Here is a 57,671-nt window from a genome sequence, read left to right as displayed (position 1 = left end):
AAAGTACGATACAACGGCTGGGGGCACGCGGACATGTAATAAACGAACCGCGCCAAGGCAAAGGCAATGCCGTACGGCGCGCCTTTTTAACTATAGATGCCGACATCTATATTTTAGCCGATGCAGACCTGACCTATCCTGCCGAGCAAGTACACGAGCTAATACAGCCTGTCGCCCAAGGGCATGCCGATATGGTGGTAGGGGATAGGCACTCTGGGGGCCAATACAGTAGCGAAAATAAACGCTTATTCCACAGCTTTGGTAACACCTTGGTTCAATGGTTAGTTAACCGACTGTTTGGCGCATCGCTGGTCGATATCATGAGCGGTTACCGTGTTTTTAATCGAACCTTTGTTAAGTCTTACCCTATTTTAGTAGAAGGTTTTCAGGTCGAGACAGATATGACTCTGCATTCACTACACCGCCGAATGCGTATTATCGAGATCCCCGTTGCCTATCGCGACCGACCGGTGGGCAGTGAATCTAAACTTAATACCTTTGCCGATGGCGCCCGGGTGATATTTACCATCGCACAAATTCTACGTTACTACCGACCCCTCATATTTTTTATGACTTTGAGCTTTATTTTTGCAGCTGCAGGTTTTATTGCTGCGTTACCGGTTTTTCACGACTGGATAACCGAGCGCTATATCCATCATGTGCCATTAGCAGTATTAGCAGCCGCTTTTGAAATTGTGGCGTTTTTATTACTCGCAGTTGCATTAATTTTAGATTCTATTACCCATCACGAAAAAATGCGTACCGAACTGCATCAGCTCGATTTAGAGGGCAACCGAACTCGCCAACAACCATGAAGCGATTATTTTTTTATTTACTGGTAGGGGGCGTAGGTTTTATCGTCGATGCGGCTTTGCTAACACTGCTGGTAAACGTATTGGACTTTAACCCCTATCTTGCACGCTTATTATCGTTTCCACCTGCTGTATTAGTCACCTGGTTATTAAACCGTCAGCTAGTGTTTGTAAGTCAGGCCGATACAGTAAAAACCCGCTCACTTGAATACGGCCGTTATTTTACGGTGCAAACAGTAGGGGCACTGATTAATCTTGCCGTGTATATGGGCTGTCTTACGCTTTGGGTCACGCTGAAAAACTGGCCGGTATTAGCGTTGGCGGCAGGTTCTGTGGTCGCTTTAGGGTTTAATTATGTGGGAGCTAAATGCTGGGTCTTTGGCCAGGCTAATAGGCCGAAGGTGTAGTGTTTATCGTGGTTTTAATATTATTTTCAGTGAACACAAACAAAAATGCAGCAATCCCTTTGCTGCATTATCTAGATACTCTTAACGATTATCCACGCGCTTTAAATTCGCGGATCAGTTTGTTAAAGCTTTCTGCATATTCTTCTAAATCTTTCACGGCTTTCTTTTGCTCACTGCGAGACATTCCCGAACAACCAATGTATTCCTCCATCGCTTTAACGTAAGCTTTTACCTCGTTATTCGCCTTAACCATTTGTGCGGTTACGGCACTGGCTGGATCTGGAAACTCACCTGGCTGAGTGGGTTCGCTACAGGCTGCGCTGTAACCCGATACGGTTAAACCTGCCAGTAGACAACCCATAAGTAAAAGTTTATTCATAGCTTAGATCTCTTTTACAGTTTTTATACTTAAAGCATACACGCCAGTCTAATGGGCGGCTAGTATCAGATTTTAAATCGCCCAACCAGACCAGACATTTGCTTAGCCATTTCCGCCAAATTAACACTGTTGGCGGTAATACGGCTGGAGCTTTCAGCGGTGCTAATTGCCACACCCGATACGCTATCGATATTAACCTCAATTTGTTGTGTTGCAGCGCTTTGTTGCTCCGAGGCCGCAGCAATTTGATTAGTGCGATCACGAATCTCACCCACAAAACGGGTTATGTCTTCTAGGGCTTCGGTGGCTTCATTAGCCCGGCTTACCGAGGCGTCGGCCTGAGTCGTACCGGCGGTCATCATCTCTACCGCTTTGGCTGAACCGGTTTGCAAACGCTCGATCATTTCTTGAATTTCGGTGGTAGAGCTTTGCGTGCGCGAGGCGAGGGTACGCACTTCATCGGCTACCACAGCAAAGCCGCGACCTTGTTCACCAGCACGAGCAGCTTCAATCGCAGCGTTTAGGGCCAGCAAGTTAGTTTGCTCGGCAATGCCGCGAATCACATCCAACACCGTACCAATAGCAACCGTTTCCTGGCGCAAGCGATCAATCACTTCCGAGGCGGTTTTAATATCGGTCGATAAGCTTTGAATCTGGCTCATGGTGTCGTGCACGATCTCTTTGCCGCCCATGGCGACTTTATCGGCTTGCAGCGAGTTATCGGCGGTTTCGGCAACCCGCTGAGTAACATCGGCCACTACGCTGGCCATTTCTTTGATCGCAGTAACGATCTGTTGGATATCCGATTGCTGCGAGGTAATAGAGCGCTCGTTCTCTTGCGATAACTGCGACAAGATGTTGGCACTTTCGTCGACCTCGGCAGCTGTTTCTGCAACATTGCCAATAATGCTTTGCAGACGCTCAACAAAACGGTTAAAGCAAGCCGCCAGTTCGCTGATCTCATCCGTGCCCTCTACGGGTAAACGACGGGTTAAATCGCCTTCACCTTCCGAGATATCACGCAGTGCTCGTACAACGTTGTTGACCGGCTTAACCACACCCGCCTGTACTAAGTAAGCCAAACCTGCGGCTACTGCACTGATCACAATCACCAACCAAATGGCATCCTTAATAGCGCTGTTAACTACCGCCTTAAGCTCGTCAAGATTTACCTGAAAAGAGATCATGCCAACCTTAGCGCCGTCGGATTTAATCGCTTCGGTAATAATTAAACCACCTTCGATCTCAACCACACCCTCAGCATTGGGCCTATTGGGCAAGCCGGCGGGCATTTTTCCCTCGGCGGCGCGGGAGAACCAAGCAAAAGGCTCACCGTTGGTATAAACCACCGCACCTAATACGCGCTGACTGACATTCAGCGCGTTTAACGAGGCGCTAACCGTCATATCGTCATCAAAGGTTATGGCACCTACGCTCGCTTCGCCCAATACTTGGGCAAGGGTGCGGGTGTCATTAACAATTGTTTCCTCTACCGTGCTAATACCCGAGCGAACGGTAACAAAGGTAGTCACCAATACAGCGGCGACGCAGGTTAGGGTGACACTAAGTAGGATCTTCCACTTAAGAGATAAATTTTTCACGATGCCCTCGGCTGACTAAGCGTTGTTGACTCAATTTTTATAGTGACAGGGTTGCGAACGTCACACGGGCAAAAACTATTTATGTAGTGTAATGCGCCAAACTCATAATTACTGTAGGTATTATTAAAATCATCTAAGTAATTTGTTATAAAAATCTCGTCTTTTCTTGGTTTTGTCTATATCCCACTAGGGAAACCCAGACAGATCGCGCCAATTTCCATGGCCGTTAAATAGTTTTCGGCCATCAACGAAGATTCTTTACATCCAATGTACGTTATACACCAGACCAACGAGTTACAAGAGCCCCACGGGCAGGAACTTAAGCAATGATTTGCAAATGCAGGCGACGGCGTCCACTACGGGGCCGCCCTAAACCCTAGAGGATTGGCGGGCATTAACACGCCCGCCGCGTTTTAGCTCAACTTAAAACTTCCACGCTACCCGCGCAAACAAACGCACATCGTCGTCATCGCCGTGGATATCTTCACTGCCGATAGGTGCGGCGGCTGTGGCGCTGGCGCTCCACGCGCGGTTGTTGTAACGCGCCCCAATACCCGCTCCCGTTAAGCTGCGGCTGTTGTCGACGCTGGCGTCCCACGGGCTTTTGTTGATGTCGACTTGACCGTGATCGAGCAGTGCAAACGCTTGCCACTGGCTGTTTAGGTCGTAGCGCACTTCGACGTTGGCCAGGTAGCCTTCATCGCCGCTGGCTTCGCCTTGGGCGTAAGCGCGTACACCGTAGGCGCCGCCTAGGCTAAATTTCTCGGACGAGTCGAGGTTTTTATCGGCAAACTGGCCGTGGATTTGCGCGTGTAGGCTCCAGTTACCGCCGAGGTTTTGCAAACGCATCAGCGAGGGGGTCCAGCGCTCAAAGTCACCCGCGGTTTGTGCGGTCACGGTGTCGATGACTTGGTCGAGGTAGCTGTTGATGTTTAGCTCGCCTTTGGTATAGGCCAGCGAGGCTTGGGTGATACCACCACCCAACCACTGGTCGCGCCAATCGCCATTGATGCTTAGGGTGTACAGCTCAGAGTCTTTGTCGCTGTGGCTGGCAAAGGCACCAATTTTGTCTTCGAGCTCTTTGCTGTCGTACTGCAGCTGCACGTTTAGGTTGGCGCTGCGGGTACGGATTAACGATTGTTTTACAAACGCGGTGGTAATGCGCGCATTACCGGTGGCGTCTAGCTCGTCAAAGTTGCCGCCCAAGGTGTAGTCCATGTCGGAGTAAGCCACACCCAGCTCGGTGGCCCAAGGGCCAACGGGCAGTTGGTATTGGGCGCGGAAGAACACTTGTTCTTCATCGGAGCCAAGGGCTCTCAGATCAAAGCGGTCGCCTAAGCCTAATGGGCTGTTGACTTGCACGCTGGCGCCTAGGCGGTATTCACCGGTGGATTCGTTGCCGTAATTGTCGAGCTCGACGGTGCCGTTGACCCATGGGCCTTGGCTAACATCCACTTGCAGGTCACTGGTGCCAACTTCTTCACCGGGTACGAGGGTGGTGGTGACATCTATGCCAGGCAAGTCCGACAAGCGCAGCAGCGGGGTTTCTAGGTCGGAGGCGCTGAGCATTTGGTTGGCGTTTAATGCGCGGAACGGACGCTTGAGCACGAAGTCGCGGGTATGGGCGTCGTTGTTTAAGGCGACTTTACCCAACCGACCTTCAAGCACGTCGATGGTGACAACGCCGTCGTTTACATCTTGTTGCGGCAAGTAGGCGCGCGTTAAAAAGAAGCCGCGCTCGCGGTAGTAGCGGGTAATGCGGTTGCTGGCTTCTTGCAGTTCACCCAAGGTGAGGGTTTTACCGGCAAGGTCGGCCACTAATGCGGTGAGCTCATCGGCGGTAAAGATCTCGGCGCCGGTCACTTCAAAGGCATTGACCAAGACGCTGGGGCCGCCTTCGGCGGGCGCGGGTTGGGCTTGTTGTTGCGGCAGGCTGATATCGGCGTTGTTGGGCTCGGCCTGTACGCCGGGCTCGTTTTCTAGCTGCCGAATAAAGGTACCGGCATTGGGTACGGCTTGGGCAAACACCAGGTGGGGGATTAACACGGCCAGCGGCGTTAGCTTCAATATAAGGGGTAACTTCATGTTACGCGTTCCTCTCCATCGCGTTTTATACGCGGTTAAATACGGGGTTAAGCGGCGCCCTACGGTTTATGGCGCGGCGCCGCTTGTCGGTTGTGGTGTTACTCGCTGGCGTCTTGATCGGCGCTGGGCTTATCCGGCGTGATCTCGGTACGACGGTTTAACGCTTGCCCCTCTAGGGTGCTGTTGTCGGCAATCGGGCGCGTCCAGCTAAAGCCTTTGGTACCCAGTCGCGCAGGCTCTACACCCAACTCGACCAGTATGTTGTACACCGCCATAGCGCGTTTACGGGCGAGCTTTTCGTTGAGCAAGCGCGGACCGGTGTGCGAGGTGTGGCCTTCTACTAAGAGGTTAAACTCGGGATATTGCGCGAGCTTAGCCACAAATTTTTCCAGCATCTCTACGTATTCGGGCTCGACGGTATCGCTGTTGTTGGCAAACAACACCGCGCGCGGCATAGGTAGACCAAACTCGGCCAGAACCGCCGCCGGCACACGCACGCCGTCTTGGTATACGCCAAGCGATATGTCGTCCAGCTCACCGGTCAGCAAATCGCGGCCTTCAAAGAGGTTGGCGCGATCTTGGCGACCCAGTGCTTCCCGTGCAGGCAGTTGGGTACTGGTTAAGCCATCGCCGTAGCCACCGCCGGGGTTAGAGCTGAGCAGGTTTAACACGCCGTCGTTAAAGCTAACGGTGTAGTTGCTGCTGGCCAGTGTTGCCATCGGCGTTAAGGTGTATGCACCCGGTATCGGCAAGCTTAAGTCGGATGTCACGGTCAGCGAGTTACCAAACACGTCTTGCTCGGTGTCGCCGTTGGTTAGGCCGTCTAAGGTGGCGCTAAACGGTGGCAGCAGGTTCCAGTAGGTCTCGATGTCGTTGGCGGTCACCATCAGTGCGGCGGGAGTGATTTGCAGCGCGCCGTTGTTAATACTAAGCGCGTAGTTGTCGCTGAGGACATCACCGGTTACTTCTGGGGTGATGGTGTAGTAACCCACGTTTTGGCCTTCGCTGCGGCTTAGGCTCACGGTTAGGGTGTCGCCCTCGACCACGCTGCCGCCTTGGCTCCAGGTAAGCTCTGGGTCGTCTTGGCCATAGATTTTGGCAAAGTCGTCAGCGCTGATCACCAGTGGCCGTGGGGCAATGCTCAACACGCCATCATCAACGGTGACGGTGTAGTTGCTGCTGGCCAAGTCGCCCTCTAACGCGCCGGTAATCACGTAGTCGCCAACGTTCTCGCCGGGTACGCGGGTTAAGGTGCCGTTTAAGGTTTCGCCAGCAGCCAAGCTGCCACCGGTAATGCTCCAGCTAAAGCTTGGGTCGTCGTCGCCATAGATTTTGTCTAGGTCGGCAATGTTGACGGTAATGGCGCGCGGGGTAATGGTAAACACGCCGTTAATCAGGGTGACGTCGTAGTTGCCGCTGGCTAAATCGCCGGTGACGTTGCCGGTAATGGCGTAGTTGCCCACGTTTTCACCGGGTGCGCGCGATAAACGACCGGTTAAGCGGTCGCCGGCACCCAGAGAGCCCGAGGTGACTCCCCAGCTAAAGGTGGGGTCGGCTTCGCCGTACTCTTTACTGGCGTTGTTGATCTTCACGGTAACGCTGACCACGGCTTGATCGATGGTGAGCACACCGTCGTTCATCACAATGTCGTAACCGCTTTGGTTGGACCACAACTGGCTGGGGGTAATATCGTAGGTGCCGGCGTCAATCGCGCCTTGCGAGTCGCCGGTGTATTCTAAATCGGCGCTGTTAATGTCGTCCGATCCGTACGGTGTGCCATTTTCGCCAAAGGCTGCAACAAACTCAGCGTAGCTGTTGCCGTAGCGCACACCCGCGCCGGTGGTGGCGTTAATGTCGTGCAGGCCATCGTAGGCGACGCCGTCGTAGACTTTGTAATCGTCATAGGCGATCACATCGATTTCGGTTAGGAATGAGCGCAATAACGGAGTAGATTGGCCTTCGTAAATACGCCATACAGAACCTGTGCCGCCTTCGGCATCTATATCTGCACCCCAAGCCGCGAAAGAGGCTGGGTCCATAAACTCGGCAGTGGTGAGGCCGGTGGCATTCGAGGTACCAATGTTCTGACCAACCCCCATCGCTATAGCATCCGAGTTCCAGTAGCTGTCGCCGATTGAGTCTACATTGAAGCCAACTAAACCACCGACATTCATTATCCCTACTACCGCACCGGTTGCGTAACTTTGTTCAATTTGAGAAAAGTTGGCGCCCACTAAGCCACCAACATCTTCCCCTATATTGGTTCCGGTTACATCGCCCGTAGCATAACTATTAGAAACAGGCCCTATGTTGCGCCCCACTAACCCGCCAACATCAGTTTCACCCTGAACATCACCAATTGCATAACTACCAGTGATGCTTCCTAGACTTAAACCAACTAAACCACCAACTGCATTAACACCCTCCACAGATACATTAGAACGGTTATTTTGTTGATTACCCGAAATAACTTGGCCGATCAGGCCACCGACATACTCCAGACCACTTACCGTGCCCGAAGCTAGGACCTCGCTTGTGGAACCATCGATACCCCCCGTGAGCACACCGGTATAATGGCGACCTACCACATCCGCAGAACTAATAACGACATCGGCTATGGTCGCCCCCACGGAAAAACCGAAAAGGCCTACATAATCTTGATCTGAGCGATTAATAGTTAATTGTGAAATGACTTTGTTAGCCCCATCAAAATTACCCGCAAATGGGGTCGTAGTGTCACCCACTGGGGCAAAGCCGCGCCCGCCCCATACATCGGAGTAATCGCCGCCGTTGCCCGCAGTAACACTATCGGCGGTGGCCGAGGCGTCGATATCGGTCATTAGGGTATAACTGCCCGCTAAGTCAGCGGTCATACCTTGCAGGTCGTAGAGGTTATTGATTTCGCCGCCGCCAGAGAGGTGCGCGCGCAGCATCGGCCGGGAGCTACCTTCGGCGATAAACCAATCGTTGGTAAAATCGAAGCCTGAATAGCTGCCAGCGCTGTAGGCGGTTTCTGCGCCACTCCAGTCGCCGTTGACAGCTGTACCGCCTCCAGCCGAAGTGGCCTGACCGGTGGTAAACGTATCCCAGTAGCTGGTAGTAATGGCACCACCTAAACCTACACCCACAAGACCACCGACACTGGTGGTACCGGTTACCGCACCCGTGGCATAGCTGTCGGTAATGGAGGAGGCATTAGTACCCACAAGGCCACCGACCAACTCGTTGCCAGACACGGCGCCCGTAGCATAACTATCAGTAATGGTAGAAGAGTTATAACCCACCAAACCACCGGCGCTACTGTTTGTGCCAGTTACCGCGCCTGTGACATAACTAGAGTCAATAACACCGCTATTAAAACCTACCAGACCACCAACTGTAAAAGCGCCGTTTACCGCAGCCGTGGAGTAGCTACTGGCAATGCTACCTCCGTTGTCGCCCACCAGAGCACCGACATTATTACTGCCGGTAATCTCGCCCCCCTCCAAAGCAATATCCGTCAGGCTCGCCGTGTTGGAGGTAGCACCAAACAAACCGACATAGTTTTGATCCAAGCGGTTGATGGTGAGGCCTTCAATCACAAAGCCTTGGCCGTCTAAGTCGCCGGTGAAGTCAGCCGCTGCATTACCCACCGGCGCAAAGCCGCGCCCGCCCCAGACATCCGAATAGTTACCGAGATCACCCTGTGCAACGCTGGCAGCGGTGGCCGAGGCGTCGATATCTTGATTAAGGGTATAGCTGCCCGCTAAGTCAGCGGCCATGCCTTGTAGTTGGTAGAGGTTGGAAATATTGCCGCCGTCTAAAAAAGCGCGCAGCATCGGGCGGGAGCTGCCTTCGGCGATAAACCAGTCGTTGGTGAAGTCCAGACCAGCATAGGACGTTTGAGTATAGGCGTCAGGAGCACTCCAATCACCATCCACTGAGCTTACGCCTACCGGTGTGCTGCCATTAGCGCCAAACGATTGGCCCGAAGTAAACGTATCCCAGTAACTGTTGGTGTAGGTGCTTCCACCGTTTCTACCCACCAAGCCACCTTCTGGTAACCCAACCGCAACTGATACCAAGCCACTCGCCCAAGAGTTTTCAATGGTCGATGTATTTGCCTGGCCAATGAGACCTCCGTTGCCACCTGGGCCAGGGCCCGTAGCCGTTACACTACCAGTAGCGTAGGTATCGATAACTGAAAGACTATTTGCTCCGCCCACTAAACCACCAACAGTATGCTCTCCAGTTACAGCAACGTTGGCATAGCTTTGTGATATGGCGTTCGATGGGGCTGCAAGCCCCATTAAGCCACCAACATCATGCAGTCCCTGTACCTCGCCTGTAACATAACTGCCCGTGATTTGACCGGCACCGTAACCAACCAGACCACCCACATAGCCCTCACCTACAATGTTAACGTTGGTCAAGCCCACATCTGTCAATGCCGCGTTCGAAGCAGTGGCAAATAGGCCCACAGCATCTTCACTGGGCCGGTTAATCGTTAGCTCATCAATGACATAACCTCCGCCATTGAAGTCAGCCGAGTAGCCATTCACCTCATCACCGATTGGATCAAACCCTTCACCACCATTCCAACCGACGGTGCCGTTAGCAACGATATCGTTCGTTAGTATTGCATCAAACCCGAGCGTCGTATCCAGCCCTTGTAGGCCAAAAATATCGGTAATTTGTAGTGGTGACCCGGTGCCATTACCACCTGTGGCACGGGTAAAGGTGCCGCCGTTTAGAGTGAAGTCGTCAGCCATAAACGTCGGCAGGGTCGCCATGATTTGGCTAAAGTTACCGGATTCTAAGGTGAAGGCCGCCACATTAATGTGGCCCTCAGCGCCGCTAGTAATGTCGGCCAATGCGGTAAGGCTTAAGCCGCCGTTAGGTGCCTGAATATAATCGTTAAAGACAATGCCGCCATCGGCATCTAGCGTTAAAGTATTGGCGCTGGCCCAAATAATAGGGTCAGCAATGGTGATATCGCCATTGCCGGCGCCAGCATCGGCGGTTTGTAATATGACATTGCTGCCGGCCAGTGAGTTTTGCAGGGCTTGGGTATGAACGTGGCTGACGCCATCGTCTGCGCCCATTTCGTCGTAGCTGATATCCAAATCTGTTGGGTCGAGCAACCAGGTACCGGCGCTGCCGTTGGCGCTGGAGGCATCGATGTTGGCATTAGCGGTTACTTGCACCACGGCGCCAGAGGTTTCTATAAAACCGCCATTACCGCTGTTAGGGGCAGAGGCATCGAGCGTGCCGCTGACATTAACCGTGCCGCCGTTGAAGCCACCAAGCAGCATAATTTTGCCATCTTGCTCTTGCAGACTTTGCGCTTCTATTACACCTGTGTTGTTGACCACGGTTTGCAGCAACGCATCACTGGCGTGGGCGGTCATTAATACTTGGCCGCCGGGGGTTTGTATCAGGCCGTGGTTTTCGGCCAAGGCATTTAGAGCGGCTTCATCTACCTGTACATTGAGTAAGTTGTCGCCGGCAAAATCGAGGGTGATTTTGTTGCCTGCCGCCAGCGCTACACGGCCAAGCTTGGCCTGAATCACACCACGGTTAGACACTTGGCCGCCCAACAGTGCAACGGCGCCGGAGTCGGCGACACTAATGTGGCCTAAGTTAGTAACCGCGGCAGGGTTACCGTTGCCGCTAAAGCTAAAATGGGTGTAATCGGTGTGGGTTACATCCAACGTGGAGGCGACCAACGAGCCCACATTGACGCTGGCATCTTGGCCAAACAGTACGCCGTTGGCGTCCAATACAAAGACGCGACCGTTGGCGTTAAGCTGGCCATTGATCTGGGTGCCGTCGGCACTAAAGACGCGGTTTAAGGCGATGGCCGTGTCGTTGGGCTGAATGAAATTAACGATTTCATCAATGTTAATATCAAAGTTGTCCCAAACGATGGTGGTGTTTTGGGTGTTTTGTAGGATATCGGTGAGCTTGCCGCGAATATCAATATTGGCATCGCCATCAATTACCACACCGCCCGAGGGGCCAGCGTAGGCACCGTTAGTAGCGGCTGCCACGGCCAGTGCTAACGCTAACCTACGGCCGCCCCTTTTAGATTTATTGCGCGCGGCGGCAGGGGCGGGGCAATAATGCTGGGTAGCTGGGTTCCATAGCAACGGTAGGGTGTGGTTCATGGGTTTCCTCGGATGTGATTAGGTCGCAGAGCAATTTTGCTCTAGGCGTAGTTCAAACTAAGAGAGATTGTAATGGGTTGTTTATATTAAAACTATAGTGATTATTATGTGAGGTACAGCACAACAGTACTGTGGTATATACGCTATTACTTTTGTATAGATTTCTGAGCTTGTCAGTGAAAATTTACCGTTGAACTACAAATGCCATAAGATTTACAGCCGTACATTTTTATGCTCGGCTGTATTTAAAGGTACGGCGAAATGAATTGGCGCCATAAATTATGGCCTGCACGGATAAGTAACCCTACAAAAAACGCTTACTCGGATTTAGTTTCGGCCCAAATAAAAAATTCGTGGTTGCCGTCACCGCCAGTAATGGGGCTGTCAAAATAGTCGTGGACGCGGCAACCTAACGATTGGTATAGGGCAATAATGCGCTGCTTAACTTCGGGGTATAACGCCGGATCGCGAACAATGCCTTTTTTACCAATGCCGCTTTTACCGACTTCAAACTGCGGTTTAACCAAACACAGCAAATGACCCGCTGGTTTTATTAGGGGAATTAGCTCGGGAACGATTAACGCTTGCGAGATAAACGATACATCCATAACCGTTAGATCAAACCCTGCGGGGGCGTGTGCCAGCAAAGTGGCGGCGGGTAGGGTGCGGGCATTAATTCCTTCGTAGTAGGTTACCCGTGGATCGGTTTTTATTTTTTCAGCCAGTTGCTCGCGGCCAACATCAATACCCACAACATGAGCGGCGCCGGCTTGCAGCAGGCAATCGCTAAAGCCGCCGGTAGATTGCCCTACGTCTAGTGCCGTTTGACCGGCGGGGTTTAAGCCGCAATGTTGTAATGCGCCAGCTAGCTTTAACCCGCCACGCGATACATATTGAGTGGCAGTGGTTGCCAACAACCTAATGGGCTGCTGGGCGTGGCATTGAAAACTCGGCTTAGTTTGGGCTTGCCAAAAGCCGCTGGCGTACACCTCGACATTGCCGGCTTTAATAAGCTGCTGCGCCAATGAGCGACTTGCTACTAGCTGTTGCTGTACCAGCTCTTGGTCTAGCCTAGGCATTGGTGTTTGGGCCCTTACTGTTTACGTTTGGTGATGACATAAACACGACTAACATCTGAATACTTGATGGGCCCGATCATGTAGCCGGCGCCGCGGCTTACCTGAAGTTGTACGGACCTGTCGCCTAACGATAACAGCCGCCCGCTGATGGTGTTGCCATTTTTTATTTCTATAAATAGCTCTTCGTTTAAATGGTTGGCTAAATCATCTAGAGGGATGTCTACTTTTTTATCACGGTGCAAGTTTATCTCTATATTTTTTTCTTCGATCGGGTTTTTAGCCAATATGTATTGCGTCTTCCATTGTTGTGCTTGATCGGAGGGCATTTTATGAATATCAAGCTCTACCGCGGCTTGATTATTAACCCGTGCCATAGTTTTAAAGTTGTGCAATATAGCCAGCGGTTGATCTGGGTTAAAGTCAGCCACACTAACCGAGCCGATGGCATCAGCCTCAAGCTTTACGGTATCTGAATTTTGCAAAAAGGTTTGGTATAGCTCAACCATCTTCGGCCCAGCTTCTAGGCCTTGTTGCCGCCAAGCATCTTGCCAATCTTTAATTTGTGAGTTTTGTAGCTCGGCGCTGTCTAGCTCTGATTGAGCTTCGCAGTACTGCATGATTTTATGATTAAGACCACGGTCTTGATAATCAAGATTGAAATTTAACAGTGTGGCATCGCTAGATGCCGATGCTATCGACGCCATAGAGCGCGATGTAGCACCTAGTGATATTTCGGCGTTTAGGGTGGAGCGGTACATATCGGATACATCGTTGACGAGCTGAATATTTACTTGCTGGCCCGCACCGATAATACGGTAACTTAAGGTGGATGCTTTAATGTCTATGTAGCTGTAACCCACATCGCTCCATTCATTATCCGCAATAGAGCTGCCTGTGCCACAGCTAGGCATACTAATAAGAGGCAGGTTAAGTGGATCTGGGTCGGTATCACTCAAGAGTGTTATCGGTAGGCGTACACCTTCAAACTCTAACCCTAGCTCTGTGGGTAGGTAGTGGCTTTTAAGGTCGTTAAGTACGGTGTGTACATTAAGAATACTGCCTGTGGTAATGGCCACTTTATCAATACTAAACGATAAATGTATCGCTGGGCTTTGTAAAAAAATACCCTCTACCTTAATGTCTCCGGCAAAGGTTACTTCGGCATTTTTATAGCTTAATTCAACCCCAAAGCCTCTTAATTGGCTTGCCAATAAGCCGACATTTTTATCTAGCTGATAGCTGTAATACAGCTTACTTGCCACAATAAATACCAGCAGTGCAGCGGGTACCCCTAAAAGTATTTTTTTCATCCCTGCTCCTTATTTGTATTTGTGATGATAGTGGCTTATTCGACAGTAACCGATTTGGCTAAGTTGCGCGGTTGATCGACGTCAGTGCCTTTGATGATAGCAACATAATAGGATAATAACTGTAAGGGCAGGGTGTACACAATCGGCGCCAACCAAGGGTGGGTGTGCGGCAAATTAATCACTCGCATGGTGGCGTCTGAGATAAAGCGTGCATCTCGATCGGCAAACACATACAACAGCCCACCGCGAGCGCGAACTTCCTCTACATTAGATTTAAGCTTTTCTAGCAGCTCGTTATTGGGGGCAATCACGACAATCGGCATGTGCTCGTCAATCAGCGCCAGCGGCCCGTGTTTTAGCTCGCCTGCGGCGTACGCTTCGGCGTGAATATAAGAAATCTCTTTCAGCTTGAGCGCACCCTCCATGGCAATGGGGTATTGGTCGCCACGGCCTAAGAATAGAGTATGCTGTTTATCGGCAAAATCTTGCGCCAGTGTTTCTATCTCGCCGGCTAATAATAAGGTTTGTTCGAGTTGCTCGGGCAGCGACTTTAGCGCACTGATCATCTCTTGCAACAACAGATTATTAAGGTTTTGATGCTGACCAATGGCTAACACCAACAGTGCTAAACCGACCAACTGGGTAGTAAAGGCTTTGGTTGAGGCGACGCCTATCTCGACCCCGGCTCGGGTCATAAAAGCTAGATCGGATTCGCGCACCAATGATGATGCGCCGACATTACAAATAGCCAAACTCGCCAAATAACCACTGTGACGCGCCATGCGCAATGCGGCTAAGGTGTCAGCGGTTTCACCCGATTGCGAAATGGTAACCAGCAAACTACCCTCGGGGACGATGGGTTTACGGTAGCGATACTCTGAGGCGATCTCTACCGAGCAGGCGACTCCGGCAAGTGATTCCATCCAATAGCGTGCGACCATGGCTGAATGATAACTGGTGCCACAGGCGACAATTTGCACGTGCTTTACCTTGGCAAAAATATCGCTTGCCTGAGCGCCAAACGATTGCTCTAACACGTGATCATCGGCCAGCCGCGACTCGAGCGCGTTTCTTACAGCTTGAGGTTGATCGTATATTTCTTTCAGCATAAAGTGGCGATATTCGCCTTTGTTGCCGGCATCATAGCTAGCGCTAGACTCTTGTACTGGGCGATCAACCTCTTTGCCGCTAGCATCTTGAATCACAACGCTGGTCCGAGTAATTTCGGCGACATCACCTTCTTCTAAATAAATAAATTGGCGGGTCACTGGCAGCAGGGCTAACGAATCGGACGCGACAAAATTTTCGCCAATCCCGACACCAATTACCAGCGGACTCCCCGAGCGAGCCACAACCATTCGATCTGGCTGACGGCTATCGACCACAACCGCGCCATAGGCACCACGCAGCTGACTAACCGCGAGCTTTACGGCGGCAAGTAAGCTGTCGGTTATTTTTAGGCTGGCGTGAATCAAATGGACGATTACTTCGGTATCGGTGTCCGACTCAAACACGTAGCCGTCTTGTTGCAACTGGGCGCGCAACGGCTCGTGGTTTTCAATAATACCGTTGTGTACTACCGCTATTTCATCGTGGCTAATATGTGGATGGGCATTGCGCTCACTGGGTTCACCATGAGTCGCCCAGCGAGTGTGGGCAATACCGGTGCCGCCAGGTAGTGGGTCGATTAGCACATCGCTTAACGCTTGCACTTTCCCGACTCGCCGCAGGCGCACTAGATTATTTGCCTCTTTTATGACCGCCATACCTGCCGAATCGTAACCACGATACTCTAAGCGGCGTAAACCCTCCAACAAAATATCAGCAACGTCACGCTGAGCAACAGCACCCACGATTCCACACATAAGTATTCCTTAAATTAATTGTTGGGGTTGGCAACCAAAACTTTTACGTTTTGCGCCTCTAGCGACTTGCGTGCGGCATCATTAATACCCGCATCAGTCACTAAAATATCAATGGTTTGCCAAGGCAACTCTAAATTGTGAATACGACGGCCCAGCTTATCCGACTCGGCCATCACGATTACTTCACGCGCCACATCTGCCATAACCCGGCTCAGACTGTAAAGCTCGTTAAAGGTGGTGGTGCCACGCTCAAGGTCTAGCCCATCTGCGCCAATAAAGAGCTGATCAAAGTCGTAAGATCGCAACATTTGTTCGGCAACCTGACCCTGAAAAGATTCTGAATGAGCATCCCAAGTGCCGCCGGTCATAAGCAAGGTGGGCTCGTTTTCAAGCTCCATCAAAGCATTGGCAATACTCAAGGAGTTGGTCATTACCACCAGCCCGCGTCGTGCTAATAGCTCTGGTAGTAGGGCGGCAGTGGTGTGGCCGCTGTCGATAATAATGCGGTTATGATCGCGAATTTGAGCGGCTGCCAGTTGAGCAATTTGTTGCTTAACCTGTGACGGGGCTGTGGCGCCATCATGCAGTAGATCTTGTGGTAGGGGGACGGCGCCACCATAACGGCGCAGCAGTAAACCATTGCCCTCCAGCGCCGTTAGATCCTTGCGGATAGTCACTTCAGAGGTTTGAAATTCGGCCGACAGCGCCTCTACCGTAACCTCACCGGTATCGGCTAAGCGATCAAGAATACTACGACGGCGCCACTGAGTATTACGTTTTGCCATAGGACGGCTGCATCACAACAAAAGCTTTAGGTTTCGAAACGAAAGAAACAATACCAAAACGAAACTATTGGGTCAAACTATTTGCCATATCTTAAGGCTATTAATATCTAGGCAGGCCCAACTCAACGGCTTTGTGTGTCATTACTACTGGCTGCTATGCAGCCTTCAGCTTTGTCACTAGAGTTGGGCGCACCTAATAGGCAACCATTATTATTTTGCAGCTCCTTCAAGCTCTACCTGCACAGTTTCTGCTTTGGCCTCTAATATCAGTGATTGGTACAAAGCAATAATATCGGCTTTACTCACATCACTGATCGCTTTTAGTAGTTTGTCGCGACTATCGTAATGATCATTACCTCGATAAAAATCATTTAAAAAGCGTGGATATTCTTGATTAAAATTTGCTGGCGGTTGGTTTATCTGAGCAATAACAGCGGTACGAAGTTGCTCAAGCATAGTGTTATCTAACACATCAAGTTCTGGCTTATACTCTATAAGGTAACGATCAAACCGATCTTTTAATGTCGCAATATTAGTATTGGAGCTTTGTGCATAAATGACAAACCCCCAGTAATTTCCCAAACGATCAAAACTGCTGCCGACAACATAGCCCAACTGCTCTTCTGTACGTAGTTGTGTATAAAATGCATTATGAAAAACAGCATTAAGCAATGCCAGCCGTGCACCCACCTCTAGGCTAGGATCGGGTGAATACCAAGCTTTAAGCAGCGCATTATCTGTTTGACTAATTTGCTCTTGATGCAGCAATTTAGCAGCAACTACAGGGGCGCTGTATGGTTGAATATAACGCTCCATCACTACACGTTTATCACTAAGCGCTTGCCAAGTTTCATCGGCGATAGCTTCAACCTGTTGATTGGTGTAATTACCAAACGCAAAAATTCGGATACGGTTTTTACTCAAAAGTTGTTTTTGATAGTTGTTAATATCTTCTATCGTTAAGTTATCAATCGCGGCTAATAAAACGTCATCACTGAAACTTGGGGTTTTAACCAAATCATCTAATTTTGCAAATAACTGACGATACGGCTCCTGCTTGCTTTTGCTTTCTATCCATTGCTTAAATCCATCTTTTGCGATGTTTAGATTTTTTTCATTAACCTCTAAATTTATCCATTGATTAAGTAACCGACGATACAGCACTAAATGTTTCTCGCTATAACCAGATAAGGTTAATGCATGGTTATCTTTGGGCCGCTCGATGCCAATACCAATCCCGGCACGCCCAGCTTTATCTCGAAGTGGGGTAGTTTGCAAAGCAAATAAACGATTCACTAAATCACTGCTCACCCAGTTTTTTGCGCTTTTAATTGGCAAATCACTGTTAAACATAACTTGTAGGTAACCCAGCTCCGATTGATGGTATTGGCTGTGTGTTAGCCAGGCCTCTATACCCTGTTGTTGTATTTTTTTAGTCGATAATACTTGGTGTGGTTTAGCGTATTCGAAGGATGCGACACTGGACTTTATTGAGCTAAAAAGATCATTTTCTTCCGGTAATGAAAAGTTGTAGCTGCTCTCTATATTGCGCCATGCTACAAGCTCTTTATTGCTAAATTTTTTGGTGGCGAATTTTCCTTCATACCACGGAATATCTTTATCTACTTTTACCTCCGGGTTAATGTGCCAAATACGAGCACGTTCCGGAACCATTTTCTTTAGCACTTTTTTAATGGCGTCTGCATCAAATTTTTCATAAAGATAAGGTGCATTAATAATGTTTTTTTCTGGATAATCAAAAAGAGCCACACTGTAATAAGTAGCTTGACTTAAAGGGGCTGGCATCTGCATATCATTAAATTGCTTTTCCAGCATGGCGCGATATTCTTGATGATAGACTGGATCTATTCCTTTTTTACGCACAAGATCTAAGTATGAAAAAACCGCAGTAATAATATTGTCTTGATGCTTAAGGCCTTCCTGTGTCACACCAATTTGTATTGTAAAAAAACCATCCTCACCGTAAAAGCCTGGGTTAGCACCTGCAGTAAAGTCATCTACCCAGCCTTTTTCACGTAAAATTTGTGCAACTGTGCCAGGCTCTTCGGAACTTATTAAGTTAGCAATATAATCATTTGGCTTTACTCGCCAATCTTTCTGATTATTATCAATAGGAAACTCTATATTAAGCCTGCGCAACGGCTTCTGTGGTTTGTAGTAAATATGCATCCCCTGTGTTTCAGGGGTAAGGCCCGTGATTGTAACTTGCGGGCGCTGAATATTATGGTTGGGCAAGCTTGCAAAATTTTTATTTGCCAAAGCTTCTAAGCTATCCAAATCTTCTTTACCGAATATTACAAGCTTCATAATATTGGCCGAATAATTATTTTTATAAAAATCGAGCATTGCGTCGTATAAGCTAATGTCTTTCTGGTCGGCTAGGGTTTCAAGATTACCGGTAGGCATCGCACTTGAGGGGTGTGATGGGTTAGCTGTTATACCTCTGATACGGTTAATGATCCGTCCATCTTGGCTTTTCCCCATGGACCATTCGCTGTTAACCGCATTGCGCTCTTTATCGCTATATTGCCGGTCAAAAATAGGGGCCTTAAAATAATCGCTAAATCTATCGAGTGCTTCGGGTAAAACCTCAGCTGATACCTGAAAAAAATAATTGGTATGATCTGTTGCAGTATAAGCATTGCTGCTGCCTGCATTTTGCTCTACAAACCGTTGAAATCCATTTGGCTCTGGATACTTTTTGGTACCCAAAAACAGCATATGCTCTAAGTAATGTGCAAGGCCCGGTATCTCTTTAGGGTTTTGATAGCTGCCTACACCTATACTTAACGATGCACCGCCAGATTCTATTGTAATGTCGGAAATCAGCAACACTTCTAAATTATTAGCCAAAGTTACAGCACGATACTCCCGGCTGTCATTAGGGCTGCTAATAATCTCTGACGCTAAAGGGGGTTTTTCTTCCTGATGCGGTGAAGACTCACAAGCGACTAATATTAAACAAAACAGGCTAATCGCCCACGGCAAAAAAGGTTTACGCATGTTTATTAAGCCTCGTAATTAACGTTTAACGCTATTTATGCAAACAGATATAACAGATAAACACCCAAGATCACCCGGTAGACAACAAAAGGCTGCATGCCCAATTTTTTTATAGCTTGCAAAAATATATGTATGCAAAAATAAGCACTAATAGCCGAGATAATGACCCCCACTATAAGCGTCAGCCAGTCGACAGGTTCTTGCTCAACTACCAACTCGCCAGTTTGTAATACCGTGGCAAGCACGATAACGGGAATACTTAATAAAAAAGAAAAACGGGCGCTGGCTTCACGTGTTAAGCCCAGTAACAGTCCCGCTGTAATAGTAATACCGGAGCGCGATGTCCCAGGTATTAGAGCTAACGCTTGGGCGAGAGCGATGCCGACTATTTGCTTAATCGACATATGGTATTCATCGGTAAAACCCTGCTCGCCTTGATGCTTAAGCTTTTTGCTATAACGCCAGTCAGCGAAGCCTAACAACAGACCAAAAACGATCAAACTATAGGCCATGAATACACCGGTGCGCAAGGATGTCTCTAACGTAGTTTTGACTAAGAAACCCACTAAACCTACAGGAATTGTAGCGCCAATAATAGCCCAAGCTAAGCGAGCCTCAGAGCTGGATTGACGCTTTAAAATACTGTTTAGCCACGCCGATACTAAGGTGTAAATATCGCGTCTAAAATAGGCAATAACCGCAAGTAAGCTACCAAAATGTAAGGCAATATCGAATGCTAAGCCCTGATCAGGCCAATCGGTAAATAACGGTACAAGCAAAAGATGCGCACTGCTGGATACCGGCAAAAATTCTGTTAGGCCCTGAATCAATGCCAGGACAATCACCTCTAACCAATCCACCGTATTTCCTTCTATTGCCTACGTTAGGCTAAATCTTTGGCGTTTATACCATTTTAGTGTTTTTGCGGTTTGCTCCAGCCTTTGATATTACGTTGCCGACTGCGGGCTACGGCAAGATCTTCTTTCTCGGTGTTTTGGGTAATAACGCTGCCGGCAGCAACGGTTGTGCCAGCAGCAATATTTAACGGTGCGACAAGTGCGCTGTTTGAACCGATAAATACACTCTCACCAATAGTCGTTTGAAACTTATTTACGCCATCATAATTACAAGTAATAGTTCCGGCGCCGACATTAACACCTGGCCCCATACTGCAATCGCCAATATAGCTTAAATGATTAACCTTGCTGCCAACCCCAATAACAGACTTTTTAAGCTCGACAAAGTTTCCAATCTTTACTCCAGCTTGCAACTCAGTACCGGGACGCAAACGTGCAAATGGGCCAATATCACACGAGTCGGCAACACTAGCCCCCTCTATATGTGAATAAGCTTTAATGGCAGTGTTGGCACTTATATTAGAGTTTTTTATACAACAATTGGGGCCGATAGTGACACCGTCCGCAATACTAACTGTGCCTTCGATAACGACGTTAATATCAATAAAAACATCGCGACCAACCGTCAGGCTGCCACGGCAGTCAAATCGATCAGGATCGGCAAAACTAACACCTTGAGCCATTAGTTTTTGTGCTTGCTTGCGCTGATACGCTCGCTCTACCGATGCTTGCTGCGCGCGATCGTTTACCCCTTGTACTTCGTCGGCGGTCTCCGGCTGGCAAGCTTTAACTTCTATACCATCGCGTTGCGCCATGGCGACTATATCAGTCAGGTAAAACTCGTTCTGTGCGTTATTGTTATTTAATGCCGGCAGCCAACGCTGCAAGTGCTGGGTTTTAACCGCCATAATGCCGGTGTTCACTTCACATATTTTTCGCTGTTGTTCATTGGCATCTTTATGTTCAACAATCGCGGTAATTTCGCCCGCAGCTGTGCGTACTATTCTGCCGTAACCTGTAGGTTCAGTCAGACTTACCGTTAATAAACCCATGGTATTATTACTGGCTAACTGACCCAGTTTTTCTAGGGTCGCAGTGCTAATAAGCGGGACATCGCCATACAAAATCAAGGTTATACTGCTCTCATTAAGCAACGGTAATGCCTGTAAAGCCGCGTGGCCAGTACCTTGTTGCATTTCTTGTACAACTAACTCCACTGGAGTTTCGGTTAGGCTTCTTTTAATGATATCGCGCCCGTGACCCACTACAATTTTTGCCGGTGCAAATAAGTTAAGCGGGGTCACAGCATCTAATACGTGCTGTAACATCGACTTACCCGCTATTGGGTGCAAAACTTTAGGTAAGTTAGAGCACATACGAGTGCCTTTACCGGCGGCGAGAATCACGGCTTCATACATGTGTATAACCTCAAAGCATTAACAACCAAAACAGGTGCGACATTTAACCTTTTATTGCTGTAAAAAAAAAGGGCAGCCCAATGGCTGCCCTTTTTTAGTTTTTATCCACAATCACTTATCGGCGTGCATTTTTACGAATTGCTTGTAGTGTACGCAATTGCGCAGATGCCTCGGCCAGCTGGATTGCAGCTCTAGAGTAATCAATATCGCTTGATTGGCTCAGAAGCTTATTGGCGGCTTCTTGCTTAACGGTTTCGGCAGCGGCTTCGTCCATATCGGCGGCACGTAGGGCTGTATCTGCTAATACCGAGATATGGTTAGGTTGCACCTCTAAAAATCCGCCAGAGATATAAAATACCTCCTCCTCACCACCTTGTTTTTTAAGGCGAATAGGACCTGGCACAAGATCTGTCAGTAGTGGTGCGTGACCATAGGTAATACCTAGATCTCCCTGCGAGCCAGTTGCCACTAGCAACTCGACCAGACCTGAGAAAATTTCGCTCTCTGCACTGACGATATCGCAATGTATAGTCATTGCCATAATCTGCCTCTTAATCTTGAAGGGAGCGGCCGAAGCCGCATCCCAATTACTTCATTTTTTCGGCTTTTTCGATCGCTTCGTCGATAGTGCCGACCATGTAGAACGCCTGCTCAGGTAGGTGATCGTAATCACCGCCTAAGATACCTTGGAAACCACGAATGGTTTCTTTCAGTGATACGTAAGTACCGGGTGAACCGGTAAATACTTCGGCAACATGGAAAGGCTGTGACAAGAAGCGTTCGATTTTACGTGCACGAGCTACCGACTGCTTGTCTTCTTCTGACAACTCATCCATACCCAAGATGGCGATGATATCTTTCAGCTCTTTATAACGCTGCAGTACCATCTGTACACCACGGGCTACGTCGTAATGCTCTTGACCAATAATTAATGGGTCGAGCTGACGTGAGGTAGAATCCAGCGGATCAACCGCAGGATAAATACCCTTAGATGCAATATCTCGGCTCAAAGTTACGGTAGAGTCCAAGTGAGCAAACGTGGTCGCAGGTGACGGGTCAGTCAAGTCATCTGCAGGTACATACACTGCTTGAATTGAGGTAATAGAACCAGTCTTGGTCGAAGTAATACGCTCTTGCAACACGCCCATTTCTTCAGCCAGTGTTGGCTGATAACCTACCGCCGATGGCATACGACCCAACAAAGCCGATACTTCGGTACCCGCAAGGGTATAACGATAGATGTTATCAACAAAGAAAAGTACGTCTTTGCCTTCGTCACGGAATTTTTCGGCCATTGTTAAGCCCGTCAGAGCAACGCGCAAACGGTTGCCCGGTGGCTCGTTCATCTGGCCATAAACCATGGCAACCTTGTCCAAAACCTTGGACTCTTTCATCTCGTAGTAAAAGTCGTTACCTTCACGAGTACGCTCACCAACACCAGCAAACACAGACAAACCACTGTGCTCTTTAGCGATGTTGTTAATAAGCTCCATCATGTTTACGGTTTTACCAACACCGGCACCACCAAACAGGCCAACCTTACCACCCTTAGCAAAAGGGCAAACCAAGTCGATAACTTTAATACCGGTTTCTAACAACTCGTTAGAGGCCGCTAACTCCGCGTAGGCTGGTGCTTCGCGGTGAATTTTCATCCGCTGCTGTTCACCAATTGGACCCGCTTCATCGATGGGGTTGCCCAACACATCCATGATACGGCCTAGAGTTTCTTTGCCCACCGGGACGTTAATAGCATCTTTTGTGTTCTCGACGCTTAAGCCACGACGCAGACCTTCAGAGGAGCCTAGTGCAATGGTGCGTACTACGCCGTCACCCAATTGCTGTTGCACTTCCAAAGTCAGATTCTTCTCGGTGATGATAAGTGCATCATATATTTTTGGCACGTCTTCACGTGAAAATTCCACGTCAATTACGGCGCCGATGATCTGTACGATACGTCCGCTACTCATTTCCGGTTCCTCTTTATTCAGGCTTATTGCCTGAAGGTTTAAGCTAAAGTTCTTTTTGTGTAAGGCTGGCTGTTTTTACGAAACAGCAGCAGCTCCACCCACGATTTCTGAAAGCTCTTGAGTAATTGCCGCCTGACGTGCCTTGTTATAAACAAGTTGTAAACCGTCGATAATATCGCCGGCATTATCAGTAGCACTTTTCATAGCAATCATACGGGCAGCTTGCTCACACGCGCTATTTTCTACAACAGCTTGATAAACTTGTGATTCAATATAACGAGTTAACAAACCTTCTAATAATACTTCGGCCTCGGGCTCGTACAGGTAATCCCAGTGGTGCTGAAGCTCTTTATCTTCATCGCGCTCTAGTGGTAAAAGCTGGATCACCGTTGGGCTTTGAGTCATGGTATTTACAAACTCATTGCTCACAACATAAAGCTTATCAAGCTTGTTATCGGTGTAGGCGTCTAACATAACCTTAACGCCACCGATCAAGTCTGCAACGCTTGGCGTCTCACCTATATCACGGGTACTAGCAACAATGTTGCCACCAAAACGACCAAAAAATGCGGCCGCTTTTGCGCCAATCAAACAAAGGTCAACACTACAACCTTGCTCGCTATAGCCTCGCATTGTCTGTAACGCGGCTTTAAATAAATTGGTATTTAAACCACCACACAAACCACGATCAGTAGAAACCACAATAAAACCAACGCGACTAACTTCGCGCTGCTCCATAAAGCGGTGCTTGTACTCGGGGTTAGCGTTAGCTAAATGCCCGATTACCGAACGCATGCGAGTTGTATAGGGTTTACCTAACTGCATACGCTCTTGAGCTTTACGCATTTTACTAGCGGCGACCATTTCCATCGCGCTGGTAATTTTTTGCGTACTCTTAATGCTCGAAATCTGCGTGCGAATTTCTTTTGCGCCTGCCATTACTCGGCCCTCAAGATATATTCAAAAATGGTGCGCATAGCGCACCATTCGCTTACCAGGTTTGGCTAGACTTAAACTTCTCAACCAAGGCTTTAAACTGCGCTTCTAAATCGCTATTCCAGTCACCCGATTTGTTGATGCCAGTCATCAACTCACCGTGCTCTGATGCAGCATAAGCCAGCAGCGCCGATTCAAAATCCAGAATCTTTTTAGTTTCGATGTCTTTTAAGTAGCCTTCGTTAGCACAGAACAGAACCAAGCCCATTTGCGAAATGCTCATGGGGGAGTATTGCTTCTGTTTCATCAACTCAGTTACGCGCTCACCGTGCTCAAGCTGAGCTTTAGTCGCGTCATCTAGATCAGAGGCAAACTGGGCAAATGCAGCCAACTCACGGTACTGAGCCAGAGCGGTACGAATACCACCCGAGAGCTTCTTGATGATTTTAGATTGCGCTGCACCACCAACACGAGATACCGAAACACCTGCGTTCATCGCCGGGCGAACACCCGAGTTGAACATGTCAGCTTCTAAGAAGATCTGACCATCTGTGATCGAAATAACGTTAGTAGGTACGAATGCTGATACATCACCACCTTGGGTTTCAATAATTGGCAACGCGGTCAAAGAACCGGTTTTGCCTTTTACTTCACCGTTGGTTTGTTTTTCTACGTACTCAGGGTTTACCCGAGCGGCACGCTCAAGCAAACGTGAGTGCAAATAGAATACGTCACCTGGGTATGCTTCACGCCCTGGTGGACGACGTAACAACAAAGAAATTTGACGATATGCCCAAGCTTGCTTGGTTAAATCATCATAAATAATCAAAGCGTCTTCACCGCGATCGCGGTAGTACTCACCAATGGTACAACCAGCGAACGGTGCCAAAAACTGCATAGATGCAGGATCAGACGCAGTAGCGGCAACCACAACAGTGTGCTCCATGGCGCCGTGCTCTTCTAATTTGCGCACAACAGCGGCAATAGAAGATGCTTTTTGGCCAATAGCAACATAGATACACTTAATGCCAGAGTCTTTCTGGTTGATGATGGCATCGACAGCAATCGCCGATTTACCAATCTGACGGTCACCAATAATCAGCTCACGCTGACCACGACCGATCGGCACCATTGCATCGACGGCTTTCAGACCAATTTGGATTGGCTGATCCACCGACTGACGCCAAATAACACCTGGTGCAACCTTTTCAATTGCATCGGTTTTCTTAGCGTTAATGGGGCCTTTACCATCAATTGGATTACCCAGCGCATCTACCACTCGGCCTTCCAACTCTGGACCTACTGGCACTTCCAAAATACGGCCAGTACACTTACAAGTTTGTCCTTCGGCAATGGAGAAGTAGTCGCCCAAAATAATGGCGCCCACTGAATCTTGCTCAAGGTTTAGCGCCATACCGTACACGCCACCTTCAAACTCGATCATTTCACCGTACATCACGTCCATCAGACCGTTAATACGTACAATACCGTCAGATACAGAAACTACTGTGCCCTGATTGCTGGACTCGGTAGACACATCAAGTTTCTCGATGCGCTGCTTAATAATTTCGCTAATCTCGGATGGATTCAGCTGCTGCATGCTTTTTTCCTCAATCCTACGAATTGATTGCTTTGGCGAGTTTCTCTAACCGACCGCGCATGGAGCCGTCGATGACTAAATCACCTGCCTTGATAATCACGCCAGCAAGTAGTTTTGAATCAACCACCGTACTGACCTTGATCTTACGCGCCAGTTTGGCACTAAGTGCGTCCGCTAACTTTTGCTGACTTGCGTCGTCCAACTCAAAGGCGGTTGTCATTTCTATATCGACTGACTGCTCATGAGCGGTTTTAAGCGCATCAAATAGTGCAAACACCTCGGGCAACAATGCCAAGCGTTTGTTTTCTGCTAACAACTCAACAAAGTTTTTAACTTTTGCATCTATTTCGTCACCACAAACCTCTACCAAAGTGCCCGCTTGCTGCGCAGGGGTAAGGGCAGGGGAAGAAATGATTTTTTCTACTTTGCTGTAACCGCTAACAATAGCCAGGGTTTTCAGCTGTTTTGCCCAACCCGCAAGATCACCGTTGTCACGAGCAAACGTAAACGCTGCTTTGGCATAGGGTCTTGCGAGTGTAATCAGTTCAGCCACAATTAACCTCGCTTACAAACTGGCGGCCAGTTTGTCGATCATATCTTTGTGCGCAGATTGGTCAACAGAAGACTCAAGCACTTTCTCGGCACCAGTAAAAGCCAGTACAGCGACCTGTGAACGCAAGCTTTCTTTAGCGCGGTTCACTTCTTGCTCTACTTCGGCTTGGGTAGCGGCTTTAATACGGCTACCTTCTTCACGGGCCTGCTCTTTGGCTTCTTCCACAATCTGGGTTGCACGCTTATTGGCAGATTCTAAAATACCAGCCGCTTCAGTTTTAGCGTCACGCAAAGCGTGCATAACTTTTTCCTGAGCTAGCTCTAAATCTTTATTTGCGCGATCTGCTGCGGCCAAACCATCGGCAATTTTTGCCTGACGCTCAGTCATGGCCGCAATAATCAACGGCCATATATACTTCATGCAAATTAGCACAAAGACAATGAACGTTATGGACTGTCCAATAATAGTTAAATTAAGGTTCACGCCGACACCTCTGTCATGGGAAGTTTCTGTGCGTTAATAAGGCTAAGCCTTATTAAGACATTGCCGGTACGTTCACAAACAAGATAACCATTGCAATACCCACACCGATCATAGGTACCGCATCAAGCAGACCAGCAACCAAGAACATTTTGCCTTGCAACATTGGGGCAAGCTCAGGCTGACGGGCAGACCCTTCTAGTAATTTGCCACCTAAAATAGCAAAACCAATAGCAGTACCTAGTGCACCCAAACCAATCAACAGCGCAACTGCAATTAATGCTAAACCCATGATATATCTCCTCGATTTTTAAGTGTAAAAGTAAAGTTAAAAATTAATGCGTAAATTGATCTTCGTCGTCGTTATGGAACGCCATTGACATGTAAACAACGGTTAACACCATAAATACAAACGCTTGTAGGGTAATAATAATAATGTGAAACAGTGCCCATCCAAGCTGTAGTACGCCGGCAAACAAACTAAACAGGAACCCAGCACCAAACATTGCAGCAATCAGGATAAAGATCATTTCACCAGCATAAAGGTTTCCGAATAACCGCAACCCTAATGAAATAGGTTTGGCGACTAAGCCTATTGTTTCAAGTATTAAGTTAAAAACAATAATCAGCGGGGCAAACAATAAGCCAATGCCCTTAAAGCTGGGGTGAAACGGGTGAAAGGTCAGCTCTTTAATAAAGCCGATCAAACCTTTTTGACGAATGCTAAACAAGATGACCAAAAATATAACGGTAAAACCCATACCCAAGGTTACGTTTGGATCTGTAGTGGGTACGATTTTGAAATAAAAGTGTGAGTCGCCCGCAACCCAAGCAGCTAACTGCGGGACAATATCCACAGGCAGTAAGTCCATCAGGTTCATGAGAAACACCCAGACAAAAATCGTAAGGGCCAATGGCGCAACAAAACGACTGCGATAATGGAACGTTTCTTTAACGGTTTTGTCGATAAACTCAATAATGATTTCAACCAGGTTTAACATGCCGGTTGGAACACCCGAGTGAGCTTTTTTAGCGCACATGCGGAATATCATTAAAAAGATCAGGCCTAAACTAATAGACCACAACATTGAATCTACGTGTATGGCGTTAAAACCCATAGCTGTCATTTCTTCGGGACAGTGAGCTACCGCCCAACCCGAGGTTTCTTGCACACTTTTACCATCGCAATAAGTACCTGCTGGTAATTTACCATAGGTCCAGTTGGTTAGGTGATGCTGGATATATTCGGTGATCGTGGGTGCGTTACCGTCCGCTGCCATCTTTTATCTCTCAACTAGTGTAGTAAAGCGTACTTGGTGGACCTAATGTCTACCACTGTACTGGCGAACACTCGCCGCGATTACAATCAGTTGCACGAGTTGTGTTACCACAAACGCGCATAAAAAAACCGGTATGCTAAGTGCTGCATCCCGGGTAAGTACCGCCGCAAACAATGCAGCGGTTAATATTAATTTGGCCGACTCTGCCATGTAAAAGCGATTAACACTTTGACTGACGTTTTGCGCGCCTCGTATATTGCCTGCAATTTTGGCAAACACCATCGCCGGCACTAGGCACACGCACACGCCCCATAGGAGCGACACACCTATTACAGGCAACCACGCGATAACCGCAAGGCTCATAACAATCAGCGTAATCCACACCAGCAACAGTCTTTTAAAAACCGGGAGCGTGGCTATAACAGCCGATCTTGGACGGCGTACGCTGGTCATCGGTTGTCTCATTTACGGCTTAACCTATGGTATTGGGCAATATTTTTGCCTAGGTAAGCTTTACCTCCGCTTACAGATAAGCCGCAAAGCCGCCGCATTATAGGGGGATTATGCCAAGTCTTTCAACAGTAACCGCGCCATTTAGCCCCAATTAAGCACGCTTGTGTGCCAATTTAAGGCAAATATGAGCAGACAATATTAACAATGCTTAACCACAGCCACCCCAGCTGTGGATAACTTAAGCGCCGACGCGCCTCGGCGCATCAAGGGTTTCAGCCACTTTTTAAATAGAGATTACTTTATATGGGCTAATATGCCGTCAAGCTCATCGAGGGTGTTATAGCTTATAACCAACTTACCCTTACCTTTGGCGCCATGCTGAATCGCCACCGCGGCCCCCAATGTATCTGACAATTGGTTTTGCAGGCGTTTGATATCGGCCGATACCACCACAGGAACATTGACGGCGCCCTGATTTTTTTCTTCTTGGATTTTGCGTACCAGCGCTTCAGCTTGCCGTACGGTTAAACCTTTCCCGACAATTTGACGGGCAACTTCGCGCTGTGGCTCGGGCTCGAGTGAGAGTATGGCTCGGGCGTGCCCCATCTCTAAATCACCATGCTCCAAGAGTTTTTTAACTTCGTCATCAAGTGCGATTAGACGCAACAGGTTGGTCACTGTAGTGCGAGATTTCCCCACCGCTTGAGCGACTTCTTGGTGGGTTAGCTCAAATTCATCCTGCAAACGCTTAAGCGCCATCGCCTCTTCGATGGGATTAAGATCCTCGCGTTGAATATTTTCAATCAACGCCATAGCAATGGCAGCCTCGTCGGGCACATCACGTACCACAGCAGGGATTTTATCCAGCCCCGCTAGCTGGGTAGCGCGCCAGCGACGCTCACCGGCAATAATTTCATATTTGCCATCACCTATCGGCCGCACAACAATTGGCTGCATCACGCCCTGGGCTTTGATGGATTCTGCCAACTCCTCGAGAGCCTCTGCGTGCATATCGCGACGCGGCTGATATTTGCCCCGCGAAATAAGCTCGACCGGCAAGCGCATAAGCTTACCCTCTAATGCCTCGCGAGCCTGCTCTGCAGTAGTATCATCCGCGGGGGGAATTGTGATTCCTGCGCTCATCAGCGCATCCAATCCTTTTCCTAAGCCTTTTCGTTTTCCTGCCATAGGTTAAATCCGTATTGCCACTGAGCGATGCTTATTGCGTCACTTGAAGATTGAGAGAGTCGTCGATTGTCGCTGTAGACAGCTCATTGCGCCGAATTATTTCGCCCGCTAAAGCGAGATAGGCAATGGCCCCCTTGGATTGTCGGTCATACACCATCACTGGCTGACCGTAACTTGGGGCCTCGGCCAAACGCACATTGCGCGGTATACAGGTGCGATACACCCGATCACCAAAGTGCTGATGCAACTGCGCCGACACATCATTAGTCAGGCTGTTACGCGGATCGTACATGGTGCGCAAGATCCCCTCGATTTTTAATTTGGGGTTTAGCACATCGTGAATTTGATTAATGGTGCCTACCAGCGCAGACAAACCTTCTAACGCGTAGTATTCACACTGCATAGTAATAATAACGCTATGACAGGCGGCCAGCGCATTAAGCGTTAACATGTTTAGTGATGGCGGGCAGTCGATCAATATATAGTCGTATTCGCCCTGCACCTCCGACAACACCTTATCAAGCCGGCGCTCTTTGTTGGGTAAAGACAGCATCTCAACTTCAGCAGCCGTAAGATCACCATTAGCCGGCAATACTTGAAAGTTGCCCGATTCGGACAACACCAAACACTCACCAATGGCGGCACGACCTGTTAACACATCGTAAATGGTCAACTCTAATTCGGACTTATCAATACCGCTGCCCATAGTAGCGTTGCCTTGCGGATCGAGGTCGACCAACAACACTCGCTTTTTGGTGGCTACCAACGAGGCCGCCAAATTTACGCAGGTGGTGGTTTTACCCACTCCACCTTTTTGATTAGCAACAGCGTAGATCTTGGTCACGTTGGTATCCTTATAATTTGGTCTTCTGGTTTAACAAGGCGCTTATTGTGTGGCAGTTACCACGCATCGGCAAGCTAAGCGAACATTAAACCGCGCGGCGCAGTAACAACAGGTGACGTTCACCAGCTTCACCTGGCACCTGTAGCTCGATACGCTCGGCAAGCGAGTAATGCTTGGCGATCGCCTGCAATTCGGCCTCGGGAAGCTGGCCCTTCATAGCGTAAAACAGCCCATCCGCGGTCAATAGATGCTGACACCAGCCAGTCATATCCGCAAGACTGGCAAAGGCGCGACTGATCACACCATCAAACAACTGTTCCGGTTGCAGCGATTCTACTCGACAGTTCTCTACCGTCACATTGGTTAACTCCAACAGGGTTTTAACGTGAAAAATAAAGCGTGTTTTTTTACCGTTGCTATCAAGCAGGGTGAACTGCTTATCTGGATAACAAATAGCTAAAGGGATACCCGGCAGGCCCCCGCCAGTTCCAACATCGATTAATCGTTGACCGGTTACATGCGGCACCACAGCTAAGGAGTCAAGCAAGTGGCGCACCACCATATCGTCAATGTTGCGTACCGCCGACAAATTATAAGCGCGGTTCCACTTGGCAAACTCAGCGATATAATCAAGCAGTTGCTCGATCTGTACATCACTTAGGGTTAACCCCAATGTTTTAATGCCCGCACACAGCTGGCGTCGGTGTTGATCTCGATGTGCCATTAACTCGCCTTTGCTTGCTCGCGCTTAAGTAACCCACGTTTTTTTAAGTACACCAACAGTAGTGATACCGCCGCCGGGGTAACACCAGGAATACGCTGAGCGCGGGCTAGGGTTTCAGGGCGAGTGTCACTGAGCTTTTGTTTTACTTCGTTAGACAAGCCTTCTACCGCATTAAAATCAAAATCATCAGGGAAACGAGTATTCTCGTGAGCGCGCAAACGATCAATCTCTTCTTGCTGACGACTAATATAACCCGAGTATTTAGCGTCAATCTCGATCTGCTCGGCCACTGCCTCGCTAACTTCAGACTTACCCGCAAGCTGGGCTATATCGTGATACTTAAGCTCGGGACGCTTAAGTAAATCGAACAAACTGTATTCATGGGTAAGGTTAGAGCGCACTTTACCCTCCAACTGTTTAGCCGCAGCAGAGCCCGCTTGCACCCAGGTATCTTGTAATCGTTGACGCTCTACCGTTACCGCTTCGCGCTTATCGCAAAATGCTTGCCAGTGAGCATCATCGACCAAGCCCAACTCTCGACCCGTTTCGGTTAATCGCATATCGGCGTTATCTTCTCGCAACAACAAACGATATTCGGCGCGACTGGTAAACATTCGATAAGGCTCACGGGTACCCATGGTAATTAAATCATCGACCAATACGCCAATGTAAGCTTCGTCGCGGCGCGGGCACCAAGCATCCTGCTCGCGAGCGCGGCGCGCGGCGTTTAACCCTGCCAGTAACCCCTGCGCACCAGCCTCTTCGTAACCGGTGGTGCCGTTAATTTGGCCCGCAAAATACAACCCGCCTATCACTTTGGTTTCTAGCGAATATTTTAAATCTTGTGGATTAAAATAATCGTACTCGATAGCGTAACCTGGACGCATGATATGGGCATTTTCAAAACCTTTAATCGAGCGTACTAGGTTCATTTGCACGTCAAACGGCAAGCTGGTGGAGATACCATTGGGGTAGAGCTCATGGGTGGTTAAGCCTTCCGGCTCAATAAATATTTGGTGGCTCGATTTATCGGCAAAGCGATGAATCTTATCTTCAATCGATGGGCAATAGCGCGGTCCGATACCTTCGATCACGCCCGAGTACATGGGCGAGCGATCTAATCCGCCACGAATAATTTCGTGGGTTTGCTCGTTGGTATGGGTAATCCAGCAGCAAACTTGCTCGGGTTGCATCTCACGATTACCACGCACGGACATTACGGGGCGCGGCTCATCGCCCCATTGTTCTTGTAGCTCACTAAAATCGACCGTTTTGGCATCAATGCGCGGTGGCGTACCGGTTTTTAAGCGATCAACCCGCAATGGGTATTCCCGCAAGCGTTGTGATAACGCTTGAGCTGGCGGATCTCCGGCGCGTCCACCGCTGTGATTTTGCATACCAATATGAATTAAACCACCAAGAAACGTCCCAGCCGTTAGCACCACTTGATTGGCATAAAACTTAAGGCCCATCTGAGTAATCGCACCGCGAACTTGATCTTGCTCGACAATCAAATCGTCAACCGCTTGCTGGAAGATCCATAGGTTGGGCTGATTTTCTAATATTTGTCGAATTGCAGCTTTGTATAACACCCGATCGGCTTGAGCGCGTGTGGCCCGTACGGCGGGGCCTTTGCGGGCATTAAGTACGCGAAATTGAATCCCCCCGGCATCAGTTGCAAGTGCCATAGCGCCACCAAGAGCGTCGATCTCTTTGACCAAATGGCTTTTGCCAATTCCACCGATCGCTGGGTTACACGACATCTGCCCCAGAGTTTCGATGTTGTGCGTTAGCAGCAAAGTGCGACACCCCATGCGCGCCGAAGCCAAACAGGCCTCTGTGCCTGCGTGGCCGCCGCCAATGACAATCACATCAAAACGCTCGGGAAAATTCATAAGGCCTCTTAGCTGCCGTACGTGAAAAGGGCGAGCATTATAGGGTGCTTAGCGTGCTTGTACAAAACATGTTCAATATTTAATCGCATAGAATTAATCTATTAAATTACTTAAATAATTATTTATATAAATATATATGTTTAAAAGATTAAACTTATAGTAACTATTAGGGCCAACAAAATCTGTGGAAAAGCATAATTTTATTATATAAAACAGTTGGTTATGGTAAGTATAAGCACGCAAAGTTACTGCTTGGAAGCTGCTAAAACAAGGTTATTAAGCTGGGGACTAAAGTGCCACTTATCCACTGAAATAAAAACTTCCAACTTACCCACAATTCCACCTTCAGGTTTTTCCTGAACGTTACACAGGGTTTGTTTAAATGTTGTTGAAAAAACAATCAAAACCTACAGTAAAACAATCGCTTATGGGATAAACCTGTGAATGAATGTGGATAACACTCGTAAGTTAACGTTTATAGCCATTGTGATCTGTGGATAACCTTATCCTAATACCAGTAACAACTTTCTATATTCCGTCTTTACCAGCGGTTAGAGTGGGTTTATCCCCTAAAAATTATTTTTAAAAAAAAGGTAAAAATAATGAATAACGCTATTTTTCGCCAAATAAGCGAGAAATTCAGTCTGTTTTTACAGGAATCTAGCATTGAGCGAGTGATAGGCGGGGATATTAACGAGTGCTTTAAGGCTAATAGTGCCTCTAAAAAAAGCTATTTTATTAAGTTAAACATAAACCCTGAGTTACTTGAGCTTGAAGCTCGCAACTTAAACTTATTCAACAAGAGTCATTTGATAACCCCAAAGGTTGTCGGTTATGGGGTATTAGAAGGGCTTGGTGTACTGGTTTTAGAGTATTTAACGCTAACGGCTATGGGCGATGAGTCAGCTCTTGGCCAGCAATTGGCGCAGCTGCATAAGAGCCAATCTAAGCGCTATGGTTTGGATTATAACAATTACATTGGTCGAACCAGGCAGCTTAATAGTTGGTGTGATCGTTGGGCAGAGTTTTGGTGGTCCCGTCGATTACTCCCTCAAATCAGCTTAGCCATGAAGGCAGGTTATGCTCTAGGGGGAGAGGTTGAACAATTAAAAGCGAGCAGTGATCGGCTGTTACAAGGGCATAATCCCCCCCCCTCTTTATTACACGGTGATCTGTGGGCTGGCAATAAAAGCTACTTAGCTAATGGCCAACCGGTACTTTTTGACCCGGCTAGTTACTATGGTGATCGTGAGACAGACATAGCGTTTAGTTTAATGTTTGGTGGTTTTGGGCATGATTTTTATCAAAGTTATAATGATACTTGGTCATTACCAGAGGGCTGGCAAAAACGTGAGTCGCTGTATAACTTGTACCATTTTTTAAATCATCTTAATTTATTTGGTGACCAATATTTAAGTTCGGTGCAGTCGATGGTCAAAACGATTTCGCTTTCAGAGCTAACCTAAGTTATTGTTTTTATTAGATTGTCATATTGCTGTCCGGTAGGTGACGTTCCATTGTCGGTATTGATTAGGGCACACTTTGTATACCAATTCTAAGGGAGATCGAAGATGAATGTGCGTAAATTAAGACTGCAGAAAGGTTGGTCACAAGAGCAACTGGCAGAATTAGCGGGGCTTAGTATTCGTACTATTCAGCGGTTGGAGCGCGGACAATCCCCGTCACTTGAATCGCGTAACGCTCTTGCCTCGGTATTTGGTGTTGATATAAGTCAGTGGCAAATTGAGGATAATACGATGGAATATGCAGCTAATTCAGAAATCGAAAATCATGAACAAACCGAACAACAAGACCAGCAGGCTATTGAGTACGTTAGAGATATCAAAGCGTTTTACACCAGTATTTTAACTTACTTTGTGGTAATCCCATTTTTGTTCTTTGTTAACTGGATGACCTCTCCAGGTTACATTTGGGCTTGGTGGCCAGCAGTTGGTTGGGGGGGAGGGTTATTACTGCAGGGGTTAAATGTTTATGAGTGCTTTAATTTTTTTGGCCCAAAGTGGGAAAAGAAGCGTGTCGAAAAGCGTTTGGGGCGCAAACTTTAACCTTAAGATTACATCTGCGGTGCTAAAACACCTAGGCTAAAACACCTAGATAGACACCCCGTTGGTTTTAAGATTTTTCGTTTGCTGAGCACCATTATACTAATGGTGATAGATATTAAAAAACTTAGTTTTTGCTTTGGTTGTATGGTTTATTCGCCAATTGTTGTTATTTACCAATACAAAAGCTTGAAAATATTCGTCCTAATAAATCATCGGGAGTGAATTCCCCGGTGATTTCAGACAATTGGTTTTGTGCCTCGCGTAAATCTTCGGCCAGCAGCTCACCGGCGGCGTGTAAGGCGAGCTGCTCGGCGCCTTGGGTTAAGCAGTTAGCTGCGGCGGCCAGCGCGTCTAGGTGTCGTTGCCGGGCTGTAAAGGTGCCTTCTGTCGTGCTTTGGTAGCCCATACAGGATTTTAAATGCGCTTTTAAGCTGTTAATTCCTAAACCGGTTTTGGCACTAATACGCACTGAATTCTGCGGCAGTTGTGTCTCATCGATCAAATCGACTTTGTTATACACCACACTAACTTTGTTCGAGTGTTGTAAGCGATCGGTAAACTCTGGCCAAACGTTCTCGGGTTGCCAGTTGGGGTGATCTAGCGCTTCTTGTGCGTCTATTAATAGAATAATACGATCGGCTAGATCGATTTCAGACCAAGCGCGTTCGATACCGATCTTTTCTACTGCGTCCGAGGCTTCGCGTAAGCCGGCAGTGTCAATAATATGCAGTGGCATACCGTCAATGTGAATATGTTCTTTAAGAACATCACGAGTGGTACCGGCAATATCGGTGACGATAGCGCTGTCGCGTTCGACCAAGGCATTTAATAAGCTAGATTTACCCGCGTTGGGCTTGCCGGCGATTACGACGCGCATGCCGTCACGGACTAATTGTCCTTGGCGAGCACGAATGATGAGTTTGTCTAGATCAGCAACAATGGTGTCTAGATCGCGCTGTACTTTACCGTCGCTAAGAAAGTCGATCTCTTCCTCTGGGAAGTCGATAGCGGCTTCAACGTAAATACGCAGCGCGATTAGGGCTTCCACCAATGCGTGAACTTGATCGGAGAAAACGCCCTGCAGTGAACTTAAGGCATTGCGTGCGGCTTGCTCGGAGCTTGCTTCGATTAAATCGGCAATGGCTTCGGCTTGAGCGAGGTCCAGCTTGTCGTTTAAGAAGGCACGTTCGGAAAACTCTCCAGGTCTGGCCATTCGTGCGCCGTGATGCTTAACCGCCTCGAGCAACAGTCCTAGCACTACCGGTCCGCCGTGGCCTTGCAGTTCTAACACATCTTCGCCGGTAAACGAGTGGGGGCCTGGAAAGTATAACGCTATCCCTTGGTCTACTTCACGCTGTTGCGCGTCGCTAAAGGGGAGGTAATGGGCGTAGCGAGGGGACAGAGGTTGACCCGTGATGGCCTTGGCGATATGAGCCGCTTGCGGCCCAGAGACGCGGACAATGCCGACACCGCCGCGCCCGGGGGCGGTAGCGATGGCAGCAATGGTGTCGTTACTGGCGTACATAGCTAGCTTTTAGCGGCATCCGCTTTGTCGATCTGCTTAGTAATATACATTTGTTGTAAGAACGACAAGGTGTTGTTGGTTACCCAGTAAAGTACTAAACCCGCCGGAAACCACAAGAACATAGCGGTAAATACCACCGGCATAAATTGCATGATTTTGGCTTGCATTGGATCGGGCGGTGTTGGGCTTAAACGCATGGTGAGCCACATGGTAAAGCCCATTAATAATGGCAGCACAAAGATTGGATCTTTAACCGACAAATCGAGCATCCACAAAAACGGAGTGTGGCGCAGTTCGACCGATTCCATCAGCACCCAATAAAGCGATAAGAACACCGGCATCTGTACCAGCATGGGTAAACAGCCACCCAATGGGTTCACTTTTTCGGTTTTATAGAGCTTCATGGTTTCTTGCGACATTTTTTGTCGATCGTCGCCATAGCGTTCTTTTAGCTCTTTCATTTTAGGTGCAAGCTTACGCATCCGCGCCATAGAGCGGTAACTGGTGGCGCTTAGCTTAAAGAATATTGCTTTAATTATAATTGTCAGGGCAATAATTGATAAACCCCAGTTGCCAATTACATCGTGCAAATAATCTAAAACGCTAAACATTGGCTTAGCTAACCACCAGAGCCAACCGTAATCTACGGTAAGGTCTAAGTAGGGGGCAATTTCTTCTAGTTTGGCGGTGTCTTTAGGGCCGGCGTAAAACTGTGCGTGAATTTTACCTTCGCTGTTAGCTGGTACAGTTAATGCCTCGCTGGTAAAGCCTAAGAGGTATAAATCGTTACGACCTTGTTGACGTAAAAAGAAGTTGTTTTGCGATTCAGCATTCGGTATCCAAGCACTGATAAAGTAGTGTTGCACCATAGAAACCCAGCCACCTTGTATCTGAGTTTCAAACTTCTTATCTTGCAGGTCATCAAAACTAAATTTCTTGTAGCGTTTATCGTTGGTGGTAAGTGCTGCCCCGACAAACGGTTTCATGCCAATACCGGTATCAGAATCGGGTTCATGGCTGTCGCGTTTAATTTGTCCGTATAAACTAGCCTGCCATGGGTTGCTGCTGGTGTTGTCGATTAGGTAATCGATATCAACACGATATTCGCCGCGGTGAAAGGTAAAGCGCTTGGTGATTTTCACACCATTTTGATCGAGATTAAGATCAACTACCAAACTGTCTTGGTCGTCTTGCAAGGTGTATTGATTGGCGCTGGAGGTAAAGGTCGGCCGTCCTTTACTGCTATCTGTGCCATTTTTACCTACTAGTCCACTTTGTACGGCATAGGTATGGCCTGCAGTACTGTGTATCAACACAAAAGGGTCGTCGGGTGTATCAATATGAGCAAGGTGGCGAGGCAACGCGACACGACTAATGTCTCCCCCCAAAGTATCGATACTAACCTCAAGCGAATCGGTTACAACACGGATAGTGGCTTTGCTTGCCGCAGGTTTTCCACCGTCGCTGTCGGTTGTGGCCGATACAAGGTCTGGAACATCGGTTGCAGTTTCGGCAAACGCTGTTGGTATAGACTGATCGGCGTTGGTGCTAGCCGTCGCTACCGATTCGGTGGGCACTCGAGCTTGTTTTGCCTCATCCCAGCGCATTATCAACATAATAACAACGGCAGCCATTGCCACCATTAATAAGTTCTTTTGCCAATCTATATTAATCTTTGCCATTTGTAGTCTGCGATTTAGTTAAGTTGTTGTCAGGTATTGGGTCAAAGCCACCAGGGTGCCAAGGATGACACTTTAAAAGGCGGCAGAAGGTTAAATAAACCCCCTTAATAAAGCCAAACCGATTAATAGCCTCTTCGCTGTAGTGCGAGCAGGTGGGGTAAAAACGACATTGATTACCCACCCAAGGGCTTAATAGATAGCGGTAAATATGTATAAGCTTAACGGCGAGCCAGCTCACGCAGATGTATCCTGCGGTGTTGCTGCGGCCTGATCGCGCTTGCGGGCGATTCTTTGCCATTGTTTTGCTAGCATTTTTTCGATGCTCTTACCGTCACATTCATCCATACCCTTGCGTGCCAGTACAATAACATCTAAACCTTGTAATTGTTGCTGGTGGTGGCGAAAACTTTCACGAATATGGCGCTTAACGTAGTTTCTATTTACAGCTAAGCGAATGTTTTTTTTCCCTATTACCAAACCAAGGCGTGCGTGATCTAGATTATTGGCACGGGACAGTATTAATAGGTGTTGGTGGGAAGCACGATACGGGGCATTGGCAAACACGGCCTGAAAGTCTGCGGACTTCAGTAGTCGCACGGCTTTAGTAAAAGCGTAGCTGCTCACAGGTTGTTGCCTCGGGAGGTCTTAGTTATAAAATCACAAACGGCAAAAGGCACCGCTATAAATCTTGTGAAGATCTATAGCGGTGCCTTTTGCGGTCGCACGCGTTACTAAAGGCTTAAACAGCTAAGCTGCTGCGACCTTTGGCACGACGACGAGCCAATACAGCACGACCACCTTTAGTGGCTGTACGAGCACGAAAACCGTGGGTGCGCGCGCGCTTTAATACGCTGGGCTGGAATGTTCTTTTCATGGGGCTAACCTACCGATTACCTTGTTCAAATGCTCACACTGAGTGTGAAAAGAGGCGCGATTTTATATAAAACTGCGAGCTAAAGCAAATCTTATTAGAGGTCTAGCCTTAGATTATGTTTGTTTGTAAGTTTTAATAGCTTTTGCGCAAGATGTAAGCAGTTTATTAACAGGTTTATCCACAGTTTGGTTTTTTGTGTGGTAGCCGGTGTGGGTGGGTTTTTCGGGTTTTTTTAGTTTTTTGTGAGTTGTTTGTTGGTTTTAGTTGGGGGCTTTGGTGTGGTTAAAAATAATCAATATAGGGTGTGGATAACTTTAGGTGTGGGCGGTACACTACTCGGCTTTCGTTTACATAGAATAAATTAAGTTGTTGGGGGTTGTGCTTTGCCGCATTCAGTGTGGAATTATTGTGTGTCCAGTTTGCGCGAGGAGCTTCCTTCGCAGCAGTTTAATACCTGGATACGTCCACTAAAAATAGATGAAAATGCGGATGCAGACCGGCTATGTTTGTTGGCGCCTAATCGGTTTGTGTGTGACTGGGTAAGCGAGAAGTTTTTAAGCCGAATTACAGAGCTTGCAGAGCACTATCAAGACGGGCCCGAAACCGCTATAGAGGTGACTGTCGCCGCTAGAGGCGGTGCGGGTAGGTCAAATGTTTTGTCTCCTAAAGCTAGCGCAAGCCAGATACCCGCTCCAGATCCGGTTCTGGCACCAGAAGCTGCCCCTTCTTTACATGAGCGTCGTTCGCGTAATGACGCACCACCGCCCTCAAGTCCACCATCATCCGATCAGTCGCCACGTGTAGATGGTGGCTTAAAGCATGAGGATAATCTTAACCGCGGTTTTACCTTTAATAGCTTTGTTGAGGGTAAGTCTAACCAACTGGGTTTGGCGGCTGCTCGTCAGGTGTCGGAAAATCCTGGTGGGTCTTACAACCCGCTGTTTATTTACGGTGGGGTTGGGTTGGGTAAAACCCACTTAATGCAGGCGGTAGGTAATGCGTTAATCAACAAAAACCCTAATGCTAGGGTTATTTATCTGCATTCTGAGCGATTTGTCGCTGATATGGTTAAGGCGTTGCAGTTAAACGCCATTAATGACTTTAAACGCTATTATCGATCAGTAGATGCGTTGTTGATTGATGATATTCAGTTTTTTGCTGGTAAAGAGCGTTCGCAGGAGGAGTTCTTTCACACATTTAACTCCTTGTTAGAAGGTGGGCAACAGATTATTCTGACATGCGACCGCTACCCGAAAGAAATCAATGGCTTAGAGGAGCGATTAAAATCTCGCTTTGGTTGGGGCCTAACGGTCGCGGTTGAGCCGCCAGAGCTTGAGACTCGCGTGGCAATTTTAATGAAAAAAGCCGCTCACGCCGGTGTAGATTTACCCCAAGATGCCGCCTTTTTCATTGCACAGCGAATCCGCTCCCATGTGAGAGAGCTAGAAGGGGCGCTTAAGAGAGTGATGGCGAGCGCTCACTTCACCGGAAGACCTATAGATGTCGAGCTGGTGCGAGAAGCGCTTAAGGATTTGCTTGCACTACAAGATCGGCAGGTGAGCATAGAGAATATTCAACGTGTAGTCGGTGACTACTACAAGATAAAAATAGGTGACATGTTATCTAAGCGTCGCTCACGCTCGGTTGCGAGACCTCGGCAGATGGCAATGGCCCTGGCAAAACAGCTGACTAATCATAGTTTGCCTGAAATTGGTGATGCTTTTGGTGGTCGTGATCACACGACTGTATTGCACGCTTGTCGAAAAATTAAAGAGCTTGAAGAGTTGGATTCAGATATCCGCGAAGACTTTAAAAATCTGTTGCGCTCGCTAACGACTTAAGCGTAACAAGTGACTTTGGTGCAATCGATTGCATAATCGTTTGCCAGACATTTAGTAAAATGGACCTGACGAAGAGACCTGCACATGAAACTTGTCGTAGCCCGCGAGGCTTTACTTAAGCCGTTACAGTTGGTATCAGGAGTGGTTGAACGCCGCCAAACACTACCAGTACTGTCGAATGTTTTGATGGTGCTTAAAGGCACTCATTTATCACTGACAGGTACTGATCTTGAGGTGGAGATTGTTGGCCGTGTAGAGCTTGACGTTCCCGGCGTAGATGGTGAAATAACAGTTCCGGCACGTAAGTTTGTCGACATTGTTCGCTCACTTCCCGATGATGCAAGCATTGAATTGCACGAAGAAGAGGGGCGGGTACTGCTGAAAAGTGGTCGTAGCCGGTTTACTTTATCTACCTTGCCTGCGTCCGATTTTCCAAATGTAGAAGATGGCCCCAGTGATTTACAGTTTAGTTGTCAGCAACGGGAAGTGAAACGTCTGATAGAGCGGACCGCTTTTGCAATGGCGCAGCAGGATGTTCGGTATTACTTAAATGGTATGTTGTGGGAGGTAAAGCAAGATCTGTTACGGGTCGTAGCTACTGATGGCCATCGCATGGCAATGTGTACACGCACGATAGGGGTTAATACAGCCGAGACTATCCAGGCTATTTTGCCCCGTAAAGGGGTGCTAGAGTTGTCGCGCTTAATGGGCGATGTCGATGATTTGGTTGATGTTATCTTAAGTGCTAATCATGTAAGGGTTACCTCTGAAGACTACACGTTCACTTCTAAATTGGTGGATGGTAAGTTTCCTGATTATGAACGTGTATTGCCTCGCGGTGGAGACAAGATCATCTTTGGTTCGCGCACCGAGTTAAAGCAAGCGTTTTCTCGAACCTCTATTCTATCTAACGAGAAGTATCGTGGTGTACGTTTGTTGTTAGAGGATGGTCAGTTAACTATTGTTGCTAACAACCCAGAACAAGAAGAAGCTGAAGAGCAACTAACGGTAGATTATAGTGGCGGCTCGTTAGAGGTTGGCTTTAATGTCAGCTACTTATCTGATGTTGCAAACGTTATAGAAGGGGATTCGATAAAGATTACCCTATCCGATGCTAATAGTAGTGCGTTGCTTGAAGAGCCAGAAGATGGTGGTGATTCTCTTTATGTTGTGATGCCAATGCGCCTGTAATGGGCGCATAGCGACACTATAATACGTTTCTATATGTCTATTAGTCGGTTAAGCATTCAAAATTTGCGCAATGTGATAACGCTAGATATACAACCCTCCTCCGATGTAAATCTTATTTTTGGTGAAAACGGCTCTGGTAAAACATCAATACTAGAGTCTATCCACGTATTGTCTCTTGGCCGCTCTTTTAGGGGCCCAAAAATCAAGGCACTTATTAACGAGCACTGTGAAGATATGACAGTTTTTGCTCGTCTTATCGCTGACGCTGACAGTATTCCTTTGGGGGTTACTCGTAGCCGTAATGGCGATGCGGTGTTCAAAGCTCGTGGTCAGGCGGTTGGTTCACTGGCTGAGCTCGCGGGACTGCTTCCGCTGCAAGTTATTAATGCAGATGTGTTTTTATTGTTGGAGGGGAGCCCGGCCACAAGGCGCCAGTTTTTAGATTGGCTGGTGTTCCACGTGGAACCTACCTTTTTTAGCGCCTGGAAAGCCGCACAACGCTGTTTAAAACAACGGAATAGTATCCTACGGCGTGATAGAATAGAGGGTTCAGAGCTAGCGGTTTGGGAGCGAGAGCTAGTTTCCGTTAGTGAGCGAATAGTAGATATGCGGACACGTGCGTTTAACGTGTTTAGTGAAGTCTTTCACCAGCTTATAGGTGAGTTTGTTATGGTTGAGGGGTTAACCCTTAGCCTCTATCGCGGTTGGGAGAAGGATAAACTTTACGCTGATGTATTAGCGGACACTCTGGAGCGTGATAGTCGCCTAGGGTTTACCGGGGCAGGAGTTCACCGCAGCGATATTCGGATTCGAATAAAAGGCCATGCGGCGGCCGATGTTTTGTCTCGTGGCCAACAAAAGCTTCTTGTTTGTGCAATGAAAATCACACAGGGAGTTGTATTTGCGCAATTAACTGGGCGCCATTGTATTTTTTTGGTTGATGATTTACCTGCAGAGCTAGATGAAGCTCATCGACAGCTTTTAGTTGATTGGTTAGATCGGTTAGAAACACAGGTGTTTATTACTGGTGTGGAGCAAGAACAATTGCTTCAGCCGTGGCGAGAAAAGCCTAACAGGCAGATTAAATTGTTCCACGTGGAACAAGGAAAGATTTCAGAGCAGTTATAATGCAGCTTGCGTACAGGTATGACGCTAGCCAAACGAAAAATTCGGAGTGTAAGACCTATGTCAGACGATACCCCCAGTTACGATTCCTCCAGTATTAAGGTCCTTAAGGGGCTAGATGCCGTTCGTAAGCGCCCAGGTATGTACATTGGAGATACCGATGATGGCACAGGCTTACATCACATGGTTTTTGAGGTGGTCGACAACTCTATAGATGAGGCGCTGGCTGGGCACTGCTCCGAAGTTAAGATTGTGATTCATCCAGATGAATCTATTACTGTCTCAGATAATGGTCGTGGTATACCCACTGAAATGCACGAAGAGGGTGTATCGGCAGCAGAGGTAATTTTAACCGTACTACATGCCGGTGGTAAGTTCGATGATAACACCTATAAAGTGTCTGGCGGTTTACACGGTGTAGGTGTCTCGGTAGTGAACGCGTTATCGGCCGAACTGAAGCTGACTATTCGTCGAGGGGGTAAGGTTTATGAGCAGTTCTACAGCCACGGTGTGCCACAAGCACCGTTGAATGTGGTGGGGGATACTAGTAGCACTGGCACAGAGATTCATTTTAAGCCCTCACCAGAAACCTTTACTAATATAGAGTTCCACTTTGAGTTACTTGCTAAGCGTCTACGCGAGCTGTCATTTTTAAACTCTGGCGTGCGGATCATCCTTAAGGATGAACGTAGCGGAAAAGAAGAGGTTTATGAGTATGAGGGTGGTTTACGAGCTTTTGTGGAGCATTTAAACGTAAATAAAACGCCTATCAATAAGGTGGTGCATTTTAATACCGCACGTGAAGACGGTATATCGGTGGAGGTCGCTTTGCAATGGAACGATTCTTTCCAAGAGAACCTTTTTTGTTATACCAACAACATTCCCCAGCGTGATGGTGGTACCCATTTGGCGGGGTTTCGCGCCGCATTAACTCGCAGTATGAATACCTACATCGAGCGCGAAGGTTTGGCGCAAAAAGCTAAAGTAAGCACAACGGGCGATGATGCTCGCGAAGGCTTAACGGCTATAGTTTCGGTTAAAGTACCCGACCCTAAGTTTTCATCGCAAACCAAAGATAAATTGGTGTCGTCGGAGGTGAAAACCGCCGTAGAGCAAGAGATGGCGCAGAACTTTACCGATTATTTGTTAGAAAGCCCGCAAGAAGCTAAAGCTATTGTTGGCAAAATGATTGATGCTGCTCGAGCTCGTGAGGCTGCCCGTAAAGCCCGTGAGATGACCCGTCGCAAAGGGGCTCTTGATATTGCAGGCCTACCGGGTAAATTGGCCGATTGCCAAGAAAAAGACCCAGCTTTATCTGAATTGTACTTAGTGGAGGGTGACTCTGCAGGTGGTTCGGCCAAGCAAGGACGGGCGCGTAAAACACAGGCTATTTTACCGCTTAAAGGTAAGATTCTAAACGTCGAAAAAGCCCGTTTTGATAAGATGTTGTCGTCGGCCGAGGTCGGCACACTGATTACAGCTTTGGGTTGTGGTATTGGTAAAAGTGAGTTTAACCCAGAGAAGTTGCGCTATCACAGTATCATTATCATGACTGATGCTGACGTGGATGGCTCGCACATTCGCACCCTGTTACTGACCTTTTTCTTCCGTCAGATGCGTGAGTTAATCGAACGTGGTCATGTTTATATTGCCCAGCCACCGCTGTATAAGATTGCTAAGGGTAAACAAGAACAATACCTTAAAGATGAGCCGGCACGAATAGCCTTTTTAACTCAAGCCGCGCTAGATGGGGCTAGTTTACACGTTAATGCGGATGCTCCAGGGGTTAGTGGCGAGGCGCTAGAGAGCTTGGTGGGTGAGTATCGAGCGGTTATGAGTACAATAGATCGGCTGTCCCGTTTATACCCGAGTGACGTACTAGAGCAGATGATTTATATGCCATCTCTTAGTGTTGAGCAATTGGCTAGTCGAGAGAGTGTAGAGCAGTGGTGTGAACTATTAGCATCACACTTTGTAAACTCGCACCGTGCAGGAAGCGACCGCTACGAAATTAGTGTTCGCGAAGACCAAGAGAGAAATCTGTTTTTACCCCATATCGAAATTATTGAGCATGGTGTGGCGGCAGAGTATCCCTTTAATCATGAGTTTTTTGTGTCGGGTGAATATCGCTCGATAATAGCGCTAGGCGTAAAACTTGAGAGCCTAATAGAAGAGGGCGCCTATATACAACGCGGCGAGAAAACCCAAGAGGTAGAGAGTTTTCAGCAAGCACTCGATTGGCTGATGAAAGAGGCCGCGAGAGGTTACTCGATTCAGCGTTATAAAGGTCTGGGTGAGATGAACCCAGAGCAACTGTGGGATACCACCATGAACCCAGAAACTCGGCGTATGCTTAAAGTAAATATTGCCGATGCGATTGGTGCAGATCAAATCTTTACCACCCTCATGGGGGATCATGTTGAGCCGCGCCGAGAGTTTATCGAAACCAATGCGTTAGCGGTTGCTAACTTGGATGTGTAGAATTAAGTAGTAGTTGACCAAAATCCTCACAACTTAAATCCCCAAAACCCCCAATATCCGAAAAGGTATTGGGGGTTTTTTGCACTACTAATAACACAATTTGTGTGTAAATAGCGTGTTATTCGAGACCTTAAGTTTATCGCTATAGATTGGGGAAAGGGGTTAAATTAGTTGCCTTGAGCTTTTCTTGCTCGATAAGTTGCACAAACTGTTCGGCCGGCAGAGGCTTATTAAAATAGTAGCCTTGGCCGTAATCGCAGTGCCAACTACGCAAATAATTAAGTTGCTCTAAGGTTTCTATACCTTCGGCAACCACCTCTAGATTTAGTTTGTGTGATAGTCCGATCATTGTCTCGGTTAGTGCCTCGGGGGTTGCCTCTTGTCCGAGTTTTTTAATAAACGACTGATCGATCTTAATAATATCGATTGGAAATTTAGTGAGATAACTCAGGGATGAATAACCGGTACCAAAATCATCGATGGCAATGGTAATGCCGAGTGATTTTAGTTTAGTTAAAACCCACATAATACGATCGGATTCTTCTATCAACAACCGCTCGGTTATTTCGACGGTGATATCGAGCTGTTTGGATGCTTGGGTAATCAACGCCAGCCATCTATCTAGAGAGTCATCTTTACTGGAAAAAACACGAGGTGAAACATTAATAGATAAGCTAAGCGGATATTCTAATTTTTGTGAAAGTGTGATTAGTTGCTCGCTCGCTGTCGCCAATACAAAACGATCAATCTCATTGATTCGTCCCGTCTCTTCGGCCAAAGTAATAAATTCATCGGTAGGTATTTGTTTTCCATTACGAAACCAACGAACTAAGGCCTCGCACTTTCCTATATGGTTATCGTTTAAATCTATGATTGGTTGGTAGTAAACACAGAACTCTTGGTTTTCCATAGCGGTGACGAGTTGAGTGCTTAAAACATGGCGTTTTTCTGAAACCACTTGCATGTTTCTAGTAAAAAATTGCCAACCATTACGTCCCGAGCGTTTAACACCGTACATTGCTTGGTCGGCTTTAGATACTAAAGGTTCGGCATTATCACCGTCATCGGGGTATATAGAGATACCTACACTAGCGCCGCAAAAAACATGATTTTCACCGATTGTATAAACCTGACTTATGGCTTTAATAATTTGTTCGGCAATGGATACCGAAACTTTCACATCGTAAATATCGTGCAAAATAACAATAAACTCGTCGCCACTATAGCGAGCAACTGTGTCGCTAGATCGGATGCATGCTTTGATTCTATCGCCGACACATTTAAGTAAATGATCACCGATGGTGTGGCCTAAATTATCATTAACCGGTTTAAAGTTATCAAGATCGATAAATAAAATGGCTAATTTAGTATTGTTTCGTTGCGCCGTAGTGATGGCTTTGTTTAGTTGTTTTTGAAAAAGAAATCGATTGGGAAGGCCGGTTAATTGATCGTAAATTGCCTGTTGCTGGATTTTATTAGTAAAGTGTTTTCGCTCGGTTATGTCTTGCATCGAGCCAAGAACAGAGAACGGCTGCGTACCTTCTAATATAGGTTTGCCAATAATACGAGTCCAACATTTCCCTGTGTTTTTAGAGATATAGTACAGCTCTAAGTCAAAAGGTGTGCCGTGTGTAGCAGCAATAATGGCGAGTTTAAGAGCTTTAGCTTGATTAGCATCAAAGGTTGCGAGTATTTGCGCCAGTGTCGGCGGTGAATTCTGGTACGCCATATGAAGCGTATTGGCAGTTTGTTCGCTCCAGTGCGATAAAATAAGGCGATCTTTCTCGGGGGATAATCGCCAACCACCTACCAACGCGAGCTTGCCAGCCTCGCGCAATAAGGCTTCATTTTCTTGTAGACTGCGACGATAATAAAAATCACGCCGTATTTGCCGGTAACGATAGGCAATCGTTGTAATAAGCATTAGCGCAATAATAATAAATGAGCAGCGCAGTAACCAAAAAACAGGGTTATTGCTAACCCAGCCGTGCAGAGGCCGCGCTGCTAGCTGCCAGCCGCCACCTGCAATATTAAGTGTTGTAACTACACTGTGCGGATCAGTGAACACCTCGCCATGGCCATAAAACACCTCTCCTTGCTCGCCAAGACCATCACGGCCTCGTATTGCGATTTCTACACTGGGTTCGTCCTCTAGCAACCCAGCGGCGCGGTATAGGTCTTGGGTCATCATGGGGGCCGATACAACACCCCAAAAGGTGTTGTTGTCAGTAAAGACTGGAGCGCGTCCGATAACGGCTTCAGGACCCTGCCAAAGTATAAGAGGACCTGCAAGGTTAAGTGTACCCGGCTGGGTTAATGTCTTAATTACAGCCAGCTCATGCGGGTAATCGCGGTAATCTAGACCTAAGATTGCTTTGTTTTTGTCGGGTGGATAAACATAATGAGTAATTAAGTTTGGTGCGGCAGAAATATTTATCAATAAGGGTTCTTGGCGAAATACCGCGGCGGCGTAATGTTCAAACTCGGCCTGAGATAGGTTGGGGTGCGCGCCAATATAAGCGGCAAAACCACTAATGAGTGATAAATTATTATTGATAGCACCAACAAGCTTTGCACGGTGTGTGTCGAGTTGTTGGCTGACTTGTTGTTGTTTGTTAAATATTTCTGATTGATGAAAATAACGCTCTAACATCACCTCGACAGCGGTAGCCACAAGTAGTAAGGCGACACATATGGTAAGAGCCCATTTTGCCGCAGGATTACGCTTTAGGTTTTCCAGGGTCATATCGCCTTAATCTAATCCATGGACGAGTAATAAAAGCTGCTAAATTATAACTACAATATAGCTTTTTTTGTGTGGATTTACAGCGGAAATGGAATATTCCGCTAAAGACACCATAATAAAAGGGTTGCGGTAGGCCTTTATCTAGACTGGCGAGCGGTTTTACCTCCAATAAAGCACTTTAATTTTTGTGAAATGACAAACTTCGAGCTTGTGCTACTGTTAGAGCAGAATGAGTTAACCTGAGGCGCAATATACTTGCAGACTTTTTTGCGTATAGTTTTTTTAGCTTTGACTTACTGGATAGTAGGTCTTCTGGTGGCGTTAATGGCTATGCCGCCAGGTTTTGCTGTGGCGGCGTTTCTACCAGCGGGGATGGCGCTAGGAGCGTTACTGTTGTTTGGCCGACGCCTTTGGCCTGGTGTGCTTATTGGTTCATTTGGTTTAAATCTAAGCATTGTTTACGGTAGTAACCTAGCGTTGTCGACGACAGATCTAGTTATGGCGACGACGATCGGGTTAGGAAGTACCTTTGCTGCGGTTTGTGGTGAATGGCTTATTACCCGCTTTTGTTCGCGACATCACACGTTGTCGAGCGAGCGGAATATTCTTGTAAGTTATTTTTTAGGGGGCCCAGTCAGTTGTAGTATAAGCGCGACCATTGCAACTGTTAGTTTTGTGCTTTTGGGTACTGAAGCGCAACAAGATATAAAGCATATTTGGTGGACATTGTGGTTGGGTGAGTCCATAGGTGTGTTACTGGTGCTGCCCATAATGTACTTGTTGTTTGCGCGCCCAAGGGTTTTATGGCGCGCAAGATGGCTAAGTCTGGGGATGCCGTTAGTGGTAGTCTTTACTTTAATGGCGGCTGTTTTTATCCGAGTAAATAATGCCGAGCTAGATAAAATTAGAGAATCGTTTTCACTGCAGGCACAACCCTTTAGTGCCAATATTAAAACACGTTTAGAAAGTCAGTTGGGTGTATTAAAAAGTATCGATAGTTTATTTCATACAACAAGTATTATCACCCAATCTGATTTCGAGAATTTTGTCGCAACACCGATGCAGGATAACCCCGAAATTTATGCCTTGTCTTGGAATGAGTATATTCAACATGGAGATCGCGAGGAAAATAACAGAAACGACACAATTACCGAGGAGGATGAGAATGGCAACATTATTACCGCGCCTGAGCGGGATGATTATATCTACGTAAAATACATAGTTCCAGTGGTGGGAAATGAGAGAGTAAAAAATTTTAATATTGCATCAATCCCATCACGTCGAGCGGTACTGGATCGTGCGGCGTTAACCCGTAAAGCACAAATGACAGCACCGATAAAGTTGGTGCAAGATACGGTAACCTCAAAAGCGATGTTATTGTTTTATCCTGTTTGTCAGCCGGAACTTACAGGCGATCAAACCTCCCCCCACGAATTGCAAGGCTTTGCTACCGCTGTGGTATTTATGAACCGCATAGTAGAGGAAGCGCTGATCGCGTATGGTGCTCGACCGACAGTTTCCGTGACCCTAGAGTACGTTAATAGCAAAGGTTTAGAGGTTATTCACAGGGGCAATAATACATCTGACTCGATATTGTCTGATTATGTTTTTTTCAAAGAATCTTTTGAGTTTGCAGGCCAAAAATTTTATTTAACACTAAGCCCGACCGATACGTTTATTTTACAGCATAAAAATTTATTTAACTGGACGGTTCTTGCCTTTGGTTTTTTGTTATGTGCTTTGTTGGGGGGAGTTTTATTGTCGCTTAGTCTTCGATCCAATATGATAAAACAACAAGTGTTTGAAAGAACACTTGAGTTATCATTAATTTTAGAGCACGCAAGCGAGGCAATATTAACCATAAATAACAAAGGTAGCATTACAAAAATAAATACCGCTGCCGCGTGCTTGCTAGGTGGTTCATCCGAAGACTTAAATAATTCCAGTATTATTCCGTATTTACCAAATCTAGGGTTAAATAAAAATACTATTGATGAAGTTTTTAGTGGTAAAAATAATAGTGTTATTGAAACAAATTTAACAACCGCTACGAATGAAAATCTAGCTGTTGAAATAGGTGTTAGCACAATTGAAATTGAGGGTGATGTTTATCGGATATTAATTTTTCATGATCTAACGGAGCGGAAAAAATCGGAGCGTTTAAAAAGTGAATTTATTAGCACCATAAGTCATGAGCTAAGAACCCCGCTAACGTCCATAAACGGAGCACTTAGGTTGGTTGGCTCTGGAGCACTTGGTGCGGTAGACGAAAAAATAAAAAAAATGATTGATATCGCAAGTACCAATGCTGAGCGATTACAGCAGTTAGTTGGTGATATTCTTGATATTGAAAAACTAGAGTTCGATCAGGTTAATTTTAATATTGAAACGTTTAATTTGGTAGATCTTATCAATCAGTCGATTGAGAGTATGGAAGTTTTTGCGCAAGGGTATAAGGTTAATATAGTAAAGCTTGATGACTTAAAGGCGTTTGATTATATAACGATCAGAGCCGATAAAAACCGTCTAATCCAGATCTTAGTAAACCTTTTATCAAACGCTATAAAATATTCTAAGCCAGGTGGTGATGTTGAGATTGGTCTGAGTGTTAGTTTGGATGAAGCTACATTTATGATTAAAGATTATGGTCGCGGTATACCGGAATATTTTAAGAAATATATATTTGAGCGGTTTTCACAGGCAGACTCTAGCGATAGTCGAGAAAAAAGTGGTACTGGACTTGGGCTGTATATCACAAAGGCTTTGGTCGAGAATATGTCGGGCTCAATTTGGTATGAGTCAGAATTTGGCCGGGGAAGTAAATTTTTTGTATCGCTACCCCGGCCTAAAAAATAAAATTGATTAGCGGCTTTGTTCTAGTAGCCACTGATAAAAATCATCGCTTTTATATACTCGGCGCCACGCATCGTGTCCCATATCTTCGTGCGTGGTGAAACGCACGTGAGTGTGGCCTAGCTGTTCTAAGCGATTGAGCGCTGGGTAAAAATATTGAATTGGCACAGCTGAATCACGTCCGCCGGCAAATTGCCATACAGGGATCTGATGCTTGGCAATAGGTGCGACGTAACTGGGGTGGCCCCAGCCAACCACGGGTGCAATAGCTGCAAATAGCGTTGGGTGCTGGCTGGCCATCCACCAAGTGCCGTATCCGCCATAACTCATGCCGGTTAGGTACAGTCGACTGATGTCAGTACGAAACTTTTTTTGGACATCGGCAATGATTGTCATTAAGTCATTATCTACTTTATCCCAACCTCCTGGTAATTTGGGTGGAATCGCATCCATATCGGTATGGGCTGCAACTCCCGTCATAGGTTGTGGGGTGGCAAAGTAGGGTGGGCGAGGCGGTACCCCTGAAGCTTGGCGTTGAGGGATTTGTGAGCGAGAGCGATTGTCGATGTAGCTGATGCCGCGCTTGTCCATGCCAAACATAGGCAACTGGGGGGAGATAATAATAAAAGGCAGGTCTTTTTTCTGAATCCATGCCTCGTATAACGGCCCATGAATTAATACATAATCAAGGTCTTCTTTACCGTCGCCACGCTCCCCATTACCGTGTAAGAATAAAATTACAGGCCATTGTTTGTCGGGTTGTGTGTGGTAATTCTGTGGCAGATAAACAAAAAAATCCCGCTCTTGTTTGTCAATCTCACTCATGTAGCTGATGCGCTCAAGGGCGGCATCACCATTGACTGTCTCGGTGGTTGACGTGGCAGAAAATCCTTGGGTGGCTAAACATAAAAGACTTACGGTGGCCAGTTGTATAAAGCGAATCATATCAATCTCAATGTTAAGGGTGCGACGATTTAGGCTTTGTGTGAAATAGGCAGTGCTGTGGTACGGATGGGGGATTTAAGTATAAAAGACGATTGTACGCCGGTAACACCCTCAATTCGCGTTAGTTTGTTAAGCAAGAAATGTTGAAACGCGTCCATATCCGCAACAATAACTTTGATTTGGTAATCGGCCGATTGCCCAGTAATAAGATGACACTCAAGCACTTCGGGGTAGTCGGCAATGGCATTTTCAAAGTTTTCAAAGCGCTCGGGAGTATGCCGGTCCATACTGATTTGGATAAGTGCGGTTAGGTTTAGCCCTAGCTTGCGAGCATTAAGTAGCGCGACATAACCATCAATCATGCCGTCTTCTTCTAGCTGTCGCACCCGGCGTAGGCAGGGTGACGGTGAAAGGCTAATTGCATCGGCCAGCTCTTGATTGGATATTCTTCCATCCCGCTGTAAACGCTCGAGAATCATCCCGTCGTATCGGTCAAGTTGCGTGCTCACAAACACATTCCTATTAAAATTCTTAGTGTTTTAACTATAGCGCAACAATATGCTAATAAATGTAAGTGTAAGGTTATTTTTGGCAATCATCTGCTGTGGCGTATTCCCTATACTAAGTGCATGGGTAGCAACATCGACAACCGGCCATAAGCGGGTTGAGATACAGAGGCCACAAGCCAGGTGGAGTAACAAGGGGTGATCCCCCGCGTATACGCAACACCAGCCGCCCCAATAGTCTATCGTACACTAGGAGCCAGTCATGTTAACGCAGCCAAACACCAAATATCACGCCTTTGCCCCAATCGATTTACAAGATCGTCAGTGGCCCAATAAAACCATTAGTAAACCCCCTGTTTGGATGAGTACAGATCTGCGTGATGGTAATCAGGCGTTGATTGACCCTATGTCGGTGGCCACCAAGTTAAAGTTCTTTAAAGCGTTGGTAGCGATGGGCTTTAAAGAAATAGAGGTGGGTTTCCCCTCGGCTTCGCAGGCTGACTTTGATTTGGTGCGGCTGTTAATTACAGATAAGCATATACCCGATGACGTCACTATTGAGGTATTAACTCAGGCGCGTCAAGAGCTGATTGATCGGACGGTAGAGTCTTTGGCTGGGGCGCGGCGTGCGATCGTGCATATGTATAATCCGACGGCGCCGGATTTTCGTGAGATTGTTTATCGCACTGACCAAGCTGGAGTTAAAGCTATTGCCGAGCAAGGCACCCGTTGGGTGCAAGAGGCCGTTGCGCGTTACCCCGATACCGAGTGGGTTTATCAGTATTCTCCCGAGGTGTTTTCCGGTACCGAGTTGCCCTTTGCCAAAGAGGTGGTTGATGCGGTATCGGCTATTTGGCAGCCAAGCACCAGCCATAAAATGATTGTTAACTTGCCGGCAACCGTAGAAATGGCTACCCCTAACACCTATGCGGATCAAATTGAGTGGATGCATCGCAATCTCGAGCGGCGCGATAGTATTGTTTTAAGTGTGCACCCACATAACGATCGCGGTACGGCAGTGGCGGCTGCAGAGTTAGCTGTAATGGCTGGTGCCGATCGGGTCGAAGGTTGTTTGTTTGGCAACGGTGAGCGCACCGGTAATGTTGATTTAGTGACGTTGGCGCTTAATTTGTATACCCAAGGTGTGCATCCAGGCCTTGATTTTGGTCATATAGACCAAGTGCGGCAGTTGGTCGAGCAGTGCAATCAATTGCCGGTGCATCCGCGCCACCCCTATGCGGGCGAGCTAGTTTTTACTGCGTTTTCGGGCTCACACCAAGATGCGATTAAAAAAGGTTTTGCTCAGCGCCAAGCTGATGATGTTTGGCGGGTGCCATATTTGCCTGTTGATCCGGCTGATCTCGGTCGCTCTTACGAGTCGGTCGTGCGGGTTAACAGTCAGTCCGGTAAAGGCGGCATTAGTTTTTTGTTGGCGCAAGAGTTTGGCTTGGATATACCGCGACGCCTGCAAATAGAGTTTAGTCGCATTGTTCAGGCGCATACCGATAAAACAGGTAAAGAAGTCACGAGCGCTGATATATTTGCCTTGTTTGAGCGAGAGTATCTACAAGTCGGTGAGCCGCTTAGCTACCATCATAACGAACAACACAGTCGCGATGACGAGGTGTCTATGGCGCTGGAGGTAAGTGTTGCGGGACAGCGTCAGCGTTTAATAGGACAGGGGAGCGGGCCGGTTGCGGCAGCGCTGGCCGCCTTACAGCCACTGGTTGATGAGCCTATAGTGGTGTTGGATTATCACGAGCACGCTATTAGCGGCGGTGGAGCCAAGGGTGATGCGGTGAGTTATATTGAACTGCGGTTTGGCTCGAGCGACCCCGTGTTTGGCGTCGGTCGTGATGGCAGTATTGTTGCCGCAGCAATAAAAGCATTAATCAACGGTATTAATCGCTCGCGCACCGATGCAGTGTTGGCCACATCGATGGCTGTAGCTTTAAGCTGAGTCAATGAGCATAGGCGTCATGCGTATTTAGCGTGGCGCTTTTTAGTGTGGTTTATTGCGTGCAGCATCACGTTTTGTCCTTAAAATCTATTAACTGCGCAATAACAAGAAGAGCTAAGTATTGTTCAGCAGGTCGATAGCGTATTCCGGTGCGCGGATGTTGGGTTACAATGTGCCCAGCTTCTACTTATTCCGCCGACCTCGAGCGCAGCTTTGATTCGTATCCGCACAACAGTTATCGTTTTGTTATTTACGCTCGGTGCTTGTGGCCATCAGCCTCCGGTGTATCGGCCCGTGGCGACCGATGGTTTTACTCGGGTGCTTGATTTTTGGCAGCGCAGTCACGGAGATCAACAGGTAGATCTGTACGACCAAAATCAAATCCTCGCGATTGCCGATAACCTTTTGTTGATGCAGCGCAATAACGGCGGTTGGCCCGCCAACCTTAATCCGTTTCGTAAACTGACCGCCGAGCAACAACAAATATTTTTACAACAGCAAAATGCTCACGATGCGAGTTTTGCTAACGGCAATATATTTCCGCAAATCTTTTACTTGTCTCACGTTTATCTACAAACCGGCGACGTACGCTATCGCGATAGCGCCAGAAAAGCTTTGCGTTTAGTTATGTCAGCGCAGCTGTACAATGGCGGTTGGAGTCAGAAGGTGCAGCTTGCTGAAGGCGGTGATCCAACGATTAATACCCGCGCCACCATTAATGCTCTTAGGTTTTTGCGTCGCGTTGCAAGTGGTGAGATGCCTTACGGCTATGTTCCATTTGATGTGCGGCGCAAGGCGGCGGATAGTGTCCGTAAAGGCGATCAGTTACTGTTGCGCCTACAGCAGGCATACGATAGTCGCGCCAGTATTTGGGCGGCGGCTTACGAGCTGAGTTCATCGTTGCCCACCGCAGCCAATGCCGAGGCTGTGGCTGCACTGGACCCTGAAGTCAGCGTGATTATTACTCGGTATCTTATGCAGATACAGCGGCCACCGGCTGAAGTTGTACGGGCAGTAACAGGAGCGGTGGATTGGTTTTCGCGTAACACCCTACAGCAGGTGCAATTGCGGGCGGGGGGCAAACAACAAGGCTGGTTGCCGGCGTATTCTCGGGTGGCGCAGCCGCGCAAAGCCTTGTGGGCTAGGCAGTACACCATTAGCACAAATCAACCATTGGTTAATGACGCTAGTGGTCGGCTGCTGGTGCCCGCTGAGATAAATACTTTAATGGCAGATAAAGATTGGTACGGCAACTGGGCGCGCGATTTATTGCAAACAGATTATCCACGCTGGCGGCGTCGCGCAATTATTCCCCCGGGCGCACCGGCGCTGTAACGGGGGTATTTTTCTCTCGTTGCCATGGGGCATAAATACCGTCGTCACGGGCAAGCGGCAATTGTTCGATTTGTTGCTCAATCCAGTTCTTTACTTCTTCTGTTAGGGTTTTACGATCACGTCCTTCGGTGCGAATAGCATCACCGATAACAACGGTAATGACTCCGGGGTATTTTAAAAAATGCTTATGTGGCCAACATTCGGCGGCGTTGTGAGCGACTGGGATAATCGGGGTGCCGGTAGCACAGGCAATGTCGGCACCGCTGCGGGCATACTTACCCTCTGTACCTAATTTGATGCGAGTGCCTTCGGGAAACACTAACACGCTGATACCTTGCTCTAAGCGCGCAATACTCTTTGTTTTTACATCTTTAAGCGCTTGCATTGGATTGCTGCGATCAATGGCGATGGGTCGCATTGATGCCAGTCCCCAGCCAAAAAATGGAATTCGCAACAGTTCTTTTTTTAAAATAATACTGACCGGTGCCAAGTGATACTGTAAAAACATGGTTTCCCATGTGCTTTGGTGTTTGGCCATAATCACTACTGGGTGATCGTTGTGTTGGCGTTTATCGATGATCTCTGTGCGAATATTACAGGCGACCTTTAACCACCAAATGACAAAACGGTTCCATAGTGTGACAACCCGCCAGCGCTGTGGGTAGGGTAAAATAGGCCAGATAATAACGCTGAGGCTACCGGCTATAATGCCCGAGCCGTAGTATCCAGTATTAAACAATAGCGTACGCAGGAACAATAACATTAGGCGTCCTGCTTAATAATTAGCTCAGCGGCGGCGGTTAGGTCGGCGACAACCGTAACGGTTTGACCCGCTAAACAAAACTCGGCA

45 protein-coding genes (2 of these 45 cut by a window edge) are annotated in these 57,671 nt (G+C 47.5%); 11 read left to right on the top strand and 34 right to left on the bottom strand.

Annotation, left to right across the window (positions count from 1 at the left end; genetic code table 11):
- Positions 1-815 carry the 3' portion of a glycosyltransferase family 2 protein gene (locus GILYN3_RS11185; RefSeq protein ID WP_049723061.1) on the top strand. Its footprint begins 163 nt before the window's first position, so the window shows 815 of its 978 coding nt (coding positions 164-978); the start codon falls outside the window, past its left edge; the stop codon is at positions 813-815.
- The gene (locus GILYN3_RS11180; RefSeq protein ID WP_049723060.1) at positions 812-1,219 is read left to right on the top strand and encodes a GtrA family protein; all 408 of its coding nucleotides are present in this window, start codon (positions 812-814) and stop codon (positions 1,217-1,219) included. Before GILYN3_RS11185 ends, GILYN3_RS11180 begins: the two co-directional genes overlap by 4 nt.
- Before the next feature lie 88 nt (positions 1,220-1,307).
- Here the strand turns inward: GILYN3_RS11180 and GILYN3_RS11175 are convergent, their stop codons facing one another.
- The 24 genes from GILYN3_RS11175 to mnmG all read right to left on the bottom strand — a co-directional run bounded on the left by GILYN3_RS11175 (position 1,308) and on the right by mnmG (position 33,691).
- A complete protein-coding gene (locus GILYN3_RS11175; RefSeq protein WP_049723059.1) occupies positions 1,308-1,598 on the bottom strand; it encodes a hypothetical protein in 291 nt (96 codons plus the stop codon).
- Between the two features lie 65 nt (positions 1,599-1,663).
- The gene (locus tag GILYN3_RS11170) at positions 1,664-3,199 is read right to left on the bottom strand and encodes a methyl-accepting chemotaxis protein (protein ID WP_049723058.1); all 1,536 of its coding nucleotides are present in this window, start codon (positions 3,197-3,199) and stop codon (positions 1,664-1,666) included.
- 423 nt (positions 3,200-3,622) lie between these two features.
- Positions 3,623-5,284: a ShlB/FhaC/HecB family hemolysin secretion/activation protein gene (locus GILYN3_RS11165; protein WP_049721335.1), complete on the bottom strand. Its 1,662-nt coding sequence runs from the start codon at positions 5,282-5,284 to the stop codon at positions 3,623-3,625.
- 98 nt (positions 5,285-5,382) lie between these two features.
- Positions 5,383-11,433 (bottom strand): MBG domain-containing protein, encoded by a 6,051-nt coding sequence (locus GILYN3_RS11160; RefSeq protein ID WP_049723057.1) that lies wholly within the window; start codon positions 11,431-11,433, stop codon positions 5,383-5,385.
- A 317-nt stretch (positions 11,434-11,750) separates the two neighbouring features.
- A complete protein-coding gene (locus GILYN3_RS11155) occupies positions 11,751-12,512 on the bottom strand; it encodes a TlyA family RNA methyltransferase (RefSeq protein WP_049723056.1) in 762 nt (253 codons plus the stop codon).
- Positions 12,513-12,526: 14 nt separating this feature from the next.
- Positions 12,527-13,822 (bottom strand): hypothetical protein, encoded by a 1,296-nt coding sequence (locus GILYN3_RS11150; RefSeq protein WP_049723055.1) that lies wholly within the window; start codon positions 13,820-13,822, stop codon positions 12,527-12,529.
- 35 nt (positions 13,823-13,857) lie between these two features.
- The gene (gene glmS / locus GILYN3_RS11145; protein ID WP_049723054.1) at positions 13,858-15,687 is read right to left on the bottom strand and encodes a glutamine--fructose-6-phosphate transaminase (isomerizing); all 1,830 of its coding nucleotides are present in this window, start codon (positions 15,685-15,687) and stop codon (positions 13,858-13,860) included.
- Positions 15,688-15,701: 14 nt separating this feature from the next.
- On the bottom strand, positions 15,702-16,472 hold the full coding sequence (locus GILYN3_RS11140; protein ID WP_049723053.1) for a DeoR family transcriptional regulator: 771 nt from the start codon (positions 16,470-16,472) through the stop codon (positions 15,702-15,704).
- Between the two features lie 210 nt (positions 16,473-16,682).
- A complete protein-coding gene (locus GILYN3_RS11135; RefSeq protein ID WP_049723052.1) occupies positions 16,683-19,496 on the bottom strand; it encodes an insulinase family protein in 2,814 nt (937 codons plus the stop codon).
- A 35-nt stretch (positions 19,497-19,531) separates the two neighbouring features.
- Positions 19,532-20,356 carry an undecaprenyl-diphosphate phosphatase gene (locus tag GILYN3_RS11130; protein ID WP_049723051.1) on the bottom strand — a complete coding sequence of 275 codons (825 nt, stop codon included), beginning with the start codon at positions 20,354-20,356 and terminating at the stop codon, positions 19,532-19,534.
- Positions 20,357-20,409: 53 nt separating this feature from the next.
- A complete protein-coding gene (gene glmU, locus GILYN3_RS11125) occupies positions 20,410-21,771 on the bottom strand; it encodes a bifunctional UDP-N-acetylglucosamine diphosphorylase/glucosamine-1-phosphate N-acetyltransferase GlmU (protein ID WP_049723050.1) in 1,362 nt (453 codons plus the stop codon).
- A gap of 115 nt (positions 21,772-21,886) precedes the next feature.
- Positions 21,887-22,312: a F0F1 ATP synthase subunit epsilon gene (locus GILYN3_RS11120; protein WP_049723049.1), complete on the bottom strand. Its 426-nt coding sequence runs from the start codon at positions 22,310-22,312 to the stop codon at positions 21,887-21,889.
- A gap of 46 nt (positions 22,313-22,358) precedes the next feature.
- Complete coding sequence (gene atpD, locus GILYN3_RS11115; protein WP_049723048.1) at positions 22,359-23,738, bottom strand: F0F1 ATP synthase subunit beta; 1,380 nt, start codon at positions 23,736-23,738, stop codon at positions 22,359-22,361.
- A gap of 75 nt (positions 23,739-23,813) precedes the next feature.
- Entirely contained in the window at positions 23,814-24,677 is an 864-nt protein-coding gene (atpG, locus tag GILYN3_RS11110) for a F0F1 ATP synthase subunit gamma (RefSeq protein WP_049723047.1), read from the bottom strand.
- Positions 24,678-24,729: 52 nt separating this feature from the next.
- On the bottom strand, positions 24,730-26,274 hold the full coding sequence (gene atpA / locus GILYN3_RS11105) for a F0F1 ATP synthase subunit alpha (RefSeq protein WP_049723046.1): 1,545 nt from the start codon (positions 26,272-26,274) through the stop codon (positions 24,730-24,732).
- A gap of 16 nt (positions 26,275-26,290) precedes the next feature.
- Positions 26,291-26,827 carry a F0F1 ATP synthase subunit delta gene (locus GILYN3_RS11100; RefSeq protein WP_049723045.1) on the bottom strand — a complete coding sequence of 179 codons (537 nt, stop codon included), beginning with the start codon at positions 26,825-26,827 and terminating at the stop codon, positions 26,291-26,293.
- A gap of 12 nt (positions 26,828-26,839) precedes the next feature.
- On the bottom strand, positions 26,840-27,310 hold the full coding sequence (locus tag GILYN3_RS11095; protein ID WP_049723044.1) for a F0F1 ATP synthase subunit B: 471 nt from the start codon (positions 27,308-27,310) through the stop codon (positions 26,840-26,842).
- A 52-nt stretch (positions 27,311-27,362) separates the two neighbouring features.
- Positions 27,363-27,599 (bottom strand): F0F1 ATP synthase subunit C, encoded by a 237-nt coding sequence (atpE, locus tag GILYN3_RS11090; protein ID WP_049723043.1) that lies wholly within the window; start codon positions 27,597-27,599, stop codon positions 27,363-27,365.
- A gap of 43 nt (positions 27,600-27,642) precedes the next feature.
- On the bottom strand, positions 27,643-28,587 hold the full coding sequence (atpB, locus tag GILYN3_RS11085; RefSeq protein WP_049723042.1) for a F0F1 ATP synthase subunit A: 945 nt from the start codon (positions 28,585-28,587) through the stop codon (positions 27,643-27,645).
- A 42-nt stretch (positions 28,588-28,629) separates the two neighbouring features.
- Positions 28,630-29,040, bottom strand: a complete 411-nt coding sequence (locus GILYN3_RS11080) for an ATP synthase subunit I (RefSeq protein ID WP_049723041.1) — start codon at positions 29,038-29,040, stop codon at positions 28,630-28,632.
- 294 nt (positions 29,041-29,334) lie between these two features.
- Positions 29,335-30,228 carry a ParB/RepB/Spo0J family partition protein gene (locus GILYN3_RS11075; RefSeq protein WP_049723040.1) on the bottom strand — a complete coding sequence of 298 codons (894 nt, stop codon included), beginning with the start codon at positions 30,226-30,228 and terminating at the stop codon, positions 29,335-29,337.
- Positions 30,229-30,259: 31 nt separating this feature from the next.
- Complete coding sequence (locus tag GILYN3_RS11070) at positions 30,260-31,072, bottom strand: ParA family protein (RefSeq protein ID WP_049723039.1); 813 nt, start codon at positions 31,070-31,072, stop codon at positions 30,260-30,262.
- 85 nt (positions 31,073-31,157) lie between these two features.
- Complete coding sequence (rsmG, locus tag GILYN3_RS11065) at positions 31,158-31,796, bottom strand: 16S rRNA (guanine(527)-N(7))-methyltransferase RsmG (RefSeq protein WP_049723038.1); 639 nt, start codon at positions 31,794-31,796, stop codon at positions 31,158-31,160.
- A complete protein-coding gene (mnmG, locus tag GILYN3_RS11060) occupies positions 31,796-33,691 on the bottom strand; it encodes a tRNA uridine-5-carboxymethylaminomethyl(34) synthesis enzyme MnmG (protein ID WP_049723037.1) in 1,896 nt (631 codons plus the stop codon). Before mnmG ends, rsmG begins: the two co-directional genes overlap by 1 nt.
- Before the next feature lie 602 nt (positions 33,692-34,293).
- Between mnmG and GILYN3_RS11055 the strand changes: the two genes are divergently transcribed.
- Both GILYN3_RS11055 and GILYN3_RS11050 read left to right on the top strand, forming a co-directional pair.
- Complete coding sequence (locus tag GILYN3_RS11055; protein WP_049723036.1) at positions 34,294-35,157, top strand: fructosamine kinase family protein; 864 nt, start codon at positions 34,294-34,296, stop codon at positions 35,155-35,157.
- Between the two features lie 105 nt (positions 35,158-35,262).
- Positions 35,263-35,757, top strand: coding sequence for a helix-turn-helix domain-containing protein (locus GILYN3_RS11050; RefSeq protein WP_049723035.1), 495 nt, complete (start codon positions 35,263-35,265; stop codon positions 35,755-35,757).
- A 166-nt stretch (positions 35,758-35,923) separates the two neighbouring features.
- Here the strand turns inward: GILYN3_RS11050 and mnmE are convergent, their stop codons facing one another.
- The 5 genes from mnmE to rpmH form a co-directional block, all read right to left on the bottom strand.
- Positions 35,924-37,282 carry a tRNA uridine-5-carboxymethylaminomethyl(34) synthesis GTPase MnmE gene (gene mnmE / locus GILYN3_RS11045; RefSeq protein ID WP_049723034.1) on the bottom strand — a complete coding sequence of 453 codons (1,359 nt, stop codon included), beginning with the start codon at positions 37,280-37,282 and terminating at the stop codon, positions 35,924-35,926.
- Between the two features lie 2 nt (positions 37,283-37,284).
- Positions 37,285-38,949 (bottom strand): membrane protein insertase YidC, encoded by a 1,665-nt coding sequence (gene yidC / locus GILYN3_RS11040; RefSeq protein WP_049723929.1) that lies wholly within the window; start codon positions 38,947-38,949, stop codon positions 37,285-37,287.
- A gap of 1 nt (position 38,950) precedes the next feature.
- On the bottom strand, positions 38,951-39,262 hold the full coding sequence (yidD, locus tag GILYN3_RS11035; RefSeq protein ID WP_084005370.1) for a membrane protein insertion efficiency factor YidD: 312 nt from the start codon (positions 39,260-39,262) through the stop codon (positions 38,951-38,953).
- Complete coding sequence (gene rnpA / locus GILYN3_RS11030; RefSeq protein WP_049723032.1) at positions 39,199-39,588, bottom strand: ribonuclease P protein component; 390 nt, start codon at positions 39,586-39,588, stop codon at positions 39,199-39,201. The genes yidD and rnpA overlap by 64 nt, the downstream gene beginning before the upstream one ends.
- A 115-nt stretch (positions 39,589-39,703) precedes the next feature.
- Complete coding sequence (gene rpmH, locus GILYN3_RS11025) at positions 39,704-39,838, bottom strand: 50S ribosomal protein L34 (RefSeq protein ID WP_049723031.1); 135 nt, start codon at positions 39,836-39,838, stop codon at positions 39,704-39,706.
- A 419-nt stretch (positions 39,839-40,257) separates the two neighbouring features.
- On the opposite strand from rpmH, the gene dnaA reads away from it, so the two are divergent.
- The 4 genes from dnaA (at position 40,258) to gyrB (ending at position 46,476) form a co-directional block, all read left to right on the top strand.
- A complete protein-coding gene (dnaA, locus tag GILYN3_RS11020; RefSeq protein WP_232305620.1) occupies positions 40,258-41,679 on the top strand; it encodes a chromosomal replication initiator protein DnaA in 1,422 nt (473 codons plus the stop codon).
- A gap of 84 nt (positions 41,680-41,763) precedes the next feature.
- Positions 41,764-42,870, top strand: coding sequence for a DNA polymerase III subunit beta (gene dnaN / locus GILYN3_RS11015; protein ID WP_049723029.1), 1,107 nt, complete (start codon positions 41,764-41,766; stop codon positions 42,868-42,870).
- Positions 42,871-42,903: 33 nt separating this feature from the next.
- Positions 42,904-43,998, top strand: a complete 1,095-nt coding sequence (gene recF / locus GILYN3_RS11010) for a DNA replication/repair protein RecF (protein ID WP_049723028.1) — start codon at positions 42,904-42,906, stop codon at positions 43,996-43,998.
- 57 nt (positions 43,999-44,055) lie between these two features.
- On the top strand, positions 44,056-46,476 hold the full coding sequence (gene gyrB, locus GILYN3_RS11005; RefSeq protein WP_049723027.1) for a DNA topoisomerase (ATP-hydrolyzing) subunit B: 2,421 nt from the start codon (positions 44,056-44,058) through the stop codon (positions 46,474-46,476).
- Positions 46,477-46,618: 142 nt separating this feature from the next.
- Here gyrB and GILYN3_RS11000 read toward each other — a convergent pair whose 3' ends face one another.
- Positions 46,619-49,222 carry a bifunctional diguanylate cyclase/phosphodiesterase gene (locus tag GILYN3_RS11000; RefSeq protein ID WP_049723026.1) on the bottom strand — a complete coding sequence of 868 codons (2,604 nt, stop codon included), beginning with the start codon at positions 49,220-49,222 and terminating at the stop codon, positions 46,619-46,621.
- 255 nt (positions 49,223-49,477) lie between these two features.
- Here GILYN3_RS11000 and GILYN3_RS10995 point away from each other — a divergent pair, with 255 nt between their 5' ends.
- Entirely contained in the window at positions 49,478-52,078 is a 2,601-nt protein-coding gene (locus tag GILYN3_RS10995) for an ATP-binding protein (RefSeq protein WP_049723025.1), read from the top strand.
- A 6-nt stretch (positions 52,079-52,084) separates the two neighbouring features.
- Here the strand turns inward: GILYN3_RS10995 and GILYN3_RS10990 are convergent, their stop codons facing one another.
- Both GILYN3_RS10990 and GILYN3_RS10985 read right to left on the bottom strand, forming a co-directional pair.
- Positions 52,085-53,020 (bottom strand): carboxylesterase family protein, encoded by a 936-nt coding sequence (locus tag GILYN3_RS10990; protein WP_084005368.1) that lies wholly within the window; start codon positions 53,018-53,020, stop codon positions 52,085-52,087.
- 29 nt (positions 53,021-53,049) lie between these two features.
- On the bottom strand, positions 53,050-53,529 hold the full coding sequence (locus GILYN3_RS10985) for an Lrp/AsnC family transcriptional regulator (RefSeq protein WP_084005366.1): 480 nt from the start codon (positions 53,527-53,529) through the stop codon (positions 53,050-53,052).
- 259 nt (positions 53,530-53,788) lie between these two features.
- On the opposite strand from GILYN3_RS10985, the gene leuA reads away from it, so the two are divergent.
- Together leuA and GILYN3_RS10975 are read left to right on the top strand one after the other, a co-directional pair.
- Positions 53,789-55,486, top strand: coding sequence for a 2-isopropylmalate synthase (gene leuA, locus GILYN3_RS10980; protein WP_049723024.1), 1,698 nt, complete (start codon positions 53,789-53,791; stop codon positions 55,484-55,486).
- 213 nt (positions 55,487-55,699) lie between these two features.
- Positions 55,700-56,821 (top strand): pectate lyase, encoded by a 1,122-nt coding sequence (locus GILYN3_RS10975; protein WP_157484922.1) that lies wholly within the window; start codon positions 55,700-55,702, stop codon positions 56,819-56,821.
- Here the strand turns inward: GILYN3_RS10975 and GILYN3_RS10970 are convergent.
- On the bottom strand, positions 56,793-57,584 hold the full coding sequence (locus GILYN3_RS10970) for a lysophospholipid acyltransferase family protein (RefSeq protein ID WP_049723022.1): 792 nt from the start codon (positions 57,582-57,584) through the stop codon (positions 56,793-56,795). The genes GILYN3_RS10975 and GILYN3_RS10970 overlap by 29 nt on opposite strands.
- Positions 57,584-57,671, bottom strand: partial view of a D-glycero-beta-D-manno-heptose 1,7-bisphosphate 7-phosphatase gene (gmhB, locus tag GILYN3_RS10965; RefSeq protein ID WP_049723021.1) — the end only. 488 nt of this gene lie beyond the right edge of the window; 88 of the gene's 576 nt are visible here — the last part of the coding sequence; its start codon lies beyond the right edge, outside the window — the gene reads right to left on this strand; the stop codon is at positions 57,584-57,586. Before gmhB ends, GILYN3_RS10970 begins: the two co-directional genes overlap by 1 nt.

Source organism: Gilvimarinus polysaccharolyticus (assembly GCF_001187555.1).
GTDB lineage: Bacteria > Pseudomonadota > Gammaproteobacteria > Pseudomonadales > Cellvibrionaceae > Gilvimarinus > Gilvimarinus polysaccharolyticus.
The sequence above is the reverse complement of the archived record's forward strand: the minus strand, read 5'-3'. Positions and strand labels throughout refer to the sequence as shown.

Bases quoted from the DNA above. Each gene is read 5' to 3' on its own strand.
- GILYN3_RS11180 (WP_049723060.1), top strand. From the start codon at position 812: ATGAAGCGATTATTTTTTTATTTACTGGTAGGGGGCGTAGGTTTTATC.
- GILYN3_RS11175 (WP_049723059.1), bottom strand. From the start codon at position 1,598: ATGAATAAACTTTTACTTATGGGTTGTCTACTGGCAGGTTTAACCGTA.
- atpA (WP_049723046.1), bottom strand. From the start codon at position 26,274: ATGCAGCAGCTGAATCCATCCGAGATTAGCGAAATTATTAAGCAGCGC.
- rsmG (WP_049723038.1), bottom strand. From the start codon at position 31,796: ATGGCACATCGAGATCAACACCGACGCCAGCTGTGTGCGGGCATTAAA.
- leuA (WP_049723024.1), top strand. From the start codon at position 53,789: ATGTTAACGCAGCCAAACACCAAATATCACGCCTTTGCCCCAATCGAT.
- GILYN3_RS11135 (WP_049723052.1), bottom strand. From the start codon at position 19,496: ATGCGTAAACCTTTTTTGCCGTGGGCGATTAGCCTGTTTTGTTTAATA.
- glmU (WP_049723050.1), bottom strand. From the start codon at position 21,771: ATGTATGAAGCCGTGATTCTCGCCGCCGGTAAAGGCACTCGTATGTGC.
- GILYN3_RS11155 (WP_049723056.1), bottom strand. From the start codon at position 12,512: ATGCCTAGGCTAGACCAAGAGCTGGTACAGCAACAGCTAGTAGCAAGT.
- yidD (WP_084005370.1), bottom strand. From the start codon at position 39,262: ATGGCAAAGAATCGCCCGCAAGCGCGATCAGGCCGCAGCAACACCGCA.
- atpG (WP_049723047.1), bottom strand. From the start codon at position 24,677: ATGGCAGGCGCAAAAGAAATTCGCACGCAGATTTCGAGCATTAAGAGT.
- GILYN3_RS11075 (WP_049723040.1), bottom strand. From the start codon at position 30,228: ATGGCAGGAAAACGAAAAGGCTTAGGAAAAGGATTGGATGCGCTGATG.
- GILYN3_RS10970 (WP_049723022.1), bottom strand. From the start codon at position 57,584: ATGTTATTGTTCCTGCGTACGCTATTGTTTAATACTGGATACTACGGC.
- mnmG (WP_049723037.1), bottom strand. From the start codon at position 33,691: ATGAATTTTCCCGAGCGTTTTGATGTGATTGTCATTGGCGGCGGCCAC.
- GILYN3_RS11140 (WP_049723053.1), bottom strand. From the start codon at position 16,472: ATGGCAAAACGTAATACTCAGTGGCGCCGTCGTAGTATTCTTGATCGC.
- mnmE (WP_049723034.1), bottom strand. From the start codon at position 37,282: ATGTACGCCAGTAACGACACCATTGCTGCCATCGCTACCGCCCCCGGG.
- GILYN3_RS10990 (WP_084005368.1), bottom strand. From the start codon at position 53,020: ATGATTCGCTTTATACAACTGGCCACCGTAAGTCTTTTATGTTTAGCC.
- atpD (WP_049723048.1), bottom strand. From the start codon at position 23,738: ATGAGTAGCGGACGTATCGTACAGATCATCGGCGCCGTAATTGACGTG.
- atpB (WP_049723042.1), bottom strand. From the start codon at position 28,587: ATGGCAGCGGACGGTAACGCACCCACGATCACCGAATATATCCAGCAT.
- gyrB (WP_049723027.1), top strand. From the start codon at position 44,056: ATGTCAGACGATACCCCCAGTTACGATTCCTCCAGTATTAAGGTCCTT.
- rpmH (WP_049723031.1), bottom strand. From the start codon at position 39,838: ATGAAAAGAACATTCCAGCCCAGCGTATTAAAGCGCGCGCGCACCCAC.
- atpE (WP_049723043.1), bottom strand. From the start codon at position 27,599: ATGGGTTTAGCATTAATTGCAGTTGCGCTGTTGATTGGTTTGGGTGCA.
- glmS (WP_049723054.1), bottom strand. From the start codon at position 15,687: ATGTGTGGAATCGTGGGTGCTGTTGCTCAGCGTGACGTTGCTGATATT.
- recF (WP_049723028.1), top strand. From the start codon at position 42,904: ATGTCTATTAGTCGGTTAAGCATTCAAAATTTGCGCAATGTGATAACG.
- GILYN3_RS11050 (WP_049723035.1), top strand. From the start codon at position 35,263: ATGAATGTGCGTAAATTAAGACTGCAGAAAGGTTGGTCACAAGAGCAA.
- GILYN3_RS11080 (WP_049723041.1), bottom strand. From the start codon at position 29,040: ATGACCAGCGTACGCCGTCCAAGATCGGCTGTTATAGCCACGCTCCCG.
- GILYN3_RS11165 (WP_049721335.1), bottom strand. From the start codon at position 5,284: ATGAAGTTACCCCTTATATTGAAGCTAACGCCGCTGGCCGTGTTAATC.
- GILYN3_RS11120 (WP_049723049.1), bottom strand. From the start codon at position 22,312: ATGGCAATGACTATACATTGCGATATCGTCAGTGCAGAGAGCGAAATT.
- GILYN3_RS11160 (WP_049723057.1), bottom strand. From the start codon at position 11,433: ATGAACCACACCCTACCGTTGCTATGGAACCCAGCTACCCAGCATTAT.
- GILYN3_RS11000 (WP_049723026.1), bottom strand. From the start codon at position 49,222: ATGACCCTGGAAAACCTAAAGCGTAATCCTGCGGCAAAATGGGCTCTT.
- GILYN3_RS11150 (WP_049723055.1), bottom strand. From the start codon at position 13,822: ATGAAAAAAATACTTTTAGGGGTACCCGCTGCACTGCTGGTATTTATT.
- GILYN3_RS11055 (WP_049723036.1), top strand. From the start codon at position 34,294: ATGAATAACGCTATTTTTCGCCAAATAAGCGAGAAATTCAGTCTGTTT.
- dnaN (WP_049723029.1), top strand. From the start codon at position 41,764: ATGAAACTTGTCGTAGCCCGCGAGGCTTTACTTAAGCCGTTACAGTTG.